This is a genomic window from Actinomadura rifamycini DSM 43936 (genome assembly GCF_000425065.1).
Taxonomy (GTDB): Bacteria; Actinomycetota; Actinomycetes; order Streptosporangiales; family Streptosporangiaceae; genus Spirillospora; species Spirillospora rifamycini.
Genome location: NZ_KE384300.1, coordinates 320,902 through 378,572 on the forward strand (window position 1 = coordinate 320,902; position 57,671 = coordinate 378,572).

Here is a 57,671-nt window from a genome sequence, read left to right on the forward strand (position 1 = left end):
CCCGTCGCGGCCGACGCCGTGCGCGGCGAGGTCGTCCAGGACGGGCCGCAGCGACCGCTGGCGCTCGTCCAGGGGATGGCCGCCCGGCAGGTCGGGCCCGAGGAGCGTGCGGAACGCCGGGTTCGGCGCGATCGGGGCGCCCGAGGCGTCCCGCAGGTTCCGCAGCGCCACGACATAGCGGTGGCCCTCCACGAAGTTGCGCGCCGGACGGACGATCAGGGCGCGGCGGTCCTCGGGGGCGTTCGCGTCCGTCTCCGCCCAGTACGGCCACCGCTCGCCGGTGCCGGTGTCGATGACGACGATGGGCGCGTCCGGGGCCAGCGACGCGCCGATGCCGGTGACCGGGGCCGCGCCGCTGCGGGCGAGGTCGACGCCGGGCACGCGGCTCAGCAGCATCGAGCCGGGGGAGAAGCCGTCCGCCCGGTTCCACTCCTCCGGCGAGACGGGCGCGCCGAGCGCGTTGCGGAGCGTCGTCCGGAAGTCCGCGCGGCGGCCGGTCGGGGTGCCCGGGTCGGGCACCGTGTACCAGTCGTTGGGGAACGGCAGCAGGCACGCGGCCGGGTCGATGGGGTCGCATCCGTCGTCCGCCCGCGCGGCGGCGGGCGGCGCGGCCAGGGCGGCGAGCCCGGCGACCGCCAGGACGAGCGCGCTCAGCGCGGCGAGCAGGGCGCGGGGGAGACGCACCGTCCACCTCCGGATGATCGACGGCAGTGCCGAGATCATGAACGTGCCGCGCGGGCCCGGTCAATGCGCGTCCGGATGCGGCCACGCGGAGGCGGGTCAGCGGCGGTGCCGGCCCCCGGGATGCGGCGGCTCCTCCCGCTCCCCGTCCGCCGGCGGGTCCGGCGACGTCCGCCGCGGGTCGCGCGGGCGCGGCGCGTCCGGGCGGCGCATCGAGTACCGGCCCGTCGGGTACGGGCTCTCCGGCGCCGGGACCGGGGGCCGCGGCGGCGGCGCGGACAGCGGCTGCCCCACCGGCGGTCCGACCGGCGGCGGCCCGTCCAGGGGCTCGACGCCGGGCGGCAGCCCGGCGGGCCGGCCGGGCGGGCCGGGCGGGGGCGCGTCGAGGACGGGGCGGTCCGCCGGAGGCGCGTCCAGCAGCAGCTTCAGCTCGCTCTTCCGGCGCCCGTACACCAGGTACAGCAGGAGCCCGACGAGCATCCAGACGGCGAAGTACACCCACGTCCGCACGTTGAGGTTCAGCATCAGCCAGCCGATGGCGGCCATCGTCACCGCCGCCGTCAGGTGCGCGGCGGGCACCCGGAACGGGCGGTGCAGGTCGGGGCGTGCGCGGCGCAGCGTCGGGACGGCCGCGGCGACGAACAGGAACGCGAACAGCGTGCCGAGCACCACGAGCTGCTCGAGGGTGAGGACGTCCACGGTCTGCGACATGACGATCGCCGCGCCGCCCGCGAGCAGCGTCGCGCGGGACGGCACCCGGTACCGGCTCATCCCGGCCAGCGGGCGCGGCAGCAGCCCGTCCCGCGACATCGAGAAGATCACCCGGGTGAGGCTGATCAGCAGCACCAGGGTGACGGTGGTGAGCGCCAGCACCGCGCCGACGTCGACGATCCGCGCCATCGCGCCCGACCCGGCGGCGTCGAACGCGGCGGCGAGCAGCAGCCCGCCGCGGTCGAGCCGGGCGAGGCCGTCCATCCCGACCATGGCGACGAACGCGACGGCCACCGCCGCGTACAGCACGACGGCGGACACGAGCGCGGTGATGATGCCGCGCGGCACCTTGCGGGGCGCGTCGTCGGTCTCCTCCGAGGCGGTCGCGATGAGGTCGAACCCGATGTAGGCGAACGCGATGGCGGGCGCGGCGGCGAGGACGCCCCAGACGCCGAAGACGTGCGGCGTCCCGCCGCCGAGCGCGCCGAGCAGCGCGTCCAGGACCGTCCGGCCGTCCTCGGGGGCGGGCTGCGCGGGCGGGACGAGCGGCGTGAGGTTGCCGGGCTCGAAGTACGTCAGCGCGACGACGATCACCAGGCCGATCACGACGACCTTGGCCATCACCATGAACCAGAGCGTGCGCAGGCCGAGCCTGCTGCCGGTGGCGAGCATCAGCACGAGCAGCAGCAGGATCCCGAACGCGAAGAGGTCGGGCCCCTTCTCCTGGCCGATCAGGTCGCCGAGCCAGGACGGGACGGCGACACCGAAGTCGTGCAGCGCCTGCGTCGCGTACAGGGACCAGACGCGGGCGAGCACCGACGCGGCGAGCAGCAGCTCCATCAGCAGCGCCCACCCGACGACCCAGGCCCACACCTCGCCGAACGCGACGTAGCTGAAGGAGTACGCGCTCCCCGCGACCGGGATGATCGACGACAGTTCGGCGTAGGCGAGCGCGGCCAGCAGGCACACGAATCCGGCGATGAGGAACGACACCAGTACGGCGGGGCCGGCCGTGCCCGCCGCCTGTTCTCCGGCGATCTTGAAAATGCCGGAACCGATCATCACGCCGAGGCCGAGCACCACGAGATCGCGGGTCCGGTAGACCACGCGGAGGCGGTGCCGGCCGCCGTACAGCCGGCCGGTCGCCTGCTCGACGGGCAGGCGCCGGAACATGTTCGTGCGCATGCGGATGTCCCAGGTCATAGGCGGTCCCCCCCGGCACCCGACCCCACGGCGCCGGTCGCGGTGGCCTCGATGAAGTCCCTAAGAATTCACCAGGTATGGCCGAAAACGCAACGTTTTCCCGAAGGTCGATGCCCAGTCGCTGTTGTCGAATCCTGCCAAACTCGGGACCCGTTGGCGCGGCGCAGCGGCGCGCTCACCCTGGGCGAACACCGATTCGGGTTCAATGGGAGCGCTCCAGCATGCGCCATTCGCAATATGTGCGGAGGAAAGCGAATACGGGCGGGGACCGGCCGGTGTCGGCCGTCCGGCCGCGGGGCGGCGCGGACGGTGGCGCGCCGCGAAGATCGGTGACACCGTGGAGGCGCCGCGATCTTCAGGAGGTCTGGTGTTCCGCTCCCCGTCGCATCCGCCTTCGTCCGAGCCGCCTTCGTCCGACCCGCCGGCGCCGCGTCCGGCCGGTGCCCGCCCGTCCGCCGGACGGGCCGGGCCGCGCGGGCGCCGGTTCCGCCGGACGGCCCCGGCCGCGGCGGTCGCCGCCGCCGCGGCCCTCGCCGCGTCGGCCGCCCTGACCGCCCCGGCGTCCGCCCGCCCGTCCCGGCCCCCGGCGGCGCCGGACAAGCGGCCGGTCGCGACCGGGCACGGCGGCGCGGTGTCCACGGTCGACCCGTACGCGAGCCGCACGGCGCTGGACGTCCTGAAGCACGGCGGCACCGCCATGGACGCGGCCGTCGCCGCCGCGGCGACCCTCGGCGTCACCGAGCCGTACGTCGCGGCGATCGGCGGCGGCGGGTTCATCACCTACTACGACGCCCGCAGCGGGCGCGTCCACTCCATCGACGGCCGGGAGACCGCGCCGGGGGCGATGCGCGAGGACGCGTTCATCGACCCGGAGACCGGCGAGCCGCTGCCGTTCGCCGAGGCCGTCACCAGCGGGCTCGGCGTCGGCGTCCCCGGCACGGTCGCGCAGTGGGAGCTGGCGCTCGACCGGTTCGGCAAGCGGAAGCTGCGCGACCTGCTGCGGCCCGCGATCGAGGTCGCCGAGCGGGGCTTCGTCGTCGACCGGGAGTTCCACGACCAGACGGCCGTGAACGAGGAGCGCTTCCGCGACATCGCCCCCACCCGCGAGCTGTTCCTGCCGGACGGGAAGGTCCCCGAAGTCGGCTCGGTCTTCCGCAACCCCGACCTCGCCGGCACCTACCGGGAGCTCGCCCGGCACGGCGGCGACTGGCTGTACGAGGGCCGCCTCGGCCGGGAGATCGTGCGGACGGTCGCCGACCCGCCCGTCGCGCCCGGTGCCGACCGCACCGTCCGCCCCGGGCTGATGCGGTCCGCCGACCTGGACGCCTACCGCGCGAAGCTCCGCAAGCCGACGCACGTGTCGTACCGCGGCCTCGACGTGTACGGGATGCCGCCGCCGTCGTCGGGCGGGTCCACGGTCGGCGAGGCGCTGAACATCCTCGAGGAGTTCGACCTCGACGCGGACCGCCCGGTCGACGCGCTCCACCTCTACCTGGAGGCGTCCAAGCTCGCCTACGCCGACCGCGGCCGCTACCTGGGCGACGCCGACCGGGTCGACGTCCCGCTCCGCGGGCTGCTGTCGCAGGGCTTCGCCCGCGAGCGCGCGTGCCTGATCAAGCCGGACGAGGCCGCCGCCGCGCCCGTCCCGCCCGGTTCGCCGGACGGACGGTACGGGGCGTGCGAGCCCGCGCGCGGCGCGCCCGGCGCCCTCACCCGCGAGGGCCCGCAGACCACGCACCTCGTCGTCTCCGACCGGTGGGGCAACGTCGCGTCCTACACGCTGTCGATCGAGCAGTTCGGCGGCAGCGCGATCACCGTCCCCGGCCGCGGCTTCCTGCTGAACAACCAGCTCACCGACTTCTCGTTCGCGCCGCCCGCCCCCGGCGCGGCGCCCGACCCGAACCTGCCCGGCCCGCACAAGCGGCCGCGCAGCAGCATGGCCCCGACGATCGTGCTGGAGGACGGCCGGCCGCGGCTCGCGCTCGGCTCCCCGGGCGGCTCCACGATCATCACGACGGTGCTGCAGATCCTCGTCAACCGCGTCGACCTCGGCATGGACCTGCCCGCGGCGCTGAACGCGCCGCGCGCCACGCAGCGCAACACGCCGGCGGTCCACGCGGAGCAGGGGTTCATCGACCGGTACGGCGACGCGCTCCGCGCCCGCGGGCACGGGCTCGAGCTGTTCGCCGGGCCGCCGCGGGGCGTGATCGGCGCGGCGAACGCGCTGGAGATCCTGCGGCCGGGGCTGGTCCAGGCGGTCGCCGAGCCCGAGCGGCGGGGTGGCGGCAGCGCCCTGGTCGTCAGACCGGCCCGATAGCGTGGGGTCCGCGAACGCGTGCCCGGTCCGCGAGGGGGAAGGAGTCGTCCCATGGCGCAGTCTTACGTTCAGGTGACGACCACCACCGACTCGCGGGCCGAGGCGGCCGAGCTGGCCAAGTCGGCGGTCGCCGAGCGGTTCGCGGCGTGCGCCCAGCTCGTCGGGCCGATCGCCAGCACCTACTGGTGGGAGGGCGAGATCGAGTCGGCGGAGGAGTGGATGGTGCTGTTCAAGACCACCGCCGACCGGTTCGACGAACTGGCCACCCTGATCACCGACGTGCACTCCTACGACACCCCCGAGATCATCGCGACGCCGGTGGTGGCCGGAAGCCTGGACTACCTCGCCTGGATCGCCGAGCAGACCGAGGCCGACGAGGCCGACGCCGAGGCGGACGAGGTCTGACCGGGCGGCCCCGCCGTGTGTGACCCGCGCCATGCCCGGGTAAGTTTTCGGTTACGCGGGCCGCGCGGTTTCCGGCGCGCGGGAAGGGGGGCCGCCGTGGACGACGGGACACACGGGCCGAGGGCCGACGACGGGCTGTTCGGGCCGGGCTCGATCACGTGGCGGGTGATGGGCGAACCGGTGCTGATCGTCGGCGGGATCCGGGCGCTGCTGCTGCAGTCGCTGCATCCGCGCACGATGTGGGGCACCGCCCAGAACTCCGAGCTGATGAAGGCCGACGCCGCCTGGGGGCGGCTGGCCCGCACGGTCGAGTTCGTCCGCGTCCGCACCTACGGCTCGGCGGACGACGTCGAGCGGGTCGGCCGCCGGGTCCGCAAGCTGCACTCCAAGCTGACCGGCGTCGACATGCGGACGGGCGAGCCGTTCCCGATCGACGACCCGGAGAACCTGCTCTGGGTGCACATGGGCGAGGTCGACTCCTACCTCGACGTCGCCCGCCGCGCGGGCGTGCCGCTGAGCGACCGGGACGCCGACCGGTTCGTCGACGAGCAGCGCCGGGCCGCGGCCGTCGTCGGCCTCGACCCCGCGGACGTCCCCGCGTCGGTCGCGGAGATGGCGGACTACTACGCCGACATGCGCGGCCGCATCTGGGCGTGCGACGAGGCCCGCCTGGGCCTGCGGCGGATGTTCAGCCCGGCCGTCCCGCGCAACCTGCTGCCGCTGAAGCTCGCCGCGCCCGCCGTCGGGACGCTGACGGTGTCGACGCTGCCGCGCTGGGCCCGCCGGATGTACGGGCTGCCCGGGCTGCCGACGTCCGACCTGGCGGCCACGCTCGCGCTGAAGAGCCTGTACCGGACGACGCGCGCGGTGCCCGAGCGGTACCGGTACTCGCCGGACGCGCGGCGCGCGCTGCGCCTCACCCGGGAGCGCGAGACCGAGGCGGGCACCTGGACGATCGCGTCCTGACCGCCCGCGCGCGGACGGGCGGGCGGTCAGCCGCGGCGCATCAGGCGGCCGACGGCGGCCATCAGCTCGGTCGACATCGCGTCGCCCTTGCCCTCCTCGGCGCCCTCGGCGACGCAGTGCCGGACGTGGCCGTCGAGGAGCCCGAGCGCGACCTTGTCGAGGGCGGCCTGCACGGCGCTGATCTGGGTGAGGATGTCGATGCAGTAGCGGTCGTCCTCGACCATGCGCTCGATGCCGCGCACCTGGCCCTCGATCCGGCGGAGCCGGGTCTGCAGCTGGTCCTTGGTGGCGGTGTAGCCGCGCGTGGGGGCCTCGCTGGTCGCCATCTCGGTCCTCACAATCGGTTGGGCCTCGCACCTCGGGGAAGCAACACCCCCCGCAGGGGTATGTTATGCGCTAGTTCGGGGGGATGTTCCAGGCCGAGACGACCGGACGGCCGTGCTCGGAGCCGAGTTCCGACAGCGTTCCGGTCTGGAGCGCGAACAGGCGTCCCAGTGCCGGCTCCAGGCCGAGCCACCGCGCGGTCAGGACGCGGAGGAAGTGCCCGTGCGCGACGAGCGCGACGTCCCCCTCGTCCAGAAGCGGGCGTACCCGCGCCAGAACCGCGTCTGCGCGCGCGCCCACCTGCTCGACGGACTCGCCGGGGTGGTCGGCGTCGCCCGGGACCACCCCGTCCTCCCACAGGTACCAGCCGGGCCGGTCCTCCCGGATGCGGGCGGAGGTGATCCCCTCGTAGCCGCCGTAGTCCCACTCCCACAGGTCGGCGTCGACGCCGCCGGCCGGGCCGTCCATCGGCAGCCCCGCCAGCTCGGCGGTGCGGCGGGCCCGCTCCGCCGGGCTGACCAGCGTGCGGACGATCGCGCGGCGGGCGAGCGGCGCGCGCAGCGCGCGGGCCTGCTCCTCGCCCCGCGCCGTCAGCGGGAGGTCGGTGCGCCCCGTGTGCCGGCGGGCGCGGCTCCATTCGGTCTCGCCGTGCCGCACGATGATCAGCTGTCCCATGCGCCCCACTCTAGGCGCGGGCCCCCGCTAGTCGAGGACGGACGACGGCGGGATCCACGGCAGCCCGTGGGCCTCGCCGACGTGGTCGTAGACGATCTCGCCCGCGTGCGTGCTGAGGCCGCGCGCCAGCGCCGCGTCGGCGCGCAGCGCGCCGCGCCAGCCGCGCTCGGCGATCGCGACGGCGTACGGGAGCGTCACGCCGGTGAGGGCGTAGGTCGAGGTGTTGGGCACCGACCCCGGCATGTTCGCCACGCAGTAGAACGTCGAGTCGTGCACCCGGTAGGCCGGGGCGTCGTGGGTGGTGGGGCGCGAGTCGGCGAAGCAGCCGCCCTGGTCGATCGCGATGTCGACGAGCGCCGACCCCGTCTTCATCCCGGCGACGAGCTCGTTCGAGACCAGCGTCGGCGCCTTCGCGCCGGGGATCAGCACCGCGCCGATCACCAGGTCGGCGGCGCGGACCTGCTGCTCGACGGCGAGGGCGTTCGACACCAGGGTCCGCACCCGGCCCCGGTAGACCGCGTCGATGCGGCGGAGCCGGTCCACGTCGACGTCGAGGACGGTGACGTCCGCGCCCATGCCCGCGGCGATCTGCGCGGCGTTCAGCCCGGACACCCCGCCGCCGATCACCACGACCTTCGCGGGCGCCGTGCCGGGCACGCCGCCCGGCAGCACGCCCCGCCCGCCGTTGGACGCCATCAGGTGGTAGGCGCCGACCTGCGGGGCGAGCCGCCCCGCGACCTCCGACATCGGGGCGAGCAGCGGCAGCGAGCGGTCCGGGAGCTGGACGGTCTCGTAGGCGATCGCGGTGACGCCCGCGGACAGCAGGGCGTCGGTGCACTCGCGGGACGCGGCCAGGTGCAGGTACGCGAACAGGACCTGGCCCTCGCGCATCCGGTGGAACTCGGGCGCGATCGGCTCCTTGACCTTGAGGACGAGGTCGCCCTCGGCCCAGACCTCGTCGGCCGAGTCGAGGATCTTGGCCCCCGCGGCGGTGTAGTCCTCGTCGGGGATCGCCGAGCCGAGGCCCGCGCCGCGTTCGACGAACACCTCGTGGCCGTGGCGGGTGAGCTCGTGGACCCCCGCCGGGGTGATGGCCACGCGGTACTCGTGGTTCTTGATCTCGCGGGGTACGCCGATCTTCACGGAAGGCTCCTTGTGGGGGCTGACGTCCGTACGTTTCAAGCGTCATGCCCGCGGTCCGCGCCCGCCACGCGCAGCGTGGCAGCACATCGGCGCGTTCGGTGACACGGTGTAAACCGGGACGTGCGGGACCGGCGGCCCCCGCCCGGCCGCCTGCCCGGTCCCCCGTTCGGCCGCCCGGTCAGGGGCCCGTCCGGTCGCCCGGGCGGCGCACCGGCGGGAGCCACTCGTCGGCGATCGCGACCGTCAGCTGCTCCAGCAGCGGCCCGGCCCGGCGGACGCGGCGCTCGGTGTCGGGTTCGAGGTCCTCGAGCGTGTAGACGGCCTGGATGCGGGCCTTGCGGAGCTGCTCGCCGGTGAGGCCGCGCCGCCCGGCGACCGCGACGACCGGGACGCCCGCCCGCGCCGCCGCCCGCGCGACGCCGACCGGCGCCCCGCCGCGCAGCGAGCGGGTGTCGAGGACCCCTTCCCCGGTGACGACCAGATGTGCGGCGCGGGCCCGCTCCGCGAAGCCGAAGACGTCGAGCAGCACGCCGGGACCGGGCGCGATCGTCGCGCCGAGGAAGGCCAGCGCGGCGAACCCGACGCCGCCCCCGGCCCCGGCGCCCGGCAGGTCGCGGACCGTCCGGCGGGTCGCCGCCTCGGCGAGGTCGGCCCAGCGGCGCAGGCCCGCGTCCAGCGCCAGGACCTCCTCGCGGCCCGCGCCGCCGCGCGTCCCGTGCACGGCCGCCGTGCCGCCGCGGCCCAGCAGCGGGCCCGCCGGGCCGCAGGCCGCGACCACCTCGACGCCCGACAGGTCGGGCAGGCCGCGCAGGTCGAGGGCGTGCAGCGAGCGCAGCGCGGCGCCGCCGGGCGGCAGCTCCCGGCCGGCGGAGTCGAGCAGCCGCCCGCCGAGCCCGCGCACCAGCCCGGCGCCGCCGTCGGCGCACGCGGCGGAGCCGAGCCCCAGCACGATGCGGCGGGCGCCGCGCCGCAGCGCGTGCCCGATCAGCTGGCCCGTCCCGACGCTGGTCGCCGCGAGCGGGCGGGGCCGCCCGCCGGGGAGCCGCCGCACGCCGGACGCCTCGGCCAGCTCGACCACCGCGACGTCCCCGGCGAGCGCGAGGGACGCGGCGACGGGCCGTCCGACCGGGCCGCACACCTCCGCCTCGATCCGCCGCCAGCCCGCCGCGACGGCGGCGTCGACGGTGCCGTCGCCGCCGTCGGCCACCGGGAGCTGCACGACCGGGACGTCCGGCCGCGTCCGGCGCAGCCCGGCGGCCAGGTGCCGCGCCGCCTCCGCCGCCGTGAGGGCGCCGCGGAACCGGTCGGGCGCCAGCAGGACGTGACCGCGCGGGAACGGTTCGGAGGGTGAGTCCGCGGACACAGGCAGCCACACTTTCACGCCGGGAGGTAAGGTCCTTACCTTCTGCTTACGCGATGTCGGCATCATTTGACACCCGGAACGCGCCGCGAGACTTTCAAACGCGCAGAGAGGTACGGCCTTCCGGCGTCAGCGGACGCCCAGCCAGGTCTCTATGGGGTGGATTGCGAAGAACAGCAGGAACAGGACCACCACGGGCCACAGCCACACCGACACCTCGCGCGCCTTGCCCTTGGCGACCTTGATGACCGCGTAGGCGACCATGCCGCCGCCGATCCCGATGGTGATCGAGAACGTGAACGGCATCAGCACGATCGTCAGGAACGCGGGGATGACGAGTTCGAGGTCGTCCCAGTCGACCTTGGCGACCTGCATCATCATCAGCGCGCCGACGACCACCAGCGCGGGCGCCGCGGCCTGCGCGGGCACCACCGCGGCGAGCGGGGTCAGGAACAGCGTGACGGCGAACAGCCCGCCGGTCGCGATGTTGGCCAGGCCCGTCCGGGCGCCCTCGCCGACGCCCGCGGCCGACTCCACGAACACCGTGTTGGCCGACGAGCTGGTCACGCCGCCGAACGCGGCGGACACGCCGTCCACCGACAGGATGCGGCCGAGCCGCGGGACGTCGCCGCGCTCCGACACCAGCCCGGCCTCGTCGCTGACGCCGAGGATCGTCCCCATCGCGTCGAAGAAGCCCGACAGCACCAGCGTGAACAGGACGACCAGCGCGGTGATCACTCCGGCCTCGGCGAACCCGCCGAACACGTCGACCTGCCCGAACAGCGAGAAGTCCGGCACGGCGAACAGCTCGTCCGGCATGGTCGGGGTGACGACGCCCCAGCCGCCCTCGGCGATCGTCGCGTTCGCCTCGATGACCACCGCGACGACCGTCCCGAGCACGATGCTGATCAGGAGGCCGCCGGGCACCCGCCGGACGTACAGGACGATCATCAGCAGCAGCGTCAGGCCGAACACCACGGTCGGCCACGTCTCCAGCCGCCCGCCGGTGCCGAGCGCCAGCGGCGGGCTCGTCTCGCTGGAGCTGATGAAGTGCGAGTCGTACAGGCCCACCAGCGCGATGAACGCGCCGATGCCGACCGCGATCGCGTGCTTGAGCGCCAGCGGGATCGCGTTCATGATCCGCTCGCGGATCCCGGTGAGCGCGAGGATCACGATGATCACGCCCTCGATGACCACCAGGCCCATCGCCTGCTCCCAGGTCATCACCGGCGCCGCCTGGAACGCGACGACCGCGTTGATGCCGAGGCCGGCCGCCAGCGCGAGCGGCGCGTTGCCGACCAGGCCCATCAGCACGGTCGTGACCGCCGCCGACAGCGCGGTCATCGTGGTGAGCTGCGGGATCGACAGCGTCGCCCCGGTGACGTCCTTCGCCCCGCCGAGGATGATCGGGTTCAGCAGGATGATGTAGGCCATCGCGAAGAACGTGGTGACGCCGCCGCGCAGCTCGCGGGCGACGCTCGTCCCGCGCCCGGTGAGGTCGAAGAACCGATCCAGCGGCCCGCGCCCGCCCGTGGGCGGTGAATCGTCGGCCTTTGCGGCAGGAGAATCGGACATGGCGCGGGCTCAGCCTCCAGCGGCGTCATCTCGAAAAGGGCGAGCACAGGGTAGCCGCCCCGGCCCGCGGGCCGGGCGGCGGCACCACCGGAGCGGAGGCCGCCGCGCCGTGAAGTTCCGGCGGCGCGGAACGGGACTGCGCTGCGTGACGGCTTTGCTGCGCTATAGCCTGCCCTGGTGCGAATGCCAGAGTCGATGGGCACGGTGAACCCCGACACCTACGCGCTGCTGCTGGCGGAGGTATCCGAGCGGACCCGCTGCTCCTTCCGGGACCGGATGCTCGGCCCCCTCGAGGAGTACGACAGCGCCCGGCGCGCCGAACTGCTGCACACCCTCGAGGTGTTCCTCGCCTGCTCCGGCTCCTGGAGCCGGACGGCGACGCGGTTGCACGTCCATGTGAACACGCTTCGGTACCGAATCCGGCGAATCGAGGACCTGACCGGCCGGGACCTCGGCACACTGGAAGATCGAGTCGACTTCTTCCTCGCCCTGCGCGCGACGCAGCCGGCGAGAACCCTGTAGGCGGTGGTCACACGATGGATCGCGAGACACTCGGGCAGCGCATCCGCGCCCTGCGGATCAGGCAGGGCGTCAGCCAGGCGCAGCTCGCCTTCCCCGAACTGTCCGACAGCTACATCTCGCTGATCGAGAGCGACAAGCGGGTGCCCGCGCCGAGCGTGGTCGAGCTGCTCGCCGCGAAGCTGAACTGCTCGGCGACGTACCTGGTCAGCGGGGTCAGCGAGGACGTCGTGGACGAGCTGCGCGTCACCCTCGACTACGCCGAGATCGCGCTGCGCAACGGCGCTGCGGAGGAGGCCCGCGCCCGGTACGCCGAGGTGCTGGCCAACGCCGACGCCGTCGCGCTGCCGGAGATGCTGCACCAGGCCCGCTGGGGCCACGCGCTGGCGCTGGAGGCCGCCGGCGAGCTGGAGGACGCGATCGCCGGGCTCGTCGCGCTCGCCGAGGAGGTCTCCGCCGAGGACGACCTCGACCACTGGGCCCGCGTGCACGTCGCGCTGAGCCGCTGCCTGCGCGAGCGCGGCGACGCCGGCGCCGGCGTGCAGGCCGCCGAGGGCGCGCTGCGGCACCTCATCGCGACCGGCGCCGACGCCACCGACGCCGCCGTGCACCTCGGCGCGGCGCTGCTCGCCGCGTTCGTCGAGCGCGGCGACCTCGTCCGGGCCCGGCAGCTCGCCGAGCAGCTCGTCGAGCGCGCCGAGCGGATCGGCAGCCCGCGCGCCCGGATGCTCGCCTACGGCGAGGCCGCCTACGTCGCCGAGATCCGCGGCGCCTACGAGGAGGGCGTGGAGCTCGCCGAGCGGGCGCTGATGCTGGCCGGAGACGGCGAGGACCCCCGCGACCTCGACCGGATCCGGGTCAGCTACGCGGGCCTGCTGCTGCGCGCCCGCCCGGACCAGGCGGCCCGCGCCCGCGACCTGCTGGTCCGGGTCCGCGGCGACGGCGGCGTCGGCGCCGCCGGGGAGATCGACGTCGCCTGGTGCCTGACCGAGCTGGCCCGCGCCGAGACCGTCCTCGGCCGTCCGGCGGAGGCGGTGCGGCTCGCCGAGGAGGCCCTGGACCTGCTCGGGGACGCCCCGCGCCGCGCGGCCGCCGGGGCGCTGACCGTCCTCGGGGAGGCGTGCCTGAAGCTCGGCCGGCGCGAGCGCGCGACCGAGGCGCTCACCCGCGCCGCCACCTGCCTGGAGCAGATGGAGGCGTCCCGGGAGGCGGCGCAGGCGTGGTTCGACCTCGCGGAGGTGCTCGCCGAGACCGGCCCGGCCGACGAGTCCCGGATGGCCGCGTACCGCCGCGCCCTGACCTGCGCCGGGGTGTAGCCGCGGGCGCGGTTTGAACCGTTCCGATCGCCGGGGCGTCGGAGAGGAAGGTTTCCCCGGGTCGCTGGAGGTTCATCGTTGTTCGGTGTGGTTCGCCCGTGCAGGCACGTGCTGTGCGGGTCCCTGTTCAAGGACTGGATGGCGCACCTGTGCGGCCTCTGCCTGACGCTGCGCGCCCGGCACGGGCAGGCGGCGCGGCTCGTCACGAACTATGACGGGCTGCTCGTCTCCGTCCTCGTGGAGGCGCAGGCGCCGGAGGCGTCCCCGCGCCGGACGGCCGGTCCGTGCGCGCTGCGCGGCCTGCGCCGCGCCGAGGTCGTCGCGGCCCGCGCGGAGGGCGCCCGGCTCGCCGCGGCGACCTCGCTGCTGCTCGCGGCGGGCCGCACCCGCGACCACGTCGCCGACGGCGACGGCGCCTACGCGCGGCGGACCGTCGCGGCGGCGGCGGGCCGGCTGGCCGACCGGTGGGACGCCGCGGGCGGCCGCACCGGCGCGGGCATCGGCTTCGACGCGTCCGTCCTGCGGGACGCCGTCGCGCGGCAGCCGCTGCTGGAGGCCGAGTCCGGACTCGGGCTGCTCGACGTCACCGAGCCGACCGAGACCGCCGTCGCGGCCGTGTTCGCGCACACGGCCGTCCTCGCGGGGCGGGAGGGCAACGCCGAGTCCCTCGCGGAGGCGGGCCGCTTCTTCGGCCGCCTCGCGCACCTGATCGACGCCGTCGAGGACGTCGGCGACGACCTCGCGTCCGGCGCGTACAACCCCCTCGTCGCCACCGGCACCGGCCCCGCCGAGGCGCGGCGCCTCGCCGACGACGCCCTGCACGGGCTGCGGCTGGCGCTCGCCGAGCTCGAACTGGAGCGGCCCGCCCTGGTGAACGCGCTGCTGAACCGCGAGGTCGGCCGCTCCGTCGACCGCGTCTTCGCCGCCTACCCGCCCGCGCCGGGCGGCCCGCCGCCGCACGGCGGCCCCTACCCGCCGCACCCGCCGCATCAGGGGCACCCGCAGCAGCCCTACGGGCAGCCGGGCCACCCGCCCTACGCCGGCGGCGGTGCCGGTCACGGCGGCGGCCACGGGAACGGCGGCTACGGCGGCGGTGGTGGTGGCGGCGGCTGGGGCGGCGGCCACGGGGGCGGGCCGCGCCGCAAGCGCCCGCCGCTGCCGATCCCGTGCTTCACCGGCTCGCTGGTGTGCGCGACGTGCGGCATCTGGCAGCCCGAGTGGAGCAAGTACCACGGGAAGCGGTTCGACGACCGGTTCTGGGTGACCCGCCACTGCGACGACGGCAACACCTGCGGCGACGTCTGCGCCGACTGCCGGTGCTGCAAGTGCGACTGCTGCTGCCCCTGCGACTGAGCCGGCCCCGGCGAGTGGGCGGCCGGGGCGCCGAGCGGGGCCAGTAAGGGCAGCGGCGGACCGTAAGTAGGGTAGACGGAGCCCTGTCGCTCTCCTGGAGATCCCGGCACCCCATGAAGCTCCGCAATCCCCGCACGCCCCGGCGCCGCCGCACGGCGGCGGCCCGGATCGGCCTGGTCGCGGCCGTCGCCGCCGCCCTCGGCGTCCTCGCCGCCGGTCCCGCCCTCGCCCACACCCGCCCGGTGGACGGCACCCCCGGCGGGGGCGCGTCGGCGGCCGCCGCCACCGCGGCCACGACCATCGGAGGCGGGGCCGGGGCCGGGGCCGCCGTCACTCGGAGCATGGGCCCGCCCGAGGCGGTCGTGCCGGCACGGGCGGAGCCCGCCGCCGCGGAGAAGGACTCCGGATCGTCCGGCGTGGTCGTCGCGGTGATCATCGGTGTCGGCGTGCTGATCGGCGTCGGCATCGGCCTCGCGATCGTGTCCCGCGCGGCGCGCGGGCACACCCGCGGGCAGGGGAAGGGCGGCCCGCGATGAGCGCCGGGGAGGACGCGCGCGGCGGCGTGCCCGCGCTGGTGCGGACCGCCGCGATCGCCGTCGCCGCGGGCCTGGGCGTGCTCGCCGTCGCGCTGGTCGCCGGCGGCGCCGCCGCCGAGCAGATCATCCCGGGGATCGCGACCGCCGGGACCCTCACCCGGTGGGGCCTGCCGGTCTCCCGCACCGCCATGGACGTCGCGTCCGCGCTCACGATCGGGACACTGCTGGCGGCGGCCGTCCTGCTGCCGCTGGAGACCCGGCGGGGCAAGGCGGCGGGCGCGGGCACCGGCACGCTGTCGAAGGACGCGATCGGCTACCTGCGGGCCGCGTCGTGGCTCGCCGCCGGGTGGGCCGCCGCCGCGGCCGCCACGCTGGTGTTCACCGTCTCGGACGTGCTGGGGCAGCCGGTCGGGCAGGTGATCACCGGCAGCGAGCTGAGCAGCTACGTCGGGTCGCTGGAGCAGGGCACCGCGCTGATGATCGTGGTGCTGCTGGCGGTCGTCGTCGCGCTGCTCGCCCGCACCACCGCCACGCCCGCCGCCGCGATCGGGCTGCTCGCCATGGCCGCCGTCGCGCTCCTGCCCGCGCCGCTCACCGGGCACTCGGCGTCCTCCGCCAACCACGCGATCGCGGTGACCGGCGTCGCGCTGCACGTCGCGGCCGTCGCGCCGTGGGTCGGCGGCCTCGGCGTCCTCGTCGCGCACGCCCTGCTGCGCCGGGAGCGGCTGCCGGTCATGGCCGAGCGGTTCAGCCGGATGGCGCTGTGGTGCTACATCGTCGTCGGCGCCAGCGGGATGATGAACGTCGTCGCGCGGATGCCCGACCCCGCCGAGCTGGTGACGACGAACTACGGCCGGCTCGCCCTCGCCAAGATCGTCGCGTTCGCCGCGCTGGGCTGGTTCGGCTGGTGGCACCGGGAGCGGACGGTGCCCGCGCTGCAGGAGCGCGGCCCGCGCGCCGCGCGGGCCCGGGCGTTCGCGCGGCTCGCCGGCGTCGAGGCCGCCGTCATGGCGGGCACGATGGGCCTCGCCGTCGCGCTGGCGAGCACCGCGCCGCCCGCGCCGACCGGCACCGAGAGCGCCGTCCGGACCCTGCTCGGCTACGAGATGCCGCCGCCGATCACCGCGGGACGCCTCGCGACGCTGTGGTGGTTCGACCTGTTCTTCGCCGCGCTGGCCGCGGTGCTCGCCGGCGTGTACCTCGCGGGCGTGGTGCGGCTGCGCCGCCGCGGCGACTCCTGGCCGCTGTGGCGGACGGTCTTCTGGCTGGTCGGCGTGCTGTCGATCGTGCTCGCCACCCAGACGGGCGTCGCCCGGTACGCGTCGATCCTGTTCAGCGTGCACATGGCGCAGCACATGACCCTGAACATGCTCACCCCGATCTTCCTGGTCGTGGGGGCGCCGATCACGCTGGCGCTGCGCGCGCTGAAGCCCGCGCGGATCCGCGGCGACCGGGGCCCGCGCGAGTGGCTGACCGCGCTGCTGCACAGCCGGTACTCGGCGTTCATCGCGCACCCGGCCACCGCGACGATCATCTTCGTGGCGAGCACGTTCGCGCTGTACTTCACGCCGCTGTTCCAGTCGCTGATGCAGAACCACCTCGGCCACATCGGGATGACCGTCCACTTCCTCCTCGCCGGGTTCCTGTTCTTCTGGGTGCTGCTCGGCGTGGACCCGGCGCCCAAGCGGCTGCCCTACCCGGGACGGCTGCTGCTGCTGTTCGTCACGATGCCGTTCCACGCGTTCTTCGGCATCGCCCTGATGAACCTGGGCAAGCCGATCGCCGAGGGCTGGTACAACGCGGTGGACCCGCCGTGGGGGACGACCCTGCTGCAGGACCAGCACACCGGCGGGGCGATCGCGTGGGCGTTCGGGGAGATCCCGACGTTCATCGTCCTGATCGTCCTGGCGGTCCAGTGGTACTCCGACGACCAGCGGCAGGCCCGCCGGATGGACCGCAGGGCCGACCGCGCCGCGAAGGCGGGCGCCGCGGCCGGGGTGCCCGCGGAGGACGACGAACTGGCCGCCTACAACGCGCGCCTCGCCAAGCTCGCCGAGCGCGACCGGATCGCGGAGGAGGGCGGCGGCGCCCGGCCCGGCGGCGCCCGGCCCGGCGGCACCTGACCCCGGCCGGGGCCTCCCCCGCGCGGGGGAGGAGCCGCGCACCGGCTTCTGCCAGGATCGACGTGTGATCGGTGTGCTGCGTCCGCTGGTTCGGCGGACCACCTGGCGGCGCTGGTCCCACCTCGTGGTGGGCGGCGCGCTGCTGATGCCGTACTGGTTCCTGTCGGCCTCGCTCACCCCGCTGATCCCGATCCGGAACCCGTACGTCACCTTCGTGCTGGCGCTCGTCGTCCTGCCGACGGCGGCGACGTTCGTCACCGGGCTCGTCCCGACGGTGCGGATGCTGGAGACGTCCCTGGCCCGGGAGCTGCTCGAGGGGCCGGCGAAGGACCTCGAGCCGGGCCCCGCGCGCTCGTGGGAGAGCCGCACCCGCACGGCCGCCTGGTTCGCGCTGCACCTGGCGGTCGGCGTGGTGATCAGCGGGCTGAGCCTGGCCGTGCCGCCGTTCGCCGTCGTGGCCGTCCTCGCGCCCGCCGTGACCTGGGACGAGCAGTTCCTCGCCGCCTGGGGCTGGCGCGGCGACTGGCCGCAGTGGCCGGGCCCGCTGATCGGCCTGGCGTCGATGGCGGTGCTGCTCGCGCTGATCGTCGCGGCGGGCGCGCTGCTGTCGCGGTTCGCGCCGGTGTTCCTCGGCCCGTCGTCCGCCGAGCGGCTCGCCGCGGCGGAGGCCCGCGCGGTCAAGCTGGCCGAGCGGAACCGGCTGGCCCGGGAGCTGCACGACTCGGTCGGGCACGCGCTGAGCGTGGTGACGCTGCAGGCGGGCGCGGCGGGCCGCGTCCTGGACAGCGACCCCGCGTTCGCGCGGGAGGCCCTGTCGGCGATCGAGGAGTCGGCCCGCGCCGCCCTGGAGGACCTCGACCACGTGCTGGGGCTGCTGCGCGAGGACCCGTCCCGGTCGGCGCCGCAGGCGACGCTGAAGGACCTCGGGCGGCTGCTGGAGCAGACGCGGATCGCCGGGGTGACGCTGGACGCGCGGGTCGACCCGGAGATCGAGGCGGTGCCCGCCGCCGTGTCCCGGGAGGCGTACCGGATCGTCCAGGAGGGGCTGACGAACGCGCTGCGGCACGCGGGGAAGGTGCCGGTGCGGCTCCGCCTCGGCGTCGCCGGGGAGCGGCTCGAGATGGAGATGAGCAATCCGCTGGGCGCGGCGGGCGGCGCCGGCGCCGACCACGGCGGCGGCCGCGGCCTCGGCGGCGTCCGCGAGCGCGTCACCGTGCTGCGCGGCGAGATGAGCGCGGGCCCGGACGGCGGACGCTGGTGCTTCCGGGTGTCGCTGCCGCTAAGGTCCGGGACATGACGATCAAGGTGCTGCTGGTCGACGACGAGCGGCTGATCCGGGCCGGGCTCGCCGCCATCATCGAGGCCGAAGAGGACCTGACCGTGGTCGGGGAGGCGTCCGACGGGTCCGAGGTGCCGGGGCAGGTGTCCCGGCTGGGGCCCGACGTCGTCCTGATGGACGTGCGGATGCCGGAGCTCGACGGCATCCAGGCGACCCGGCACCTGCTGTCGGCGATGGCCGAGCCGCCGCGGATCATCGTCGTCACCACGTTCGAGAACGACGAGTACGTCTACGACGCGCTCAAGGCGGGCGCCCACGGGTTCCTGCTCAAGCGGACGCGCCCGGAGGAGATCCTGCAGGCGATCCGGATGGTGGTGCACGGCGACACCCTGCTGTTCCCGGCCGCGATCCGCGCGCTGGCCGCCGAGCACGGCGCGGCCCGCGGCGGCGGGCCGGGCGGCGCGCGCTGGCACGAGCGGCTCACCGAGCGGGAGTCGGACGTCCTGCGGCTGATGGCGAAGGGGCGGTCGAACGCCGAGATCGCGGGGGAGCTGTTCGTGAGCCCGCAGACGGTGAAGACGCACGTCGGGAACGTCCTCGCGAAGCTGCAGGCCCGGGACCGCACGCAGGCGGTCATCTTCGCCTACGAGACGGGGTTCATCTCGCCGGGCTGAGCCGGCGCCTCCACCCGGCGCTGTTACGGCGGGCGGTGTGACGGCGGGCGGTGTAACGGCGGGTGGTGTGACGGCGGGCGGTGTGACGTTCGACGCGCTGCCGGAAACTCAACCGCCCCTTACGCTTGATTTACCCCCGAATCGTTACAAAAGAGTCATCTAGTGCGATGACCGATGATCGGGGGATCATGGACGCTGTCACTCTCGCCGAACTGCGCAAGCCCCGCGCCTACCCGGCGGTGTCGGTGCTGATGCCGACCCACCGGGCCGCTCCGGGCAACCGGCAGGACCCCATCCGGCTGCGGAACCTGCTGGCCGAGGCGCGCCGCCGGCTGTACGCCGACGACCGCGTCCCGGCCGACGCCGCCGACCATGTCGTGCGCGGCCTCGAACGGGCGGCGGGCGAGGTGGACCTGCGGCACGCCGCGGACGGCCTCGTCCTGTTCGCCGCGCCGGACGGCGAGCACCACGCGTTCGCGATCGACCAGCCGGTCGACGAACGGGTGATCGTGGACAGCGGCTTCGCCACCCGCGACCTCGTCGCCGCCTACACCCGGACGCCGCGCTACTGGCTGCTCACGCTGTCCGACCAGCGCACCCGGCTGTGGGACGGCCGCGGCGACGGGCTGACCGAGCGCACCGCGGGCGGTTTCCCGGTCGAGCCGGAGCCGCGCGACGAGGTCGCGTCCGGGCACCGGTCGCGCCGCGCCGCCGGCTCGGGGGACGAGCCGCAGCGGCGGGCGATGCGCGACGTCGCCGCCGCGCTCGACCGGGTGCTCGCCCGCGACGACCGTCCGCTGATCGTCGCCGGCGTCACCCGCCACCAGGCGTTCTTCGACGAGGTCGCCGGGCCGCACGTCCGGGTGGCCGGACGGGTGGACGGCAGCCTGGAGGGCGCCTCGCCGAGCACGCTGATCGAGGCGGCCCGCCCCGCGCTGGCCGCCTACGAGGACCTCCGCGAGGTCGGGGTGCTGGCCGAGCTGGAGGCGGCGCGCGGCATCGACCGGTACGGCGCCGGGCTCTGCGACGTGGTGCGGCTCGTCGAGCAGGGCCGCGGCGAGCACCTCGTGGTCGAGCGCGGCTACTACGCGCCCGCGATCCGCGCCGACGGCGGGCTGGTCCCGGTGGACGGCCGCCCCGGCGTGCTGCACGGCGCCGACGTCGTGGACGACGCGGTCGACCACGTCATCGAGACGACGCTGGAGTACGGCGGCGAGGTGACGTTCGTCTCCGACGGCTTCCTCGTCGACCACGACCGCATCGCGCTGGTCACCCGGTTCTGAGCCCGCCGGGCCCCGCCGGGCCTGCCGCCCGTCACCCGCAGGACGGGGCGTGCCAGCTCGTCCACCCGATGCCGTGGGCGCTCCCGGACCCGAGGGGCCGCCAGCCGGGCGGGCGCGTCGGCCACGTGCGCGCGGGGGCCGTCCCGTCCGGCATCGGCACGACGACCGTGCAGACGCCGGGCGCGGGCGGCCGGCCGCGCCGCGCGTCGAAGGAGCCGACGGCCGTCCACCACACGGGATGCCGCAGCCGCACCGTGACCGCCCAGTGCAGGGACCGGTCGGCGGCGACCCCGCCCGCCGCCGGCCCCGGCAGCGGCGGCGCGGGGCGGACGCGCTCGGGCGCGGGCCCGAAGAGGAACACCAGCGCGGCCAGGTTCGTCGCGGCGAGCGCGAGCCCGGCGAGGACGGCCGGACGCCGCAGCCGGGCGAGCACGGCGAGGGCGGCGAGCAGCGCACCCGCCGCGAGCGACGCCTCCGCGAGGTCCAGCGCGGCGCGGTCCCGGGTGAGGAACATGACCTCGGGGAAGTCGAACCCGATGAACGCGTGGGTGCGCAGCCGCTCGCCCGCGTACCCGCCGACCCACAGCGCCGTCCCGGCGAGGAGGACGACCGCGCCCGCCGCGGCGCCCGCGGCCCGCCGGGGCCGCGCCCTCAGCAGGGTCGCCGCGCCCACCAGCGCGAACACCGTCGCCGTGCACGCCAGGTAGCGCCCGTACGCGAAGTTGCCCACGCGGTGCTCGTCCGGCAGCGCGGCCGACGCCGCGTACGCGACGCCGCAGACGGCGGCGAGCGCCGCGGCCGCCGTGACCCGGTCCGGCGCCGGCGTCCGGCGCCGGACGAGGACCGCCGCGACCGCCGCCAGCCCGACGCCCGCCAGCCCCCATGTCGAGACGATCGAGTACCAGACCTGCCCGGCCGCGCCCGACAGCGCCCACGCCTGCCCGTCCGGCGTGGTGAGCCGGTCGGCGAGGACGCCCCCGAGGTCGCGCGCGCCGCCCGGGTACAGCGCGTCCCGCAGCAGCGCGTTGCCCGCCGCGCCGAGCGCGTACCCGGCCGCGGCGACGGCGAGCCCGGCCGCCGCCCCGCGCCCGCCGCGCCGCAGGACGAGGAGGGCGGCCAGCGCCGCGAGGTGGACGGCGAGCAGCACCGTCCCGCGCGTGTGGACGGCCGACGCGTACGCCACGGCGAGGCTCGCGAGGACGGCGTCCGGCACGCGGCCGTGCCGGGCGAACCGGTCGAGCGCCAGCAGCCAGCCGAGGACGAGCGCGGGCAGCACCGCGTCCGTCAGCGCGAACGCGCCGAAGAACGCCGAGGCGGGCAGCAGCGCGGCGCCGAACGACACCGGCAGCGCCGCGCCGGGGCCGAGCCCGAGCCGCCGCGCCGCCGCGTACCCGAGCGGGAACAGCGCCGCCCCGGCGACCGCGTTGATCACCATGACGATGGTGTAGACCGTCGCGGGATCGCGCGAGAACCAGTACGCGGGCGCCAGCAGCAGCGGGTAGCCGCCCTGGTAGAAGGTGAACCCGGACAGGTCGCCGCCCGGTCCGCCCGCGAGCCACCGCGCCGCGACGAGGTAGCCGGTCTCGTCCGGGTTCGCGGCGGGCCCGGTGCGCCCGCGCGCGAACCACAGCCGCGCGCTCACCTGCGCGAGGAAGCCGAACACGAGCAGCCAGATCAGGGCGCGCCGGCGTCCGTCCGGGCGCGGGACGGGCGGGGCGGCGGGCCGGGCATCGGTCAGGGACGTCATGCCGGCCACGCTTCCGGCGCACTGTCGTGATCTTGTCCGGGAAATGTCCGGATCTTGTGACATGGACCGGGAGGCCCTGCTCGTCGGCCGATAATGACCGGGTGGCGAAGATCCTTCTGGTCGAGGACGACCCGTCCGCCCGCGCCGGGCTGGAGATGGCGCTGACCCGCCAGGGGCACGGCGTGACGGCCCGCGCGACCGGCGAGGACGGCCTCGGCGCGCTGCGCGCCCTGCGCCCCGAGATCGCGATCCTGGACGTGATGCTCCCGGGCATCGACGGCATCGAGGTGTGCCGCCGGATCCGGCGCGACGACACGCTGCCGGTGATCCTGCTGACCGCGCGGGGCGACGACCTCGACGTCGTCCTCGGCCTGGAGGCGGGCGCGGACGACTACGTGATCAAGCCCGTGGAGCCGCGCGTGCTGGACGCCCGCATCCGCGCCGTCCTCCGCCGCGCCGAGCAGGGCGGGCTCGACCGCTCCGTCCACGGCGACCTCGTGATCGACCGCACGTCCCTCCGGGTCACCAAGGCCGGGACGGACCTGCGGCTCACCCCCACCGAGCTGCGGCTGCTGCTGGAACTCGCGCGGCGCCCGGGGCACGCGCTGACCCGCCGCCACCTGCTGGCCGCCGTCTGGGAGCACACCTACCCGGGCGACTCCCGCCTCGTGGACGCCTGCGTCCAGCGCGTCCGCGCCAAGATCGAGGACGACCCCGCCGACCCCCGGCTGATCGAGACCGTCCGCGGGTTCGGCTACCGGTTCGCGGCGCCGTGACCGTCCGCGCGCTCCGGCCGCTCACCGGGCTCCGGGCGCGGCTCGCCGCGGCGTTCCTCGCGGTCGCGCTGCTGGCGTCCGTCCTCGCGTCCGGCATCTCCTACGTCCTGTACCGGCGCATGGTGCTGGACCGCGCGCAGGACGCGGCGCTGGCGGACGTGCGGCGGACGCTCGCGCAGCAGGTCCCGGTCGAGCTGCCGCCCGACGCGGAGCACCTGGTCGGGGAACGGCTCGTCGCCGCGCTGACCGGTGATCCCGGCACACGGCGGGTCGTCGGTGTCACCGCGACGGGCTCCACCGGATCGGGCGACACCGATGCGGTCGCGGCCTCGGAGGCGGGGGCACCGAACGTCCGCCGGGCCGTCGCCGTCGCCGTGCGGCCCGCCGGCCCGGTCACCGTCCCGGACCCGGGCGTGCTCCACGTGCCCGTCACCGAGGAGTTCGCGCGGCGCGCCCTGCACGGCACGGTGTACCGGCGGATCGTCCGGGACGGCGACCCCTACCTGCTGGTCGGCGCGCACCCCACCGGCTACCGCACGACGGTGACGGAACCGGAGCGGACGACCCCGCCGATGGTCTTCGTCTCGGTGGACCTCGGCCGGGAGGCCGACGACCTGCGCCTGTTCTCCCGCGCGCTGCTGATCGCCGACGGCGCCGCGCTCGCCGGCGCGCTCGTCCTCGCGCTGCTCGCCACCCGCGGCGTGCTGCGCCCGGTGCGGCGGCTCGGCGCCGCCGCCCGCGCCCTCGGCGCGGGGGACCTGGACACGCGGGTGGACGTGCGGGGCCGCGACGAGCTCGCCGACCTGGCCCGCACGTTCAACGGGACGGCCGAGGCGCTGGAACGCACGGTCACCGAGCTGCGCGCGATGGACGCGGCGTCCCGCCGGTTCGTCGCCGACGTGTCGCACGAGCTGCGCACCCCGCTGACGTCGATGGTCGCGCTGACGGGCATGCTCGCGGAGGACGCCGCCGCCGCGCCCGGCGCCGCGCCCGAGGACGGACGGGCGGCGCGGCTGGTCGCGGCGGAGACCCGGCGGCTCGGGCGGCTCGTCGAGCACCTGATCGAGATCAGCCGGTTCGACGCGGGCGCCGCCGCGCTCGTCCTCGACGACGTCGACGTCGCCGAGGCCGTCGCGGACGCCCTGGACGCGCGGGGCTGGCGGGACGAGGCCGCCGTGGCCGGGCCGGACGGACTGTCCGCCCGCCTCGACCCCCGCCGCTTCGACGTCGTCCTGGCGAACCTGGTCGGGAACGCGCTCGCGCACGGCCGCCCGCCGGTCGCCGTCCGGTACGGTCCGCGGGCGCGGGACGGGCGGGCCGGCGTCGAGGTCACCGTCACCGACCACGGCCCGGGCCTCCCCGCCGGACTCGACGACGCGATCTTCGACCGGTTCGTCAAGGCGGACGCCGCCCGCGCCGCCAGCGAGGGCAGCGGTCTCGGCCTGTCGATCGCCAGGGAGAACGCCCGCCTGCACGGCGGAACCCTGGAGGCCCGGAACGGCACGGCCGGGGGAGCGGTGTTCGTCCTGTGGCTGCCGGCCGGACACGACGAGGAGCGTGCGGAGCGACCATGAGACGGATCACCGCGCTCGCGCTCGCCGCGGCCGTCCTCGCCGCCGGCTGCGGCATCCGGCCCACCGGCATCGTCGACGCGGGCGGCAAACCCGCGGCCGACGGCCGGGCCGACGCGATCGCCCTCTACCTGGTGGACCGGAGCGGGAAGCTCGCGGCCGTCACGCGTCCCGGGCTGCCCGGCCTCCCCGATCTGCCCGTCACGCAACTGAGCGTGCGGCCCACCGAGCGCGAGCGTGCGCGCGGCCTGCGCACCGAGGTCGATGTGCCGCTCACCGCCAGGATCGTGAACGGCGTGCTGGTCGTGGAGCCGGGCTCGCGGCGGGCCCTGCGCAACTGGACGCTCCCGGCACTGGCCCAGATCGCGTGCACGGGCGAGGCGATCCCCGGCGTCGGGGAGGTGAAGCTGCGGGACGCGCCGCCGCGCGGGGACGACCGCGGCTGGGGCGTCCTGGCCTGCTCCGACTACGCCGACCTGCTCGCCGAGCCGCGGGTCAGCTCGACGTCATCCAGGTGACCGCGGTGTCCCCGAGGATCGACCGGACGGCCAGGATCGCGATGCCCACGCTGAGCACCGGCATGACGACCCACCGTTCGACCTTCCCGTCGGTGCGGGGGATCAGCGGGACGGACGTCCGCCAGGGCGCCGGCCACAGCACCGGGCAGCCGCGGGGCGTCAGGCAGTCGCCGACGACGTGCGCGAAGCAGCCGAGCCCGACCGCGAACCCGACGAAGCTCATGTCGAGGTCGTGCATCAGCCACACGGCGATGGCGGCGAGCGCGCAGTCCGCGAGCGCCGACTGCGGCTCCTTGCCCTCGAAGTCGAGGCCGACGCCGCGCAGCCCCAAGCCGACGATCATGAACAGGCAGGCCCACCAGGCGTACACGACGTGGGTGGCGAGCAGGTCCATCGCGAGGCCCATGCCGACCGCGAACAGCAGCGAGTGGGTCGCCTGCCGGTGCCCGCCCGACGCCTTCCCGATCCACTTGCACATCTTCTTGGTGATCGGGCCGAAGGTGTTCGCGATGCGCCCGTTGTGGTGGTCGATGTCGGGCAGGAGCGCGGCGCCCGCGCAGACCACCGCGCCGGCGGCGACCTGCTCGACCGACAGGGTGACGGCGTAGTCGCCGATCCAGTCCTCCCGGCCGATCACCGGAACGATCGCGAGCCACGCCAGCGCGCCGCTCAGGGCGTGCGTCCTGCCCATCATGAGCCGTTACCCCGCCTTCCGCATCCGCCGTCCCGGGGCGGACTCTAGCCCGCTCTTGATCGTTTTCTGCGGCGACGCGCCGAAGCGGGTGCTACGTCCGTTTGATGCGGGACGGGGACCGGCGGTTCCCCCCGGCGCCTACCGGCCGGGCGACGGGACGAACCGCCACGCGTCCGACTCCTCGCCCGGCAGGTAGGCGGAGTCGAGCCGCTTGGCGAGGACCCCGGGGAGCCCCTGCGCGGCCGCGGCCTCCCGCACCGGGCCGCCGTCCCCCGGAAACCACGGTGCCGTCTGCCACCCCGCGCCCGCCAGCCCGAGGCCGTCCAGCCGCTCGCGGCGCTCCCGGTACGGGACGTCCAGCAGCGGACGCCCGTCCAGGTGCGGCACGTCGTAGATCATGTACGTCTCGCGGCCCTCGACGACGGCCAGCTCCCCGTCCAGCACCGCCGGGCGGGCGCCCAGCCCGGCGCCCAGCCGGGTGCCCGCGCGGGCCGGCCCGGCCACGGCGCGCCCGGCGCCGTCGGTGAACCGCGCCCGGCCGCCCTCGACGTACGCCAGCAGCCGCCGCCCGCCCCACGCGAACTCGAACGCCCACTCGTCCCGCGCGCGGGGCAGCCGCGCCCGCCGCACCGGGCGCATCGGCGGCAGCGACTCCGGCAGCGGCTCGGCGTCCGGGTCGGCGGGCGGGTCCATCCGGTGGATCATCCAGTCGTCGCCGCGCGTGCGGAACAGCACGTACCGGCCCGACACCCGCGAGCCGTGCACGACGACCTTGACCTCGCGGTCGCTCCACTTCTCGGTCTCGTAGGTGCCGCGATCCCAGATCGTCACCTCGCCGCCGCCGTACTCGTCCTTCGGGATCTCGCCCTCGAACGCCGCGTACTCCAGCGGATGGTCCTCCGTATGCACCGCGAGGTGGTTCGTGTCGGGGCTCCACGGCAGGCCCTTCGGCACCGCCCACGACACCAGCACCCCGTCCCGCTCGAACCGCAGGTCCCAGTGCAGGCTGCTCGCATGGTGCTCCTGGACGACGAACGTGTCGTCGTCCCCGCGCGGCAGCGGCCCCTCGCCGGGGACGGGCTCGGGGGTGCGCCCGGCGTCGCGCCTGCCCCGGTACTCGGCGAGCCGGTCCCCGCCCGCGGCGTCCGCGTCCCTTGGCTTCTTCGACTTCTTCGGCTTGCTGGGGCTCACGCCCCCTGCATACCCGGCGTCAGCGGATGAAGACGGCGTAGTCGGTCAGGTCGCCGGTCAGGTCGGGCGGCAGCCCCGCCACCGCCGACAGCTCCTCCGCGGACATGAACCCGCCCGTCTCCGCCCGCACCCGCTCGATCCGCCCCGCCAGCTCCGGCGTGATCCCCGGCAGCAGCGTCAGCGCCTTCGCCGGCGCGTGGTTGACGTCGACGAGGCCGCCGTCGTTGTACTGGCGCGGCAGGTCCGGACGGCCGATCCGCAGCTCCTTCGCCAGCCCCGGGTCGGTCGCGGCCAGCTCGCGCGCCTTCTCCCGCAGCAGCCGCCGCCGCTTCACCCGCTCCACCACGGCCGCGTTGTCGACGCCCGACAGCCCGTGCGGGTCGAACACCCGCCGCCGGATCACGAACGCGTGCCCGCACCCGATGACCGCGAGCACGAACATCAGCAGGCCCACGGTCCGCTGCGTCCCGTCGTCGCCCCCGAGGTCGGGCAGCAGGTACAGCATCAGCGCGAAGACGCCGATGTACACGCCCGACGACACGAGCAGGTGCAGGTTCCGCCGCCACAGCGCGGCCGCCGCGAACGTGAACGGGGTCGCGTACCCGAGCGTCAGGAACGGCAGCGCCGCCCACGTCACGCTCAGCGCCGCCCGTCCCGGCGGCATGCTGTCGGACGGAACCCTCGACTCGTACGGCGCTGGCTCGTTCATCCAGGAGTCTCCCGGGGCCGGGTGCGACGGGTGCGACGTTGATCCGACTCGTTGGTCCGACTCTAGGCGATGGGACGCTCAGGCGGCGCGGAGCCTCACGGCAGGGTGAGGATTTCGTTGCCGTCGTCGGTGATCAGGATCGTGTGCTCGAACTGGGCCGTCCGCTTGCGGTCCTTCGTGACGACCGTCCAGCCGTCGTCCCACATGTCGTAGTCGAAGCTCCCCAGCGTGAGCATCGGCTCGATCGTGAACGTCATCCCCGGCTCGATCAGCGTGGTCGCGCCCGGGTCGTCGTAGTGCGGCACGACCAGGCCCGAGTGGAACGTCGTCCCGATCCCGTGCCCGGTGAAGTCGCGCACCACCCCGTACCCGAACCGCTTCGCGTACGACTCGATGACCCGGCCGATCACGTTCAGCGCCCGTCCCGGCCTGGCGGCGCGGATGCCCCGCATCATCGCCTCCCGGGTGCGCTCCACCAGCAGCCGCGACTCCTCGGGCACGTCGCCGCACAGGAACGTCGCGTCGGTGTCGCCGTGCACCCCGCCGATGAACGCGGTGATGTCGACGTTGATGATGTCGCCGTCGCGCAGCACCGTGTCGTCCGGGATCCCGTGGCAGATCACCTCGTTGATCGAGGTGCACAGCGACTTCGGGAAGCCCCGGTAGCCGAGCGTGGACGGGTACGCGCCGTGGTCGAGCATGAACTCGTGCCCGATCCGGTCGAGTTCGTCCGTCGTGATCCCGGGCCGGACCTGCTTGCCGACCTCCTCGAGCGCCTGCGCCGCGATCTTTCCCGCGACCCGCATCTTCTCGATGGTCTCGGGCGATTTGACGTCCGGCTCGCCCGTCTTGGGCTTCTTCTTCCCGACGTACTCCGGGCGTGGGATGTGCGCGGGCACTTTCCGCAGCGGAGAGACATTGCCGGGCCGGAGAAGCTGGGTCGTCATGGTAAAGGAGTGTAGTCAGCGCGACCGGGGCACGAATCCCGTGCTTCCGTTGACGTCGAGAGGAGCGCCCGTGAAAGGCACTGACGGCGACTGGTGGTTCTGCCTCAAGCACATGAAGGTGGAGCACGGCCCCGGCTGCCCCAACAAGGACCGGATGGGCCCCTACGACTCCGAGGGCGCCGCCGCGAACGCCCTCTCCCTCGCCCGCGAGCGCAACGAAGCCTGGCGCCGCCAGAACGAGGACTGAACGGGCGCCGGCGCCGCCGGCGGCGACGCGGCGCGCGTCAGTCGACGGTGGGCCCGGTGACGGTCTCGAGGAGGCGGGCGAGGCGGGCGCGCAGGCCGGGGCGGTCGCGCGCCCGCTCCTCGCCCGCCGCGGCGCTGACCAGGTGCTGGGCGCCGTCGAACGACAGCAGCGCCTCCTCCGGCGGGACGGTCAGCGCCTCGTGCGCGAGCCCCCGCAGCTCCCGGTCCCCGCCTTCGAGGGCCAGGACGGTCGCGCCGGTGCGGCGGGCGTCGTCCACGCGCTCCAGCAGCGGGACGGGCGCGTCCTCCTCGGCGACGACGAACACCGTCTCCCCGCGCCGCGCCGCCTCCAGCCGGTCCAGCCCGACGGCGAGGTGCGCGGGCGCGCCGGGCGGCGGGGACCAGCGCACCAGCGTCGGGGCCAGCCCGGGCGCGGCGCCGAGCCGGCTCTCGTCGTCGAGGTGCGCGGCGAGGTGCCACGGGTCGCCGCCGGGCGTGCCGACCAGCAGCAGCCCGCCGGGCGTCCGCGAGGTGACCCGCAGCGCGCGGCCGAACTCGGTCGTCCGGTCCAGCCAGCCCGTGGCGGACAGCACCTCGCGCAGCATCGAGATCTGCTCGGCGTCCACGGCACCATGGTGCCGCACCGGGCGCCGTCCGCAGGCGCTTTCCCCCCATCGGGGAGGCCGGGACACGGCGGCCGGGGACCCGCCTGGCAGACTCGGCGGCATGAGCGAACAGCAGCGGAAGAATCCCCACGACCTCCCGGACGCGAGCGGCCTCACGATCGGGATCCTCGGCGGCACCGGCGACCAGGGCAAGGGGCTCGCCCGCCGGTTCGCGCTCGCCGGGCACCGGGTGACGATCGGCTCCCGCAAGGCGGACCGGGCGCAGGAGGCCGCGGACGACCTGAAGGCGGGCGACCCGGGCCTCGAGGTGTCGGGCGCGGAGAACCCGGCCGCGGCCGGCGGGTCCGACATCGTGATCGTCGCCGTCCCGTGGGAGGGCCACCGGGCCACGCTGGAGTCGGTGCGGGACGAGCTCGCCGGCAAGATCGTCGTTGACTGCGTCAACCCGCTGGGCTTCGAGAAGGGCAAGGGCGCGTTCGCGCTGCCGGTCGAGGAGGGCAGCGCCGCCGAGCAGGCCGCCGCCGTCCTGCCGGACAGCCGCGTCGTCGCCGCCTTCCACCACGTGTCGGCGAAGCTGCTGCTCGACCCCGCGGTCGGCGAGATGGAGCTGGACGTCCTGGTCCTCGGCAACGACCGGGAGGCCACCGACCTCGTGCAGGCCCTCGCCGGCCGGATCCCCGGCATGCGCGGCGTGTACGGCGGCCGCCTCCACAACGCGGGCCAGATCGAGGCGTTCACCGCGAACCTCATCTCGATGAACCGCCGCTACAAGGCCCACGCCGGCATCCGCATCACCGACGTGTGATCCGGTCGGCGCCGCCGGCCGCGTTCCGGGCCGGTCGCGGCGACCGCCGGCGGGCAGGGGAGCGCTCGTGATCGATCCGGAGGCGGCGCGGCGGCCGCTCGTCCTGCTGCCGAAGGCGCGGACGGGGCCGCTGCGCGCCGTCGGGCGGCGCGTCGGGATCGCCGCGCTCGCGGTGCTGGCCGTCGTGGCCGCCGTGTACCTCGGCCGCGACGGCTACCGCGACTCCGCCGACGGCGAGGTCACGCTGCTGGACGCCTTCTACTACGCCACCGTGTCCGTCTCGACGACCGGGTACGGCGACGTCACGCCGGTGAGCGACAGCGCCCGGCTCGTCAACATCCTCTTCGTCACGCCCGTGCGGGTGCTGTTCCTGATCGTCCTCGTCGGCACGACCCTCGAGGTGCTCGCGGAACGCACCCGCGAGGACTGGCGGAAGTCACGCTGGAGGGCCCGCGTGCGCGACCACATCGTGGTGACCGGCTACGGAACGAAGGGCCGGAGCGCCATCAAGACCCTGCTGACCACCGGGATCCCGCACGAGTCGATCGTCGTGGTCGACCCCGACCCGCGCGTCGTCGCCGAGGCGGCGGAGGCGGGCCTGGCGGGGATCGTGGGGGACGCCACCCGCAGCTCCGTGCTCCGGCAGGCCGGGGCACCGCGGGCCCGCGAGATCGTCGTGGCGGCCGGGCGGGACGACACCGCGGTGCTGATCACGCTGACCGCGCGGCAGCTCAACCCGCGGGCCGGCATCCAGGCGTCGGTGCGCGAGTCGGAGAACGTCCCGCTGCTGCGGCAGAGCGGCGCCGACCACGTCGTGACGTCGTCGGAGGCCGCGGGGCGGCTGCTGGGCGTCTCGACCCGGCACCCCCACGTCGGGGAGGTCATCGAGGACCTGCTCGACCAGGGCAGCGGCCTCGACCTGATCGAGCGGGGGGTGACGGCCGAGGAGGCCGGGCGGCCGCTCTCGGCCGCCGCGGAGCCGGTGCTGGCGGTGGTGCGGGACGGGCGCAAGCTGCCGTTCGACCACCCCGACTGCGCCGCCCTGCGGCCGGACGACCGGCTGATCGTGGCGCGCTCGACGCACCGGCGGGCCCGGGAGGACGGCGACGGCCCGGGCTGACGCCGTCCCGCCGGGCCCGGTGCGCTACTTGTAGGAGTGCTCGGCGGCCGGGTAGGTGCCGCCGACGACCTCGTCCGCGTAGGCGCGGGCGGCGTCGCCGAGGACGGTGTTCACGTCCGCGAACTTCTTGACGAACTTGGCGGTGTGCGGGGTGAGGCCCGCCATGTCCTGCCATACCAGGACCTGCGCGTCGGTGCCGCCGCCGGCGCCGATGCCGATCGTCGGGATGGACAGCGACGCGGTGACGCGCGCGGCGAGCTCCTCGGGGACGCATTCGAGCACGACCGAGAACGCGCCGGCGGCCTCCAGCGCCTTGGCGTCGGCGATCAGCTCCTCGCCGGACTCGCCGCGGCCCTGCACCCGGTACCCGCCGAAGACGTTCACCGACTGCGGGGTGAGGCCGAGGTGCGCCATCACCGGGATGCCGGCCGCGACCAGCGCCTCGACCTGCGGCAGGATGCGGCGCCCGCCCTCCAGCTTGATCGCGTGGGCGCCCGCCTCCTTCATGAAGCGGGTGGCGCTGGCGAGGGCCTCGGACACGCCCGTCTGGTACGAGCCGAACGGCAGGTCGGCGACCACCATCGCGCGCTTGGACCCGCGGACGACCGCGGCGGTGAGCGGGACCAGGTCGTCGACCGTCACGGGGATCGTCGAGTCGTAGCCGTAGACGACCATGGCGGCCGAGTCGCCGACGAGCAGCACGGGGATGCCGGCCTCGTCGAACACCCGCGCGGTGAGGGCGTCGTAGGCGGTGAGCATCGGCCACTTCTCGTGCCGCTGCTTGGCCGCCGCGATGTCCCGGACGGTGACCCGCCGCCCGCCGGTGCCGCCGTACAGCGCGGTGGGCTGGGCGGGGGGTGCAACAGAAGAAGACATGCGAAACCTCCGGTCTTGAGGCGCCACGGTGGCGTACCCAGACGGTCCGATCGTGCCACTTGGTCAACGATTCGGGTAGCCCCGACATTCCACAATCTATTGGGGCGAGTTGGGTGCAAAGTGTGGTTCGGAGTCCGGTTTTCCGCACGGTAAGCGCGATCTTCTCCCCGCGTAACGGTGTCATGGCCCATACTGTCGCTGGATACTGCTACGACGACCGGCTGTCTGGAGCGCGTCAGTGAGATCCGTCATGGCGCCGCGAGGCGACGTCCCCGGCCCCGACTCGGCCTCCCGGACCCTCGTCCTGGGCGTCGACGGCGCCCGGCGGATCGTCCAGTGCGGGCCCAACGTCCGCGCCGTCCTCGGGAAAGAAGCGGGGGAGCTGCTGGGCCGCCCCGCCTGCGACCTCGTCGCGGAGGAGGGCAAAGCCGAGCTGGAGTCGATGCTGGAGGCCATCGGCGAGAACCAGGAGCGCCGCGGCGTCCTGCCCGTCCAGAGCCGCGGCGACACGGTCTCCGCGATCGTGACCGCGCAGCCCATGCTCGGCGGCGACGAGGGCGCCGCGCCCGCCGCGCTGCTGTACGTCCAGGTGGCGCTGCCCCCGAGCGAGCGCTACCAGGACCCGGCCCTCATGCGCCGCGCCCTGCTGGACGACCCGCTCACCCGGTTCGGCGACACGCTCGACCTCGACCAGTCCGCACGCAAGATCGTCGAAGTGGTCGTCCCGCACTACTGCAACGCCGCGTCCGTGCTGGTGCTGGAGAGCCTCGTCGCCGCCGACGAGGTGCACAGCGAGTCCGGCTCGGCCGTCATGCGCCGCATCGCCGTCACCTCCGACGACGACAACCTCGCCTGGACGTCCGCGTTCCCCGTCGGCGAGGTCCTCGTCTTCCCCGAGGGCACCCCGTACCACGAGGTCATGGACACGGCCCGTCCCGTCCACCGCCCCCACATCGACGCCGACGCCGCCGGGGCCATCGGGCGGATCTGGCGGCGCGACCCCGCGGGCGCGCTGCTCACCGACGTCTCGATGGTGCTGCTGCCGCTGATCGCCAACGACACGCTGCTCGGCTTCATCGCCTGCACCCGCGTCCCCGGCTTCCGCAAGTTCGACCGGTACGACGTCGAGATCGGCATGGAGTTCGCGGGCGGCGCCGCGATCGTCATCGAGAACGCCCGCCGCTACAGCCGCGAGCGCGCCACCGCCCTCGCCCTCCAGCGCAGCCTGCTGCCGAACCGGCTGTCCGCGCCGTCGTCGGTCGAGGTCCGGCACCGCTACCTGCCCGGCAGCAAGCTCGTCGAGGTCGGCGGCGACTGGTACGAGTCGATCGCGCTGCCCGGCGCCCGCGTCGCGCTGATCGTCGGCGACGTCGCCGGGCACGGCGTCCGCGCCGCCGTCACGATGGGGCGGCTGCGCACCGCCCTGCACACCCTCGCGAACCTGGAACTGCCGCCCGCGGACGCCCTGCACGTCATGCACGAGCTGATGATCGAGCTCGGCGAGCAGGAACCCCACTTCGCCACCTGCGTCTACGCCGTGTACGACGCCACCACCGGCACCATCGAGATCGCCTCCGCCGGGCACCTGCCGCCGCTGCTCGCCGGCCCCGGCGGCGACAACGAGTACCTGCGGGTGCCGCCCGCGCCGCCGCTCGGCGTCGCCGGCGGCGCCGCGATCGAGAGCCGCGAGTTCACCGTCGAGGACGGCAGCCTGTTCGTCATCTACACCGACGGGCTCGTCGAGAACCGCGGCCGCGACATCGACGACGGCCTCGCCCGGCTCCGCACCATCTTCGGCCCCGACTCGGTGGACCGTCCCATGGAGGACCTCGCGAAGGCCACCCTCGCGGGCGTCTACGCCGACCAGCACCGCGACGACATCGCCGTGCTCATCGCCCGGCTGCGCCGCCTCCCCGAGGACCGCCGCGCCTCCTGGACGCTGCCCGCCGACCCCGCCGCCGTGCGCCGCGCCCGCGGGCTCGTCCGCACCCGCCTCGCCGACTGGGGCCTCGAAGAACTCGAGTACACCACCCAGCTGCTGATCTCCGAGCTGATCACCAACGCGTACCGGTACGCGCACGGCCCCATCGAGCTGCGGCTGCTCTACGAGCGCACCCTCGTCTGCGAGGTCCTCGACCGGTCCGCCGCGCTGCCCCGCCTCCGCCGCGCCGAGGACGACGACGAGAACGGCCGCGGCCTCCTCGTCGTCAGCCAGCTCGCGCACCGCTGGGGCAGCCGCCGCACCGCCGCGGGCAAGGTCGTCTGGTGCGAGCAGACCGTGCCCGGCATCGACCCCGAACCCGCCGACGTCGAGAGCCTCTGGCCCGGCGAGAGCCACCACCGCTAGACGCCGCCGGCCACCGCCGTCTGGACGGGGCGGGGGGACCCGCCGCGCGGGATCCACAGCCCGCGGCCGGGCGGCAGCGGCTCGGCGTACACCCGCGGGAACAGCTGCCCCTCGGACCGGTCGCCCGCCATCACCAGCGCGCCCGTGCCGATCTCCCGGACGGCCTGGACGATCGGCTCGTACAGCCCGCGGGACGCGCCCGCCACCCGGCGGGCCACCGCGAAGTGCAGCCCGATGTCGCGCCCGTTCGGGACGAACGGGAGGAACGGCGCGAGCGGCTGCCGGCCCGCCGTGGTCAGCAGGTCGTAGTCGTCCACCAGCACCACGATGCGCGGGCCCGCGACCTCGACCGGGCCCGAGTCGTCGGGCATCCGGCCGTCCAGCTCCTTCGCCACCCCCGCCGCGAGCCCCGCGCACACCCGCGGGGTCGTCCCGTAGCCGCCGAGGTACGGGTCGGGCACGAAGCCCTGCAGGGAGCGGCGCGGGTCCATGACGGCGAACACCAGCTCGCCGGGGGAGTACCGGTCCATCAGGCCGCGCGCCAGGAGCCGCAGCAGGTTCGACTTGCCGCAGCCGCCGTCGCCGAGCACCAGCAGGTTCTGGTCGCGGCCGAACAGATCGACGTCCGCCGCCGCGAAACGCTCGTCGAGGGCGAACGGGACGGTCCGCGGCGCGTCCGCCGGGCCCGGCAGGTCGCGGGCCGGGACCAGGTCCGGCAGGACGCGCACCGGCGGCGCCTGCGGACCCGTCCAGGCCCCGGCGACCGCCCGGACCGCCGCCTCCAGCGCGGTGCCCGGCGCGGTCGGGTCCGGTTCGCCGCCCAGCGCGGGCACCGCGACGTGCCCGAACAGGCCGCCGTCGGTCAGCGCCCGCCCCGGCGTCGCCGCGGTGATCGTCCCGGCCAGCCTGCGGTCCACCGTCGAGTCGGCCGGGTCGTTCAGCCGCAGCTCGACCCGCTGCCCGAACGTCGACTGCGCCGCGATCCGCACGTCGTTCCACCGCAGCATCCCCGCCACCACGTGCACGCCGTAGCCGCCGCCGCGCCGCAGCACGTCGGAGACCATGTCGTCGAGCTCCTCGAAGTCGTCGCGCACCGCGCCGAACCCGTCGACGACCAGCACCACGTCCGCGCACGCCAGCTCCGGCACCTCCCCGGCGGCGTGCAGCCGCCGCAGCCGCTCGACCCCGTCGATGCCGCGCCGCCGGAACACCTCCTCGCGGTGCTCCAGCATCGCGTGGACCTCCTCCACGGTCCGCCGCACCCGCTCCCGGTCCGTGCGGCCCGCGACACCGCCCACGATCGGCAGCCCGTCCAGCGCGTGCAGCCCGCCGCCCGCCAGGTCCAGCCCGTACACGGCGACCTCGCCGGGCGCGGACGTGAGCGCCAGCGACAGCACCAGCGTGCGCAGCAGCGTCGTCTTGCCGGTCTGCGGCCCGCCGATGACCGCGACGTGCCCGCCCGCGGCCGCCAGGTCCAGCCGCCACAGCCCCTGCCACTGCCGGCGGGGGTCGTCCAGCAGCCCGACCGGCACCCGCAGCGGCTCCGGCTCCACCGGCAGCCGCAGCCCGCCGGGGGCCGCCTCCGGCGCCCCGCACACCGCGTCCAGCGACGTCAGCGCCGGCAGCGGCGGCAGCCAGATCCGCCGGACCGGCGCACCGTGCCGCGCCACCTCGCCGGTCAGCACGTCCAGCAGCGTCGGGCCCGCCGTGCGCACCGGCAGGGCCGGCTCCGCCTCCGCCGGGCGCCCCGCGGGCTCCGGCGGGGGGCACAGCGGGTACGCCCGCACGGACGGGACGTCCGGCGCGTCCTCGCCCACCACCACCGGCCCCCGGTGCGGGCCCGACACGTACCCGCCCTTGAACCGGGTGTAGATGCTCGTGTCCACCTTCAGATACCCGAACCCGGGCATCGCGGGCAGCCGGAACGCGTCGGGCGTGTCGAGCACCGTGCGGCTCTCCTCCTCCGAGAACGTCCGCAGCCCGATCCGGTACGACAGGTACGTCTCCAGCCCCCGCAGCTTCCCGCTCTCGATCCGCTGGCTCGCCAGCAGCAGGTGCACCCCGATGCTCCGGCCGATCCGCCCGATCGACAGGAACAGCTCGATGAAGTCGGGCCGCGCCGTCAGCAGCTCCCCGAACTCGTCGATGATCACCAGCAGGTGCGGCAGCTCCGGCAGCTCCGGCCGCGACTCCCGCAGGTGCCGGTAGTCCCCGATGCTCGCGACGTTCCCCGCGTCCTTCAGCACCCGCTGGCGCCGCTGCACCTCCCCGGACAGGCTCGCGTGCACCCGCTCGACCAGCCCCGCGTCGTCCTCCAGGTTCGTAATCACGCCCGCCACCTGCGGCAGCGCGCCGAACGGCGCGAACGTCGCCCCGCCCTTGTAGTCGACCAGCACCATCGCGACCTGCTCGGGGGAGTGCGTGCACGCCAGCGCCAGCACCAGCGTCCGCAGCAGCTCGCTCTTGCCGGACCCGGTCGCGCCCACGCACAGCCCGTGCGGCCCCATCCCGAGGCTCGCCGCCTCCTTCAGGTCCAGGACGACCGCGCCGCCCGCGTCGTCCGCCCCGATCGGCACCCGCAGGAACGCCCGCTCCCCGCGCGGCGCCCACAGCGCCGGGACGTCCACGTCCTCGACGTCGCGCACGCCGAGCAGCGCCGGGAAGTCGACCTCCCCGCCCTGCGCCGCCGCCTCCTCCGCCGACTCCCGCGACAGCCGCAGCGGCGCCAGCATCCGCGCCAGCCCCTCGAGCATCCCGCCCGGCACGTCGTCCAGCGTCCCCGCCGTCCGCACCGGGGCCTCGCCCCGCAGATCCGTCACCTCGACCCGGTCGCCGTCCACCCGGACCCGCACCCCGACCTCGCCCGGCTCGTGCGCCTGCTCCGCCAGCAGATGCACCACCGTGACGCCCAGGTCCGCGACCGGCACCCCCTCGTCCGGACGCACCAGCTCCACGGCCACGTCACCGTGCACGTCGTGCACCACCACCAGCCGCCGGAACACCGCCGGGTCCCGCACGCCCAGCCCCCGCCGCAGCTCCGCCGCGACGTCCGTCCGCGCCTGCAGGTCGTTCGCCAGCAGCGCCGCCAGCCGCAGCGGGCTCGGCGCCACCAGCCGGAACGGCGCCCCGCCCTCCCGGCGCCGCCGGTCCAGCGCGTGCGGCGGCCACTTCAGCCACTCCCACTCCTCCGGCCGCGACCCGCCGTACGCCACGCCGACGTCCTCGGGCGCGTGGAACGCCGCGAGCTGCACCAGCAGCGCGCGCATCAGCCGCAGGACGTCCTCCCGGCCGCCCACGACGCTCACGTCGCCCGCGCCGTCCAGCGGCACCGTCACCGGCATGTCGGGCGCCGTCCGGAACCGCTCGACCAGCGCGTTCGCCTCCGACAGCATGAACGGGTCCGTCGGCGCCAGCGCCGTGCCCTCCTCGCCGACGACCAGCCGCCGCCCCGGCACGAGCCCGGTCCCGACCCGCACCCGCAGGAAGTCGGGGCTGCGCCGCCGGCGCTCCCACAGCCGCGCCGGATCGCGGACGACGTCGTACAGCGCCTCCGGCGGCGGATCCAGCAACCGCGCCTCCGCCCGCGCCGCCCGCTCCTCCGCCGCCAGCGTCTCCCGCAGCTCCTCCAGGTACTCCAGGTACCGCTCCCGGTGGTTCCGCCGCTGCCGCGTCACCTGCCCCCGCCGCGACAGCAGCAGCCCGACGCCCGCCGCCAGCGCCACCACCAGCAGCACCGCGCCCAGCCCGATGAACGCCGGGTTCCGCACCACCGTCATGACGGTCAGCGACCCCATCATCCCGACCATCGGCAGCACCGCCATGAGCTGCCCGCCGCCGCTCCGCTCCGGCAGCGTCGGCGGCGCCTCCACCTCGCGCGCCGCGGGACCGGACGGCGGATGCACCGTCCGCGCCGGCCGATGCACCATCCGAGTCGTCACACGGCCCCCTCGGCACCCCGGTACCGGGACACGATCCGGGCCAGTTCGTCCCACCCGGCCGGCCCCTCCTCGAGGTCGAACCATCCCATCGCACCGAACTCCACGGCCACCTCCGGCCCGAGGCCCAGCCCCACCGGCACCGGCGGCCCGCACTCGTCGGCGCCCACGGTCAGGTCGTCCCGTCCGGGAACCCGCTGGGCGACCACGCTGACCAGCGAGAACCCCGCCGCGAGCCGCTCCGCCGCGCCCCGCGCGTCCGCCCCGTCCCGCGCCCCGACCGTGAGGCTCTCCTGGACGCCCCCGTCCGTCCGCGTCACCGTCATCGTCCCGACGACCGGCTCCTCTCCCGCGAACACCAGCCGCGTACCGCCGGGCGCCCGCTCCCTGCACAGCTCCGTCAGCGCCTCGACGTCCCACGGGTTCGCCGCCGGCTCCGACGTGCCCCACCCGACCGGCGGGCCCCCGAGGCTCTCGCACAGCGTCTGCGCGGCCACCCCGAGCATCAAGGTGTCGTACGCGGTATGCCGCACGACCGCGTTCACCACGAGGAACGAGCCGTCCCCTCCGCCCCGCCGCCGCGTACCCGTCGGGGCGAACCGCTCGCCGTCCCATGCGAGCCCGGCTCCGGACAGCCCGTCGAAGAACCCGCCGTCCGGACCGGTCACGACCCACCGGCAGTCGGGCCCGTTCAACGCGAGCCGCAGCGGCAGCGTCAGCCGCGAGTGCGCGGGCGTCACGACCTGCAGCCCTCTGCCCTCCGCCGAGCACGCCCGGACGGCCTCGGCCGTCCACGACGACATCGACACCACGGGCCGGTTCTGCATCACCACACCGACCCGCTCGGTCAGCAGATCGACCGTCGTCACACCGCCCGCCTCACGTACTCGGGATCCCCGGTCCACACCACCCCGCCGAGCCGCCGCACCAGTTCGCCCGCGAACCGCAGCGCCAGCACCTCCGAGCCGTCCCGCTTCTCCGCCCCCCGCGCCTCGACCCACCACACGGGCACGTCCACCCCCGCCACCTCGGGCCCCAGCACCCGCACCAGCTCACTCCGCACCCGCACGAGCACCGGCGTCTCGACCGTCACCACCACCCGCCCGTCCTCATCGCACAACTGCAAAGCCCCACCCCCATGGACCGCCCGCACCCGCAACCCCTCGTCCGCCGCCACCATCCCCGCCACAACAGCCCCCACATCAGGCTCCCCCTCAACCAGCGCCACCACATCCCGCGACACCCAACCCTCCCCAGCTAATTGGTGCGATCGTCACGTATCACTCATCTGGGGCTTGTTGGCATCTCAAGGGTCAACGTTCTTCCAGATGAGTGCGCACCTTGCCTATCTGAGTCAAGAGAAAACCACCCATCGACTCGTCATCCCAGGCGCCTTTCCTGCTTGTCGTCAGAAAATCAAAGGGTGGCCCCCGGTGTCCTTTGAGAAGATCGATCGAGGGTGCATGTAGAAATGCGGAGATTGTTTCGTGTGTCAAGGTGAGATCGACGGATACAGCTACGCGCACATAGTCTTCAAGACTCATTCGAGACGTGCCGGTTATCCATTTCCATGGGTTTGCTGTGGTTGCCGCGTCCGCGAGTGCAGAATGGTTGAACACTTCCGCTAGAGTCCGGCCCAGCAGTGCGTCTCCCGCGGTACTGCGAAGCGAAGCGACCGGCGCGGTGATCGTCTCACGTGTATCGTCGGAGAGATTGATACGTGGCAGCACCTGGACCAGCCCGTTTTGCTCGAATACGGTAACGGCTCCGTGCGCGGGGGAGGTGCGCTGGAGTGCGGTAGAGGTCTTCGCAGTTGTGTCGAACAAGTTGAGATCGAACCATGTTTCACGGCCGTCCTCGTCCCAAGATGTGCCTGGTGGAAATTCGCGGACGCCGCGCACAGGGTGAAAGTCGGCGAGGATGTCGTCCTCGTCCCCGAGGGCCAAAGGTCGCTCCAGTTTGGTCAAGCTCTCAAAAAAACGGAAGCCAAGCTTTCGCTGGACGTTTTTTCTGGACAGGTGGTGAACGTTGCCGACCTCGATGGAAAGCTCATAACCGTACGGCTCGAACGCTGTGGTCGTGTCAAGATCGAGCTCACTCCAGTCGCTTACGCTCAGCCGCAACGTGGCGAACCCTGTTTCGCCGAGTTCCGTCAGAGAACTGATCGTATAGGTGTAGCCGTGTTTGGTTCCGAAGTATCCGGTGGTGCCCAGCAGGACGGCGACGTTCTGGGCTAGAGAGGGCATGTCGCCCGGATACGCCAGGTAAACGTCAACGGTGCTGCTCATAGTGGTTCCTCCATGTCGTCAGGTTCCCTTCAGTGTGTCGGGAGCCGATGGTTGACCGGCCGGGCATCACCGCCATCAAGTGCCCGTGCCGTCGCCGGCATCGGCCTGCGAGGTAAATCTACGCGCTTCCGGTGTCCATCGTCCGAGGAGCCTCGTATCCGTGCCATCAACATGGATGATGTCGCCGTTCTCGTATACGACTTTCGTTCCGTTGCCGAGATAAGCCTCGATCCGACCGAGATGCTGCAGGCGCTCGTCGCCGGCCGGAAGCATCCGGCCAAGCCGGGATTTGAGTCCGTTCAAGACGTGGATGATCTCGAGGCCGCCCTTGCGGCCATCGATGACGATGTCGCCCCAGAGTTGGCTCCCGTCCGGTTGCTCATCCAACTTTTCGAAGCCCTTGCCCAGCGCTTTGTCGACGGCGCTTCTGGTGTTTCTGCCGACACTCTTGTATTCCGTTGGAGTCCCTGGGTCTTCCGGACCTGTGCGTTCAAGTGCATCCATCGAGTTGAATCCTTCGTGGCTCCTTATGTGAACCGGAAGGCGGGTGACGAGTCTTCCTTCGCCTGCGCGCAGGAACGCGGTATCGCGTTCCTGGTCGTTGAACCTGTTGTCCGGGTTGGGGTCAGGCGGATCATATACTCCGGGCGTATATTTCTCGCCCAACGGACTTGGCTGCTGTGGAACGATACTACCGAAGTGCTCTGGCGGAAGCTCTTGTGGGCCGTCGCCGCCGATACTGGTTGAACGGTCATGTGGCGGGCTTATGGGTGGATCGCCCGGGCGGGATGTGCCTGGCGATTCAGGTCGAGGTGCTCCAGAGTCGGCGGCCTCCCGCCAACCGTTGCCGGGCTCGGAAGCAGAAGGGGCGCCGCCACTATTATGATGCTTGCCGCTGTCTTTGTTTTCAGCGGCTTGATGTGGTGGTTTCTGGCCATCGTTGGTGGTGTTGGTTACTTCAGGGGGGCGGGCGCCTACCAGCTCGGGGGTGCGTTCGTGGGAGGTGCGGACTGCTTGGGTTGCCGGTTGCTGGTGATCGCGGAGCATCCATTCGGGGATGTGGGCGGGTATCTCCGCCTGGCGGGGGGCCTCGCCCGAAGCTCTTGCGGGGGCGGCGAGATTGGGAGGTGCGGACTCGGGTGAGTCCGGTGCGCGGGACGGGGAATCGGGGGTGGGTGGGTGGTTCCAGGTGATGGTGGCTGGGTCTACGTGGGGGGTGATGACTCTTGTCCGGGTCAGGTCGAGTTTTAGTTTGGTGCCCAGGTCGCCGAACTTGTGAGTGAGTTGGGCGGCTATGTCGGAGACCTTGGGGAGGCGGGCGCCGGCGCGGAGGGTGAGGGAGAGCGGGTCGAGGGCTTCGCCCACCTTGGCGGCGGCGCGGGTGCCCTTGGCGATTTTGCCGGCGCTGCCGGCTTTGCCGATCGGGATGATCGTGGTGACGATGTTGTAGGCGGTGTTGCCGAGGGCCCGGGCGGGGTCCTGCTTCCACTGGTCCCAGGCGACGAAGCTCTTGCCGAAGCCCTTCCAGGTCTCGCCGAACTTGCCGCGGAGTTTGGGGGAGAGGAGGGCTATGGCGGGGGTGCCGAGGACCATGAGGTTCTCGAAGGACTCGCGCCACTTGTCGGGGGAGGTGGCGAGGTCCCAGAGGCCCGTGGCGTCGCCCCACAGGCCGTCGCCGAAGAAGCCCGTGAGGAACGAGGTGGCGCCGTCCCACATGTCCTCGTACCAGGGGTTCTCGGCCTCTTCGGGCGTGCCCCAGGTGAGCGGCTTGCCGTCGGTGCACATCTGTTTGCTCGGGGCGGTGCCGCCGTAAGCCGAGTAGATGCTCGTGGATGCCTTTTCCTGGGCTTTCTGGAAGGCGAGTGCCTGGGCGTCGACGGCTTGGAGGAGGGAGTTGTTCTCCTGGACGAGGTCCTCGTTCTTGCGCCAGTCTTCTTCTTCGGCGTAGGTCTTGTTCACGAAGGTGACGGCCTGCATGTACAGGTCGGTCAGCTTGCGCTTGATGACGCGGGTCTCGGCGGCGTAGGTGGTGAGGGCGCCGGTGACCTTCTCGAGCTGCCCGGCGAACGATGCGGCGTCGTCGCGGACGGGCGCGGTGGCGGAGAAGAGGTCGGCGGCCTCGGGGGCCTCGTAGAAGGCCGAGAGGCCCTGCCACGTGGAGTGGACGTCCGCGCCGGTCTCGCGGATCCCGGTGGCGGCCTTCTTGAGGCCGTGGGCCTCGGCTTCGACGGCGTCGGGGTTGACGCCGGACATGATGCTCAGGACGTGGTCGGGGACGATCATCGGCTCGTCCGGGCGGCCTTCGCCTGGGCTTGGGCGGCCATCTCCTCGTCGCCGCGTACGTAGGCGTTGGTGGCCTCGGCCGCGCCGCGCAGGGTGCGCTGGGTGCGGTTGCGCAGGCCGAGGAGGGTGGGCCTGTGGTGCTCGACGAACCCGCTGAGGGCCTTGGAGACCTGTGTGCTGCCGGACGCGGTGCCGGCGTCGCGGCAGCCGGTGGCGAACGCTCCCGCGTGCTGCTCGAACGGGGCGAACGCCTCGGCCGTCCGGTTGATGACGCCCTGGACGCCCTGCGGATCGATGTCCCATGCCGTCAATGCGCACCCCCGCGATCTTGTGATGTGCGAGTCAAGTTAGGGGGAGCGAGGGACGAAACGCTGATATTTGGTGTTTTGGATGACCGTAATGCGCGTTTTCGGTGGGTGTGGAGTTGGTGGGTGAAGGGAGGGGCGATCGTTGTTTTTGCAGGTCGCTGGTGTTCAGGGCCTTGGAGGTGGGGGTGTGTGGGGTGTGTTGCCGGAATCGGTCAGGGGTCGACTGAACGCCTGACGTGTCTGACTCGTCCGATAGAACGGAGATCAAGATCCGGCTATCGTCGTCCGCGCGGCGATTCGAGCGGTAGGTGAGACATGGGGCGATGGGACCAGGGCGAGCAGACGCTGATCACGCTCGCGAACAACACCGGGGACCGCGGTGAGGAGCTCGCGGCGCTGGTGAAGCAGCTGATCGTGGCGGCGGAGCCGCTCGCGGGGAAGTTCAACGGGGCCGGTAAGGCCGCGTTCGACGGTTTCAAGGCGCGGTCGGACCAGATTGCCGCCGACCTGAAGGGCGGCCTCGACCGGGTGAACACCGGGCAGATCGGCATGGAGCAGGCGTTCGCCGCCGGTGACCGGTCGATGGCGGACGAGGCCGGGCGCATGCAGTCGGCGGCCGACTTCGACGGCGCCAAGTTCCGCTGACCACGAGAGGACGCCCGAATGACGAACGGACGCCGCAGCTACGACACCGGGGCATCCGGCGAGGCGCAGGCCAACATCCACGCGATCGTCGCCCGGCTGGAGGCGCTGATCGGGACGCGCGACACCGACGTCGCCGCCGCGCTGGCCGACTTCGAGGCCACCGGGGTGTCGGAGGAGTACCGCGCGAAGGAGGTCAAGTGGCACAACGCGGCCAACGAGACCCGTGAGATCATCCGGCTGGTCAAGGCGACGCTGGAGCGCAACGACGAGATCGCCGGGACGACGCTGAACAAGGCGAGCGCGGCCGTTCAGGCCATCTGAACGCGGTCGGGAGGGACGCACCGGTCGGTGCGTCCCTCCTCCGGTGAGAGGGGGGACCCTGCGCGACTACGACGCCCAGTTGCTGGAGTCGGTCGCCGTGCGGCGCCGCAGGCTCCGGCACGCGCTGCTGTTCGGCCCCGACCGGACCCGCCGGACGTTCGACGAGAACCTGGTGAAGGTCGTTGCGGGGCTGTGCGTCGCGGCGGTGCTGTGCGCGGGGACGGTCGGGTTCTCGTACCTGCGGTCGCGGCTGCAGGAGCAGGAGCGGAAGGCCGCGGAGTCGCAGGTCGCCGCGCCCGGGCCCGGGACGGCGCCCGTGCCCGCGGAGTGGGTCGGCGCGAAGGTGACGTTCGCGATGCTGCGCCGGGCGCTCGCCGGCGCGGGCGTCCCCGCGGGCCTGTACGTCCTGCCGGACCGGCCGGGGGGTTCGGGGTCGCACTACGTGGTGGCGCGGGACGCCGACGGGTACTCCGGCGGCGTCGTCGAGTTCGGCCGTGCCCGGATCGCGGCGGAGTTCCCCACCGAGGACGAGGCGTGCCGCTGGCTGTACGGGGAGCTGGTCGTCCCGGACGGGCGCCCCGTGCGGGCGCTCGACGCGGACGCCGAGCGGGCGGCGGTGCGGGGCGGTGCGGCGCTCGACGCGGAGGTGCGGGACGCGGTCGCCGCGGCGGGCGGGACGTCCGTGGTGCACCGGCTGCGGGCGGGGACGCTCGTCGACGCGTTCGGGAACGAGTCCGGGTCGGTGCTGTCGCCGTTCGGGACGCCGTTCGCGCGCCGCGGGCTGCCCGCGGAGGCGCGGGGCTACCACCGGTACCGGGTGGCGCGCCCGTTCGACGCGGACGCGTCGCTGTCCGCGGGCGGCGGCGCGCGGTTCACGCTGAACGCCGGGCTGTTCCCGAATCCGCCCGCTCTGCTCACCGTCCGGTGGCTGGTGCGCACCGGCTACCTTGATCCCGTCACCGGGGCGGGCGTGCCCCGGTGACCGCAGTGGAAAGGGTCCTATGTCCGCGTGGAGCCGGGTGACGCTCGTCGGCGAGCACCGCCGGGTCGACATGGTCCTCCCGGCGCGGGAGCCGATCGGGGCGCTGCTGCCGGACGTCCTGGAGGTGCTCGACGACCCGGTGCAGAGCCCGCCGCGGCTGCGGCACCTGGCGACGTCGACGGGGGAGGTGCTCGACCCCGGGACGACGCTGGCCGAGCGGCGGATCCCGGACGGCGCGGTGCTGCGGCTGGTGCGCGGCGACGAGCCGCTGCCCGCCCCGGTGGTGCACGAGGTGCCGGAGGTGGTGGGCGACGCGCTGGACGGGCGGCTGTGGCGGTGGGGCCCCGCGGCGATGCGCTGGACCGCCACCGCGGCGGTCGCGGCGCTGGCGGCGGCGATCGTCCTGGTGCTGCGCGCGGGCGTCGCGGGTCCGGCGGCGGCGGGCGGGGCGGCGGGTGCGGTGGCGCTGTGGACGGCCGCCGAGCGGCTCGACCGTCCGGACTGGCTCGCGTGGACGGGCGCGGGCCTGCTGGCGGCCGCGCTGACGGTGCTGCTCGGGGCGGTGTCGCCACTCGGCCGGGGCGGCGTCGTCGGCGGCGCGGTGATCGCGCTGCTGGCGGGCGCCGGCGGGCTGTGCGCGGCGTTCGGGCTGGACGCGCCGCGCATCGGCGCCGTGCTGGCGGGCGGGTGCGTCGTGCTGCTGGGGGTGGTGCTGCGGCTGGCGCTCGCGCTGTCCGGGCTGACGTCGCTCGACGACCGGCGGGGCGAGGGCGGCGCGGTGCGGCGCGGGGACGTCCTGGAGGCGTTCGACGGCGCGCACCGCACGATGACGATCGCGACCGCGGCGGTCGCGGTCGCGGCGGCCGTCGCCGGGTTCGGGGCGCTGTCGCGGTTCGACGGCTGGACGGCGGCGCTCGCGGCGCTGCTCGCGGTGGTGCTCGGCGGGCGCGCGAGGGTCTTCCCGCTCGTCGTGCAGAAGACGGCGCTGCTCGGCGCGGCCGTCGCGATCACCGTGGGGCTGGCGGTGCGGCTGGCGGGGCACGCGAGCTGGGGCCCGCCCGCCGCGCTCGTGCTCCTGGCCGGGGTGCTGGCGGTGCCGGTGGCGGTGCTGGCGGCGGGGCAGCCGGAGCATGTGCGGGCGCGGCTGCGCCGGGCGGCGAACGTGGTGGAGGGGCTCGCCGTCGTCGCGATCGTCCCGGTGGCCATCGGCGTGTTCGGCACGTTCGAGCGCCTGCTCGGCACGTTCTGAGAGGGGCATCGTGGCCGATCCGCGTCCGGCGCGCGACGTGCACGGCGATCCGCTGCCGCGGCGGCTGGCGCGCGGCGCCGTCCGCCCGCTGCGGGCCGCCGACGACGTGCGGGCCCTCGCCGAGCACGGCGCGTGGCTGGCGCGGCCCGTCACGACGGGGCGCCGCATCGCGGTGACGGGGATCCGCGGCGGGTCGGGGAAGAGCACGGTCGCGGCGCTGGCCGCCACGGTCCTCGCCCGGCACCGCCGGGACCGCGTGCTGGCGCTGGACGCCGACCCGCAGTTCGGCTCGCTGCCGCTGCGGCTGGGCGTCCCGCCGGGCCCGTCGCCGGCCGGTCTCGCGCGGGTGTCGCCGGCCACCGCGTCGTTCGCGGAGGTCGAGCCGCGGCTCGCGCGGGCGGGGGAGGGGCTGTGGGTGCTGCCGGGGTCGCGGGGCGGGGTCGGGGACGGCGGTCTGGACGCGGACGTCTACGCCACGGCGGGGCTCGCGCTCAGCCGGTTCTTCGGGGTGACGGTCACCGACTGCGGCGCGGGCGTCCACACGCCGCTGCACCGGGCCGTGCTGGCCGGGGCGCACGCGCAGGTCCTGGTGACGCCGGCGACGGTGGAGGGCGCCGCCGCCGCCGGCCGCGCCCTCGACTGGCTCGGCTCCGGGGACCTGCGGGGGCTGGTGCCCCGGACGCTGGTGGTGCTGACCGTCCGCTCGCCGGCGCACCGGCGGCTGGTGGACGTCGGGAAGGTGCGGGACATCCTGCGGGACGTCGGCGCGGACGTGCTGGTGCTGGAGTTCGACCGGCACCTCGCGGTGGGCGGCGAGCTGGCGCCGGCGCTGCTGTCCTACGCGACCCGCACGACGGCGATCGCGATCGCCGCGACGGCCCTGCGGCGGGCGCTCACGGAGTGACGTCGCCGCGCTCGCGCCAGCGGTTGGTGATGGGGAGGCGGCGGTCGCGCCCGAAGTTCTTCGGGGTGATCTTGGGGCCGGGCGGGTACTGGCGCCGCTTGTACTCGGCGATGTCGACCAGGCGGACGACGCGGTCGACGAGCTCGGCGTCGTGCCCGGCGGCGACGAGGGCGTCGCGGCCCATGTCGCGCTCGACGTAGTCGGCGAGGACGGGGTCGAGGACGGAGTACTCGGGGAGGCTGTCGCGGTCGCGCTGGCCGGGGCGCAGTTCGGCGGACGGCTCCTTCACGATGATCGCCTCGGGGACGGGCTCCTGCGCGAAGGGGTGCAGGAACGGCAGGTCGGCGGCGAGCGCGGTGTTGCGCCAGCGGGCGAGGTCCCAGACGGTGGTCTTGAAGACGTCCTTGATCGGCGCGAACCCGCCGGCGGAGTCGCCGTAGAGGGTGGAGTAGCCGGTGGCGAGCTCGCTCTTGTTGCCGCCGGTGAGGACGAGGTGGCCGTGCTCGTTCGACAGGCCCATCCACACGTTCGCGCGGATGCGGGCCTGCAGGTTCTCGGCGGCGAGGCCGTGCAGGTCGAGTTCGGCCTCGAACGCCTCGACCATCCGGGCGATCGGGACGATCCGGGAGTGCACGCCCTGCCGCTTCACGAGGTCCTCGGCGTCGGACACCGAGCCCTCGGAGGAGTAGCGGCTGGGCAGCAGGACGGTGTGGACGTTCTCGGGGCCGACGGCGTCGGACGCGATCGTCGCGACGAGGGCGGAGTCGATACCGCCGGACAGGCCGAGGACGACCGAGCGGAACCCGTTCTTGCGGGCGTAGTCGCGGGTGCCGACGACGAGCGCCGCGTAGATCTCCGCGAGGTCGTCCAGGGGTTCGGAGACGGTCGGCGGTTCGGGGTCGTAGGCGGGCAGGGGGGACGCGGACAGCGTGCGGCGCTCGACGGTGAACGTCGTGCCGCCGGGCGCGTCGACGGAGGCGGGGCCTTCGTCCGGGGACGCCTCGGGCAGGTCGAGGTCGGTGATGAGGAGGTGGTCGACGAACTGGGGCGCGCGGGCGATGGGCGCGCCGTCCGGGCCGACGATGACGGAGTCGCCGTCGAAGACCAGTTCGTCTTGGCCGCCGACCATGTTCACGTAGGCGAGGGCGCAGCCCGCTTCGCGCGCGCGCCTGGCGCACAGGTCGAGGCGGACGTCGTCCTTCTCGCGCTCGTAGGGGGAGGCGTTGACGGAGAGGAGGAGCCCGGCGCCCGCGGCGCGGGTGACGCTCGCGGGGCCGCCCTCCTGCCAGAGGTCCTCGCAGATGACGGTGGCGACGTCGATGCCGTGCAGCCGGACGACCGGGAGCACGTCGGCGCGCTCGAAGATGCGGAACTCGTCGAAGACGCCGTAGTTCGGCAGGTGGTGCTTCGCCGAGGAGATCAGGACGTCGCCGCCGTGCAGCCACGCGACGGCGTTCAGCGGCCGGCGGCCGCCCTCCCGGCGGTCGAGGGTGCCGACGACGACGGGGACGCCGCCCATGCCGGCGTCGGCGAGGCGGCGCGCGACGCGGCGGAGGGCGCGCCGGGACGCCTCGACGAAGGACGGCCGCAGCGCGAGGTCCTCGACGGGGTAGCCGGTGAGCGCCATCTCGGGGAAGGCGACGAGGTGGGCGCCGGCGTCGGCGGCCGCCCGCGTCCAGTCCACGATGAGGTCGGCGTTGCCGTCGAGGTCGCCGACGGTCGGGTTCACCTGCGCGAGCGCGATCCGGAGCTGTGCCACCCTCCCAGGGTAGTACGTCCCGAACCGGTATCGTCACTCTGACGAGAAATGGCGGCGGCGGACGGCGGGGGCGAGCGCGAGCTGGCCCGCCGCCGCGACGAGGGCGATGACCAGGCACGTCAGCCACAGCGCGGGCCCTCCGCCGAGGCCGAGCAGCTGGGTGCCGCCGAGCGGCGCCAGCAGGAACCCGCCCGCCCACGCCATCCCGTACAGGCCGTTGTAGCGCCCGCGCAGGTCAGCGGGGGCGAGGTCGGCGACGACCGCCTGCAGGACGGCCGCCGCGACGATCTCGCCGCACGTCCACACCATGATCGTCAGGGTGTAGCCGGGCAGCGACGAGACCAGCGCGGTCAGCCCGTACCCGGTGCCGACGAGGACGAACCCGGCGACCAGCACGCGGCTGTGGTCGCGGCGGCTCAGCCAGGCGTTCACCAGGGGCTGCACGACGACGATCAGCACTCCGTTCGCGGCGATCGCCAGCCCGTACGCCTGCGCGCCGAGGCCGTCCTCCTTCATCGCCAGCGGCATGGTCGTCATGCCCTGCATCAGCACGAACGTGTACAGCAGCGTGATGACGACGTACGCGGCCATGACGCGGTCCCGCAGCGCGCGCCGGAACCCGCCCGGGGCGGCCGACGCGCGCGCCGCGCGGTCCCGCGTCTCGGGGACGGCGCGCCACACCAGCACCCCGAACGCCGCGCAGGTGAGGGCGTCGATCCAGAACAGCCACAGGAAGCCCTCCCGGGCGAGCGTCCCGCCGAGCACCATCGCCACGGCCCAGCCGAGGTTGACGGCCCAGAACAGCAGCCCGAAGGCGCGGGGGCGGTCCGCCGGGGAGATGATGTCGGCGACCATCGCCTGCGACGCGGGCCGGTACATGTCCAGCAGCAGCCCGAGGACGAGCGCGGACGCGGCGAGCGCCGCGATGCCCCGGGCGTGGCCGAGGGCGAGCATCGCGGCGCCGGCGCCGACGGTCGCGGCGGTCAGCGTGGCGCGGCGGCCGACGCGGTCGGCGAGGACGCCGCCGACGAGCTGGCCGGCGAGCGAGCCGGCGCCGAGCAGCGCCATCACCACGCCGGCCTGCGCCAGCGACAGGCCCCGCATGGTGGTCAGGTAGAGGCCGAGGAAGGGCTCGACCATCGTGCCGAGCCGGTTGAGGAGCGTGCCCGCCCACAGCACCCAGAAGGTGCGGGGGAATCCGCCGACGCGGGGGGCGAGGAACGCGGCGATGCGGCCGGGCGGCGGGCCGGCGGGGGCGTGTTGCGCGGTGGTCACGGGTCCGATGGTCGGGGAGCCGCCGGGGCAGCGATATTCATTTAGTCTGGGCTTAATGGTCGAGCTGGTGTTCGCTCCGGACGACGTGGCGCGGGTCCGGTTCGCGTTCTCCCCGCTGTGGGAGATGGTGCGCAGCCTGCGGGTCCTCGCCGACCCGTCCGGGCACGCCCTCCACCTGCCGTGGGTGCACGCCGTCCGGCCCCGCCTGCGCGGGCGGGACCTCGCGCCGCTGCGGCGGATCGTCCCCGCCTGGGGCTACATCCCCGACTTCCTCACCCCGCCGCCGGACACCCCGCTGCCCGACCTCGGCGCCGAACTGGAGACCGTCCGGGCCACGCCGCCCGAGGTGGTCGCCGCCGAACTGCGGTTCCTGCCGCCCGACCCGGTCCGCGCGGAGATGGCGGAGCGCCCCGCGCGCGCACTGGCGGCCGTCGCCGACCTGCTCGAGGAGTACTGGGCCGCGGCCGTCGAGCCGTACTGGCCGCGGATCCGCGACCTGCTGGAGGGCGACGTCCTGCGCCGCACCCGCGCCCTCGCCGCGGAGGGCGCCGCCGGGGTGTTCGGCGGCCTGCACCCGTCGGTCGCCTGGCGCTCGGGGACGCTCGCGATCGACCGCCGCTGGGACTTCCGCGGCGCCCTGGACGGGCGCGGCCTGCTGCTGGTCCCGAGCGCGTTCGTCTGGCCGGACACGTCGGTGATGGTGCCGCCCTACCAGCCGATGCTCAGCTACCCGCCGAACGGCGTCGCGGCCCTCTGGGAGACGCGCCGCCCGGCCGGGCCGGACGGCCCCGCCGCCGCGCTCGCCGCGCTGCTCGGCCGCCGCCGCGCCGGGCTGCTGCTCGCGCTCGCGTCCCCGGCGTCCACGACCGAGCTGGCCGGACGGCTCGGCGTCACGCCCGCGGCGGTCAGCCAGCACCTCGGAGTGCTCCGCGCCTGCGGGCTCGTCACCGGGCACCGGCTCGGCCGCCGCGTGCTGTACTCCCGGACGCCGGCGGGCGACGCCCTCGCCGCCGCCCCCGGCGCGGCGCCCCGCTGACCCGCCGGGGTCAGCGCAGCGACGCCAGCGCGTCCAGCCGCGGCGCCGGGACCGCCGCGCCCGCCTCGTACCGCCCGGACTCGACGAGCCAGTCGACGTGCGCCCGCGGAGTGTCCAGCAGGACCCGGACGACCTGGGCCGCCGCCGCGCGCTGCGCGACGGTCAGCTCCAGCCGGTCGAGCATGTCCGGCAGCCGCCGCGCGGCCTCCCGGGCGTCCTCGATCCGCTCGGCGACGCGCGCCGCCACGGCCGCGCCGGCCTGCGCGGGCGTCGTCCCCTCGGCCCGGGCGAGCACCGCCGGCAGGTCGTGGACGTCGCCGCGCGCGGCCTCCAGGTCGTGCGAGGCGAGGTCGTTGGACCACGCGACGGCGTCGGCGACGGCGTGCGCGAGCGCCTTCCAGCGGGGCGTCCGCAGCAGCCGCACCGGCAGCTCGACACCGAGGACGGGCTCGACCAGGTCGTACAGGAACGGCCCGCACGCGCGGCGGCGCAGCGGCGCGAACTCGCGCGGCGTCGGCACGTGCTCGATGCGGCGGTTCACCGCCTCCTCCGCGCAGGCGTCCCGGTGCGCCTCCAGGTGGAGCATGAAGCGGCGGCGCCAGTCGCGGCTCATGCCCGCGGCCGTGGCGTGCCACAGCTCCACCAGGGTCGCCTCCAGCGGCCGCGCCCCCGGGCGGGGATGCCCGCGGCGGGTCGCGCGCAGCAGGTCGTCGTACAGCGAGTGCACGGCGCTGCCGCTGTCGGCGAGCGGCGGATGGTCGAGCATGTCGTCCAGCGCGAGCGTCCAGGTCAGCCAGCGGGCGAACAGGTCCACGGCGGCGAGGTCGGCGGTCGGGAAGACGCGCGCGGCCAGCCGCTCGCAGCGGGCCCGGCCGAGCGGTGAGGTGTCCGGATCTCCGAGCACCAGGCCGCGGCCGCGCGCCCAGGTCTCCACCTGCGCGCACAGCCGCCACGACTCCGGGTGCATGGCCGCGGGCGCCGCCAGTGCGGCGGCCCCGTCGGCCGTCGAGAGAAGAAGAGAGATGTCCACGACGCGGTTCACGTTAATGATCAGTTCCCGGCGGAGGCCCGATCGGCACGTCAAGATTCGGGAAACGGCTGCTCGGGGCCCGGACGGGCGGGCGGTATGGGGTGAAGGTCCGATACCTTCGGACGCACGGCCGAGAGCGAACACGCCACCCGGCGGCCACGGGAACGACGCGGAACGCGTAACGTCGTGGTAACAGCGGCCGGGCATACTGCACAGTGGCCGGACCCGTCGCTCCGGCGGGCCGGCGGAGCAAGGCACCGAGGGAGAAGGCTTTGGACCGTCAGCAGGAGTTCGTGCTCCGGACGCTGGAGGAGCGCGACATCCGGTTCATCCGGCTGTGGTTCACCGACGTGCTCGGGTTCCTGAAGTCGGTGGCAGTCGCGCCCGCCGAACTGGAGGGCGCCTTCGGCGAGGGCATCGGTTTCGACGGCTCGGCGATCGAGGGCTTCGCCCGCGTCTACGAGGCCGACATGATCGCCAAGCCCGACCCGTCCACGTTCCAGGTCCTGCCGTGGCGCTCGGAGTCGCCCGGCGTCGGCCGGATGTTCTGCGACATCCTCATGCCGGACGGGTCGCCGAGCTTCGCCGACCCCCGGTACGTCCTCAAGCGCGCGCTCGCCCGCGCCGCCGACCTCGGGTTCACGTTCTACACCCACCCCGAGATCGAGTTCTTCCTGCTGAACACCAAGCCGGAGGACGGCAGCGAGCCCGAGCCCGCCGACTCCGGCGGCTACTTCGACCACACCCCGCACAGCGCCGCGCACGACTTCCGGCGCAACGCGATCATGATGCTGGAGTCGATGGGCATCTCCGTCGAGTACAGCCACCACGAGGGCGCCCCCGGCCAGCAGGAGATCGACCTGCGCTACGCCGACGCGCTCACCACCGCCGACAACATCATGACGTTCCGGCTGGTCATGAAGGAGGTCGCGCTCGAGCAGGGCGTGCACGCGTCCTTCATGCCGAAGCCGTTCACCGACCACCCCGGCTCCGGCATGCACACCCACATGTCCCTGTTCGAGGGCGACCGCAACGCCTTCTACGAGCCGGGCGCCGAGTTCAAGCTGTCGAAGGTCGGGCGCGCGTTCATCGCGGGCGTCCTGCGGCACTCCGCCGAGATCACGGCCGTCTGCAACCAGTGGGTCAACTCCTACAAGCGGCTGTGGGGCAACGTCGGATCCGCCGCGGGCGCCGGGGGAGAGGCCCCGTCCTACATCTGCTGGGGCCACAACAACCGCTCCGCGCTCGTCCGCGTCCCGATGTACAAGCCGCACAAGGGCCACTCCACCCGGATCGAGTTCCGCTCCCTCGACACCGCCGCCAACCCCTACCTCGCGTTCGCCGCGATCCTCGGCGCCGGGCTCAAGGGCATCGAGGAGGGCTACGAGCTCCCGGCGGGCGCCGAGGACGACGTGTGGGCGCTCACCCCCGCCGAGCGGCGCGCCCTCGGCATAGAGCCGCTCCCGCAGAACCTCGACGAGGCCGTCCACGCCATGGAGCGCAGCGAGCTGATGGCCGACGTCCTCGGCGAGCACGTCTTCGACTTCTTCCTCCGCAACAAGCGGCAGGAGTGGGAGGACTACCGCCGCGAGGTCACCGAGTTCGAGCGCAGGCGGCTGCTGGCCGTCCTGTGACCCCCGCCGGGGGCGCGGCGCATTACGGTTGAGGCGTGACCGAGCCCAGGACCACCGAGCCCAGGAACCGCGACCGCCGCCCGTCCCTCGCCGGACGCCTGGCACGCCTCGGCTTCACCGACGCGGGACGCGCGCAGCGGCTCGTCCGGGAGGCCGAGGCGGCGGACGGCGTCCGGCTCGACGGCCCGCTCCTGGAGGCGCTGCTCGGCGTCCTCGGCGGCACCGCCGACCCCGACCTCGCCCTCGGCGCCCTGCTCCGGCTGCTCGCCGCCGCCGACGAGCACGGCGAGGGCGCCGGACTGCGCGCCGCCCTCGCCGACGAGGACGGCACCCGCGACCGGCTGACCGCCGTCCTCGGCGCCAGCGCCGCGCTCGGCGACCACCTCGTCCGGCACCCCGGTCACTGGCACGTCCTGCGCGACCACCACGCCGGCTTCGGCGACGTCCGCGCCGAACTGCTCGCCGCCGTCGGCGCCCGCCCCGGCGACGCCGAGCCCGTCGCCGCGGCCGCGGGGAGCGCCGCGCCCGCCGCGCTGCGCGTCGCGTACCGGCGCCGCCTGCTCGACCTCGCCGGGCGCGACCTCGTCGGCGCCGCCGACGTCGCCAAGGTCGCCGCCGAACTCGCCGACCTCGCCGCCGCCGCGCTCGAGGCGGGCCTGGCGATCGCCCGCGCCGAGGTCCCCGAGCACCCGTCCTGCCGCCTCGCCGTCATCGGCATGGGCAAGTGCGGCGGCCGCGAGCTGAACTACGTCAGCGACGTCGACGTCGTGTTCGTCGCCGAGGCCCGCGACGGCGCCCCCGAGGACGCCGCGCTGCGCGCCGCGACGCGGCTCGCCGCCGCCACCATGCGCGCCTGCTCCGCCAGCACCGAGGAGGGCTCCCTCTGGGAGGTCGACGCCGCGCTGCGCCCCGAGGGCAAGGCCGGCCCCCTCGTCCGGACCCTCGCCAGCCACCGCGCCTACTACGAGCGCTGGGCGAAGACCTGGGAGTTCCAGGCGCTGCTGAAGGCCCGGCCCGTCGCCGGCGACGCCGACCTCGGCGCCCGCTACATCGACGCCGTCGCGCCCATCGTGTGGGCCGCCGCCGAAGGCGAGGACTTCGTCGAGGACGTCCAGGCCATGCGGCGCCGCGTCGAGGCCGACCTCGACCGGCGCGGCGCCGAGGCCGAACGGCAGCTCAAGCTCGGCCCCGGCGGCCTGCGCGACGTCGAGTTCGCCGTCCAGCTCCTCCAGCTCGTCCACGGCCGCACCGACGAGACGCTCCGCAGCCCCACCACCCTCGAGGCGCTCGCCGACCTGTCGCGCGGCGGCTACGTCGGCCGCGAGGACGCCGCGGCCCTCACGTCCGCCTACCGGTTCCTGCGCCGCGTCGAGCACCTCCTGCAGCTGCACCGGCTGCGCCGCACCCACCTCGTCCCCGACGACGAGGACGAGCTGCGCCGCCTCGGCCGCGCCCTCGGCCTGCGCACCGACCCGGTCGGCGAGTTCACCGCGCTGTGGCGGCGGCACGCCCGCGAGGTCCGCCGGCTGCACGAGAAGCTGTTCTACGCGCCGCTGCTGCGGGCCGTCGCGCGGCTCCCCGAGGAGGAGGCGCGGCTCACCCCCGAAGCCGCCCGCACCCGCCTCGAAGCCCTCGGCTACAACGACCCCGCCGGCGCCCTGCGGCACATCGAGGCCCTCACCGCCGGGGTGTCGCGCCGCGCCGCCATCCAGCGCACCCTGCTGCCGGTCATGCTCGGCTGGTTCGCCGACGCCCCCGACCCGGACGCCGGCCTGCTCGGCTTCCGGCAGGTCAGCGACGCCCTCGGCACCACCCCCTGGTACCTGCGGCTGCTCCGCGACGACATCACCGTCGCCGAGCGGATGGCGTGGGTGCTCGGCGCCAGCCGCTACGCCACCGACCTGCTGCTGCGCGCCCCCGAGGCCGTCGCCATGCTCGCCGGCGACGCCGAACTCGCGCCCCGCCCCCACGACGCGCTGCGCGCCGAAGCGCTCGCGGCCGTCCGCAGGCACGCCCCGTCCACCGCCGCGGACACCGCCACCGCCGCCGCCGAGGACGCCGTCACCGTCGTGCGGGCCCTGCGCCGCCGCGAGCTGTTCCGCGTCGCAGTCGCCGACCTGCTCGGCCTCGCCGACGTCACCGCCGTCGGCGAGGCCCTCACCGACATCGCCGCCGTCACCGTCGAGGCCGCCCTGCGCGCCGCGACCGACGCGGTCGAGGCCCGCACCGGCGCGCCGCTGCCCACCCGCATGGCGGTCGTCGCGATGGGCCGCTTCGGCGGGCGCGAACTCGGCTACGGCAGCGACGCCGACGTCATGTTCGTCCACGACCCGCTCCCCGGCGCCGACGAGCGCGCCGCGGACCGCGCCGCCCGCGCCGTCGCCGAGGAACTGCGCCGGCTGCTGTCGCTGCCCGCCTCCGACCCGCCGCTGGCCATCGACCCCGACCTGCGGCCCGAGGGCCGCCGCGGCCCGCTCGTCCGCACCCTCGCGTCCTACGCCGCCTACTACGCCCGCTGGTCCGAGCCGTGGGAGACGCAGGCGCTGCTGCGCGCCGACCCGATGATCGGCGACCCCGGCCTGCGCGACCGGTTCCGCGCCCTCATCGACCCGATCCGCCGCCCGCCCGGCGGCATCGCCGACGACGCCGTCCGGCAGATCCGCCGCCTGAAGGCCCGCATGGAGTCCGAGCGGCTCCCGCGCGGCGCCGACCCGCGCCTGCACGTCAAGCTCGGCCCCGGCGGCCTGTCGGACGTCGAATGGGTCGTCCAGCTCATCCAGCTGCAGCACGCCCACGACGTCCCGGAACTGCGCACCACCCGCACCCTCGCCGCGCTCGACGCCGCCGTCGGCGCGGACCTGCTCGACCCCGCCGACGCCGACGTGCTCGCCGCCGCCTGGAAACTCGCGACCCGCATCCGCGGCGCCGTCATGCTCGTCCGCGGCAGGGCGTCCGACCTGCTGCCCACCGACAACCGCAGCGACCGCAGCGCCGTCGCCCGCGTCCTCGGCCACGCCACCGCCGGAGACCTCCTGGAGGACCACCGCCGCTGCACCCGCCGCGCCCGCGCGGTCGTCGAGCGGGTCTTCTACGGCTACGCCGACTGACCGGCCCCCACCGGCTCAGGACGGTCGCCGGCGGCGGGCCGCGGCGCCGGGACGGGCGCGGCGGGCGCGCACCGCCCGAGCAGCCGGTCCCGCGCGTCCAGCAGCCGCCGCGGCGTCCGCGCGTACAGCAGCCACGACACCGCCAGCGCGCCCGCGACCACCGCGAACCCCGCGGCCGCGTCCAGCACGTAGTGGTTGGCGGTCGCGAGGATCACCAGCGTGGTCGTCACCGGGTACAGCACGCCCAGCGCCTTCAGCCACCGCCGCGCCGTCAGCCGCACCATGATGAACCCGCACCA

At 74.8% G+C, this 57,671-nt stretch carries 49 protein-coding genes and 1 pseudogene (2 of these 50 only partly in view); 26 read left to right on the forward strand and 24 right to left on the reverse strand.

The genetic code is table 11. The annotated features are described in order from the left end of the window. Nucleotides 1-684 carry the start of a hypothetical protein gene (locus tag H505_RS0134900; RefSeq protein ID WP_084551224.1) on the reverse strand. It extends 1,281 nt beyond the left edge of the window, so only the first 684 of its 1,965 coding nucleotides appear in the window; its start codon is at nucleotides 682-684; its stop codon lies beyond the left edge, outside the window. A gap of 96 nt (nucleotides 685-780) precedes the next feature. Continuing rightward, a complete protein-coding gene (locus H505_RS46405) occupies nucleotides 781-2,595 on the reverse strand; it encodes an APC family permease (protein WP_064743773.1) in 1,815 nt (604 codons plus the stop codon). Between the two features lie 367 nt (nucleotides 2,596-2,962). Between H505_RS46405 and ggt the strand changes: the two genes are divergently transcribed. From ggt to H505_RS0134920, 3 genes are all read left to right on the forward strand, one after another. Next, nucleotides 2,963-4,912, forward strand: coding sequence for a gamma-glutamyltransferase (gene ggt, locus H505_RS46410; RefSeq protein WP_341849584.1), 1,950 nt, complete (start codon nucleotides 2,963-2,965; stop codon nucleotides 4,910-4,912). Between the two features lie 51 nt (nucleotides 4,913-4,963). Beyond that, a complete protein-coding gene (cutA, locus tag H505_RS0134915; RefSeq protein WP_026405644.1) occupies nucleotides 4,964-5,317 on the forward strand; it encodes a divalent-cation tolerance protein CutA in 354 nt (117 codons plus the stop codon). 96 nt (nucleotides 5,318-5,413) lie between these two features. Further along, nucleotides 5,414-6,283 carry an oxygenase MpaB family protein gene (locus tag H505_RS0134920; RefSeq protein ID WP_026405645.1) on the forward strand — a complete coding sequence of 290 codons (870 nt, stop codon included), beginning with the start codon at nucleotides 5,414-5,416 and terminating at the stop codon, nucleotides 6,281-6,283. Nucleotides 6,284-6,309: 26 nt separating this feature from the next. On the opposite strand, the gene H505_RS0134925 is transcribed toward H505_RS0134920, so the two are convergent. From H505_RS0134925 to H505_RS0134945, 5 genes are all read right to left on the reverse strand, one after another. Next, entirely contained in the window at nucleotides 6,310-6,609 is a 300-nt protein-coding gene (locus tag H505_RS0134925) for a metal-sensitive transcriptional regulator (RefSeq protein WP_026405646.1), read from the reverse strand. A gap of 70 nt (nucleotides 6,610-6,679) precedes the next feature. After that, entirely contained in the window at nucleotides 6,680-7,282 is a 603-nt protein-coding gene (locus H505_RS0134930) for a histidine phosphatase family protein (protein WP_026405647.1), read from the reverse strand. A gap of 27 nt (nucleotides 7,283-7,309) precedes the next feature. Further along, nucleotides 7,310-8,425 (reverse strand): alanine dehydrogenase, encoded by a 1,116-nt coding sequence (gene ald / locus H505_RS0134935; RefSeq protein ID WP_026405648.1) that lies wholly within the window; start codon nucleotides 8,423-8,425, stop codon nucleotides 7,310-7,312. 178 nt (nucleotides 8,426-8,603) lie between these two features. Beyond that, entirely contained in the window at nucleotides 8,604-9,788 is a 1,185-nt protein-coding gene (locus H505_RS0134940) for a glycerate kinase (protein ID WP_051301506.1), read from the reverse strand. Between the two features lie 126 nt (nucleotides 9,789-9,914). Then, complete coding sequence (locus H505_RS0134945) at nucleotides 9,915-11,360, reverse strand: NCS2 family permease (protein WP_051301507.1); 1,446 nt, start codon at nucleotides 11,358-11,360, stop codon at nucleotides 9,915-9,917. Nucleotides 11,361-11,573: 213 nt separating this feature from the next. Here H505_RS0134945 and H505_RS0134950 point away from each other — a divergent pair. The 8 genes and pseudogenes from H505_RS0134950 to H505_RS0134985 all read left to right on the forward strand — a co-directional run. Then, nucleotides 11,574-11,882, forward strand: a pseudogene (locus tag H505_RS0134950) (PucR family transcriptional regulator); the annotation flags it as partial. A gap of 14 nt (nucleotides 11,883-11,896) precedes the next feature. Further along, nucleotides 11,897-13,195, forward strand: a complete 1,299-nt coding sequence (locus H505_RS0134955) for a helix-turn-helix domain-containing protein (RefSeq protein ID WP_026405652.1) — start codon at nucleotides 11,897-11,899, stop codon at nucleotides 13,193-13,195. Between the two features lie 87 nt (nucleotides 13,196-13,282). Then, on the forward strand, nucleotides 13,283-14,548 hold the full coding sequence (locus H505_RS46415) for a DUF5685 family protein (RefSeq protein ID WP_341849588.1): 1,266 nt from the start codon (nucleotides 13,283-13,285) through the stop codon (nucleotides 14,546-14,548). Between the two features lie 113 nt (nucleotides 14,549-14,661). Beyond that, nucleotides 14,662-15,084, forward strand: a complete 423-nt coding sequence (locus H505_RS0134965) for a hypothetical protein (protein WP_026405653.1) — start codon at nucleotides 14,662-14,664, stop codon at nucleotides 15,082-15,084. Next, a complete protein-coding gene (locus H505_RS46420) occupies nucleotides 15,081-17,207 on the forward strand; it encodes a bifunctional copper resistance protein CopD/cytochrome c oxidase assembly protein (RefSeq protein ID WP_034521307.1) in 2,127 nt (708 codons plus the stop codon). The genes H505_RS0134965 and H505_RS46420 overlap by 4 nt, the downstream gene beginning before the upstream one ends. Nucleotides 17,208-17,271: 64 nt before the next feature. Continuing rightward, nucleotides 17,272-18,504 (forward strand): sensor histidine kinase, encoded by a 1,233-nt coding sequence (locus H505_RS0134975; protein WP_245592711.1) that lies wholly within the window; start codon nucleotides 17,272-17,274, stop codon nucleotides 18,502-18,504. Further along, complete coding sequence (locus H505_RS0134980; RefSeq protein ID WP_026405655.1) at nucleotides 18,501-19,160, forward strand: response regulator transcription factor; 660 nt, start codon at nucleotides 18,501-18,503, stop codon at nucleotides 19,158-19,160. Before H505_RS0134975 ends, H505_RS0134980 begins: the two co-directional genes overlap by 4 nt. A 188-nt stretch (nucleotides 19,161-19,348) precedes the next feature. Continuing rightward, nucleotides 19,349-20,443 (forward strand): baeRF3 domain-containing protein, encoded by a 1,095-nt coding sequence (locus tag H505_RS0134985; protein ID WP_026405656.1) that lies wholly within the window; start codon nucleotides 19,349-19,351, stop codon nucleotides 20,441-20,443. Nucleotides 20,444-20,474: 31 nt separating this feature from the next. On the opposite strand, the gene H505_RS46425 is transcribed toward H505_RS0134985, so the two are convergent. Continuing rightward, the gene (locus H505_RS46425; protein ID WP_157433248.1) at nucleotides 20,475-22,190 is read right to left on the reverse strand and encodes a hypothetical protein; all 1,716 of its coding nucleotides are present in this window, start codon (nucleotides 22,188-22,190) and stop codon (nucleotides 20,475-20,477) included. Nucleotides 22,191-22,291: 101 nt separating this feature from the next. Between H505_RS46425 and H505_RS0134995 the strand changes: the two genes are divergently transcribed. From H505_RS0134995 to H505_RS48370, 3 genes are read left to right on the forward strand one after another with little or no spacing between them, the layout of a single operon-like run. Then, nucleotides 22,292-22,966 carry a response regulator transcription factor gene (locus H505_RS0134995; RefSeq protein WP_026405657.1) on the forward strand — a complete coding sequence of 225 codons (675 nt, stop codon included), beginning with the start codon at nucleotides 22,292-22,294 and terminating at the stop codon, nucleotides 22,964-22,966. Continuing rightward, on the forward strand, nucleotides 22,963-24,540 hold the full coding sequence (locus H505_RS46430; RefSeq protein WP_034521309.1) for a sensor histidine kinase: 1,578 nt from the start codon (nucleotides 22,963-22,965) through the stop codon (nucleotides 24,538-24,540). The genes H505_RS0134995 and H505_RS46430 overlap by 4 nt, the downstream gene beginning before the upstream one ends. Further along, complete coding sequence (locus H505_RS48370) at nucleotides 24,537-25,055, forward strand: hypothetical protein (protein WP_051301510.1); 519 nt, start codon at nucleotides 24,537-24,539, stop codon at nucleotides 25,053-25,055. Before H505_RS46430 ends, H505_RS48370 begins: the two co-directional genes overlap by 4 nt. On the opposite strand, the gene H505_RS0135010 is transcribed toward H505_RS48370, so the two are convergent. The 4 genes from H505_RS0135010 to map all read right to left on the reverse strand — a co-directional run bounded on the left by H505_RS0135010 (nucleotide 25,033) and on the right by map (nucleotide 28,596). After that, nucleotides 25,033-25,749: a metal-dependent hydrolase gene (locus tag H505_RS0135010; RefSeq protein ID WP_026405658.1), complete on the reverse strand. Its 717-nt coding sequence runs from the start codon at nucleotides 25,747-25,749 to the stop codon at nucleotides 25,033-25,035. The two genes, H505_RS48370 and H505_RS0135010, sit on opposite strands and share 23 nt — an antisense overlap. A gap of 138 nt (nucleotides 25,750-25,887) precedes the next feature. After that, nucleotides 25,888-26,940, reverse strand: a complete 1,053-nt coding sequence (locus tag H505_RS46440; RefSeq protein ID WP_034521311.1) for a DNA polymerase ligase N-terminal domain-containing protein — start codon at nucleotides 26,938-26,940, stop codon at nucleotides 25,888-25,890. Nucleotides 26,941-26,959: 19 nt separating this feature from the next. Continuing rightward, nucleotides 26,960-27,649 carry a ComEA family DNA-binding protein gene (locus tag H505_RS0135020; protein WP_026405659.1) on the reverse strand — a complete coding sequence of 230 codons (690 nt, stop codon included), beginning with the start codon at nucleotides 27,647-27,649 and terminating at the stop codon, nucleotides 26,960-26,962. Nucleotides 27,650-27,744: 95 nt separating this feature from the next. After that, nucleotides 27,745-28,596, reverse strand: coding sequence for a type I methionyl aminopeptidase (map, locus tag H505_RS0135025; RefSeq protein ID WP_051301511.1), 852 nt, complete (start codon nucleotides 28,594-28,596; stop codon nucleotides 27,745-27,747). Nucleotides 28,597-28,666: 70 nt separating this feature from the next. Here map and H505_RS50405 point away from each other — a divergent pair, with 70 nt between their 5' ends. Then, nucleotides 28,667-28,843 (forward strand): hypothetical protein, encoded by a 177-nt coding sequence (locus tag H505_RS50405; protein ID WP_157433249.1) that lies wholly within the window; start codon nucleotides 28,667-28,669, stop codon nucleotides 28,841-28,843. A gap of 37 nt (nucleotides 28,844-28,880) precedes the next feature. Here H505_RS50405 and H505_RS0135035 read toward each other — a convergent pair whose 3' ends face one another. Continuing rightward, nucleotides 28,881-29,447, reverse strand: a complete 567-nt coding sequence (locus H505_RS0135035; protein WP_034521551.1) for a hypothetical protein — start codon at nucleotides 29,445-29,447, stop codon at nucleotides 28,881-28,883. A gap of 121 nt (nucleotides 29,448-29,568) precedes the next feature. Here H505_RS0135035 and npdG point away from each other — a divergent pair, with 121 nt between their 5' ends. Then, nucleotides 29,569-30,273 (forward strand): NADPH-dependent F420 reductase, encoded by a 705-nt coding sequence (gene npdG / locus H505_RS0135040; protein WP_026405662.1) that lies wholly within the window; start codon nucleotides 29,569-29,571, stop codon nucleotides 30,271-30,273. Between the two features lie 67 nt (nucleotides 30,274-30,340). Further along, complete coding sequence (locus H505_RS0135045; RefSeq protein ID WP_064743774.1) at nucleotides 30,341-31,393, forward strand: potassium channel family protein; 1,053 nt, start codon at nucleotides 30,341-30,343, stop codon at nucleotides 31,391-31,393. 24 nt (nucleotides 31,394-31,417) lie between these two features. Here H505_RS0135045 and panB read toward each other — a convergent pair whose 3' ends face one another. Further along, nucleotides 31,418-32,269: a 3-methyl-2-oxobutanoate hydroxymethyltransferase gene (gene panB / locus H505_RS0135050; RefSeq protein ID WP_026405664.1), complete on the reverse strand. Its 852-nt coding sequence runs from the start codon at nucleotides 32,267-32,269 to the stop codon at nucleotides 31,418-31,420. A 250-nt stretch (nucleotides 32,270-32,519) separates the two neighbouring features. Here panB and H505_RS0135055 point away from each other — a divergent pair, with 250 nt between their 5' ends. After that, nucleotides 32,520-34,616 (forward strand): ATP-binding SpoIIE family protein phosphatase, encoded by a 2,097-nt coding sequence (locus tag H505_RS0135055; protein ID WP_026405665.1) that lies wholly within the window; start codon nucleotides 32,520-32,522, stop codon nucleotides 34,614-34,616. Here the strand turns inward: H505_RS0135055 and H505_RS0135060 are convergent. The 6 genes from H505_RS0135060 to H505_RS0135080 all read right to left on the reverse strand — a co-directional run bounded on the left by H505_RS0135060 (nucleotide 34,613) and on the right by H505_RS0135080 (nucleotide 43,433). Then, a complete protein-coding gene (locus H505_RS0135060; protein WP_026405666.1) occupies nucleotides 34,613-38,554 on the reverse strand; it encodes a type VII secretion protein EccC in 3,942 nt (1,313 codons plus the stop codon). The two genes, H505_RS0135055 and H505_RS0135060, sit on opposite strands and share 4 nt — an antisense overlap. Beyond that, a complete protein-coding gene (locus tag H505_RS48375; protein WP_051301512.1) occupies nucleotides 38,551-39,420 on the reverse strand; it encodes a DUF6177 family protein in 870 nt (289 codons plus the stop codon). The genes H505_RS0135060 and H505_RS48375 overlap by 4 nt, the downstream gene beginning before the upstream one ends. Continuing rightward, nucleotides 39,417-39,752 carry a hypothetical protein gene (locus tag H505_RS48380; RefSeq protein WP_157433250.1) on the reverse strand — a complete coding sequence of 112 codons (336 nt, stop codon included), beginning with the start codon at nucleotides 39,750-39,752 and terminating at the stop codon, nucleotides 39,417-39,419. Before H505_RS48380 ends, H505_RS48375 begins: the two co-directional genes overlap by 4 nt. 112 nt (nucleotides 39,753-39,864) lie before the next feature. Beyond that, nucleotides 39,865-40,839: a hypothetical protein gene (locus H505_RS50410; protein WP_157433251.1), complete on the reverse strand. Its 975-nt coding sequence runs from the start codon at nucleotides 40,837-40,839 to the stop codon at nucleotides 39,865-39,867. Nucleotides 40,840-40,914: 75 nt separating this feature from the next. Continuing rightward, on the reverse strand, nucleotides 40,915-43,122 hold the full coding sequence (locus tag H505_RS0135075) for a hypothetical protein (protein ID WP_026405667.1): 2,208 nt from the start codon (nucleotides 43,120-43,122) through the stop codon (nucleotides 40,915-40,917). Further along, nucleotides 43,119-43,433 carry a DUF6507 family protein gene (locus H505_RS0135080; protein ID WP_026405668.1) on the reverse strand — a complete coding sequence of 105 codons (315 nt, stop codon included), beginning with the start codon at nucleotides 43,431-43,433 and terminating at the stop codon, nucleotides 43,119-43,121. The genes H505_RS0135075 and H505_RS0135080 overlap by 4 nt, the downstream gene beginning before the upstream one ends. Before the next feature lie 312 nt (nucleotides 43,434-43,745). Between H505_RS0135080 and H505_RS0135085 the strand changes: the two genes are divergently transcribed. The 5 genes from H505_RS0135085 to H505_RS0135105 are packed head-to-tail and all read left to right on the forward strand — an operon-like array spanning nucleotide 43,746 to nucleotide 47,531. Next, the gene (locus H505_RS0135085) at nucleotides 43,746-44,075 is read left to right on the forward strand and encodes a hypothetical protein (protein WP_026405669.1); all 330 of its coding nucleotides are present in this window, start codon (nucleotides 43,746-43,748) and stop codon (nucleotides 44,073-44,075) included. Nucleotides 44,076-44,093: 18 nt separating this feature from the next. Beyond that, nucleotides 44,094-44,396, forward strand: a complete 303-nt coding sequence (locus H505_RS0135090; RefSeq protein ID WP_026405670.1) for a pore-forming ESAT-6 family protein — start codon at nucleotides 44,094-44,096, stop codon at nucleotides 44,394-44,396. 43 nt (nucleotides 44,397-44,439) lie between these two features. After that, a complete protein-coding gene (locus H505_RS0135095; protein ID WP_026405671.1) occupies nucleotides 44,440-45,378 on the forward strand; it encodes a TNT domain-containing protein in 939 nt (312 codons plus the stop codon). A gap of 19 nt (nucleotides 45,379-45,397) precedes the next feature. Continuing rightward, the gene (locus H505_RS0135100; RefSeq protein WP_026405672.1) at nucleotides 45,398-46,627 is read left to right on the forward strand and encodes an EsaB/YukD family protein; all 1,230 of its coding nucleotides are present in this window, start codon (nucleotides 45,398-45,400) and stop codon (nucleotides 46,625-46,627) included. A 10-nt stretch (nucleotides 46,628-46,637) separates the two neighbouring features. Beyond that, on the forward strand, nucleotides 46,638-47,531 hold the full coding sequence (locus H505_RS0135105; RefSeq protein WP_026405673.1) for a MinD/ParA family ATP-binding protein: 894 nt from the start codon (nucleotides 46,638-46,640) through the stop codon (nucleotides 47,529-47,531). Here H505_RS0135105 and H505_RS0135110 read toward each other — a convergent pair. Then, nucleotides 47,521-49,290: an NAD+ synthase gene (locus H505_RS0135110; protein WP_026405674.1), complete on the reverse strand. Its 1,770-nt coding sequence runs from the start codon at nucleotides 49,288-49,290 to the stop codon at nucleotides 47,521-47,523. The two genes, H505_RS0135105 and H505_RS0135110, sit on opposite strands and share 11 nt — an antisense overlap. 33 nt (nucleotides 49,291-49,323) lie before the next feature. Continuing rightward, on the reverse strand, nucleotides 49,324-50,565 hold the full coding sequence (locus tag H505_RS0135115; protein ID WP_199748104.1) for an MDR family MFS transporter: 1,242 nt from the start codon (nucleotides 50,563-50,565) through the stop codon (nucleotides 49,324-49,326). Nucleotides 50,566-50,620: 55 nt separating this feature from the next. On the opposite strand from H505_RS0135115, the gene H505_RS0135120 reads away from it, so the two are divergent. Further along, nucleotides 50,621-51,601 (forward strand): ArsR/SmtB family transcription factor, encoded by a 981-nt coding sequence (locus H505_RS0135120; RefSeq protein ID WP_026405676.1) that lies wholly within the window; start codon nucleotides 50,621-50,623, stop codon nucleotides 51,599-51,601. Between the two features lie 10 nt (nucleotides 51,602-51,611). Here H505_RS0135120 and H505_RS0135125 read toward each other — a convergent pair whose 3' ends face one another. Then, nucleotides 51,612-52,643 (reverse strand): terpene synthase family protein, encoded by a 1,032-nt coding sequence (locus H505_RS0135125; RefSeq protein ID WP_245592712.1) that lies wholly within the window; start codon nucleotides 52,641-52,643, stop codon nucleotides 51,612-51,614. Nucleotides 52,644-52,903: 260 nt separating this feature from the next. Between H505_RS0135125 and glnA the strand changes: the two genes are divergently transcribed. Next, nucleotides 52,904-54,265 (forward strand): type I glutamate--ammonia ligase, encoded by a 1,362-nt coding sequence (gene glnA, locus H505_RS0135130; RefSeq protein ID WP_026405678.1) that lies wholly within the window; start codon nucleotides 52,904-52,906, stop codon nucleotides 54,263-54,265. A gap of 35 nt (nucleotides 54,266-54,300) precedes the next feature. Then, complete coding sequence (locus H505_RS0135135; RefSeq protein WP_026405679.1) at nucleotides 54,301-57,372, forward strand: bifunctional [glutamine synthetase] adenylyltransferase/[glutamine synthetase]-adenylyl-L-tyrosine phosphorylase; 3,072 nt, start codon at nucleotides 54,301-54,303, stop codon at nucleotides 57,370-57,372. On the opposite strand, the gene H505_RS0135140 is transcribed toward H505_RS0135135, so the two are convergent. Next, a protein-coding gene (locus H505_RS0135140; RefSeq protein WP_084551164.1) for a phosphatase PAP2 family protein crosses the window boundary here: on the reverse strand, nucleotides 57,360-57,671 show its 3' end. Its footprint extends 492 nt past the window's final position; only the last 312 of its 804 coding nucleotides appear in the window; its start codon lies off the right edge, out of view; it ends in the stop codon at nucleotides 57,360-57,362. The genes H505_RS0135135 and H505_RS0135140 overlap by 13 nt on opposite strands.

Coding starts and splice junctions, on each gene's coding strand:
- H505_RS46405 (WP_064743773.1), bottom strand. CDS start 2,595: ATGACCTGGGACATCCGCATGCGCACGAACATGTTCCGGCGCCTGCCC.
- H505_RS0134925 (WP_026405646.1), bottom strand. CDS start 6,609: ATGGCGACCAGCGAGGCCCCCACGCGCGGCTACACCGCCACCAAGGAC.
- H505_RS46420 (WP_034521307.1), top strand. CDS start 15,081: ATGAGCGCCGGGGAGGACGCGCGCGGCGGCGTGCCCGCGCTGGTGCGG.
- H505_RS0134930 (WP_026405647.1), bottom strand. CDS start 7,282: ATGGGACAGCTGATCATCGTGCGGCACGGCGAGACCGAATGGAGCCGC.
- H505_RS46425 (WP_157433248.1), bottom strand. CDS start 22,190: ATGACGTCCCTGACCGATGCCCGGCCCGCCGCCCCGCCCGTCCCGCGC.
- H505_RS0135055 (WP_026405665.1), top strand. CDS start 32,520: ATGGCGCCGCGAGGCGACGTCCCCGGCCCCGACTCGGCCTCCCGGACC.
- H505_RS0135010 (WP_026405658.1), bottom strand. CDS start 25,749: ATGATGGGCAGGACGCACGCCCTGAGCGGCGCGCTGGCGTGGCTCGCG.
- H505_RS0135090 (WP_026405670.1), top strand. CDS start 44,094: ATGACGAACGGACGCCGCAGCTACGACACCGGGGCATCCGGCGAGGCG.
- npdG (WP_026405662.1), top strand. CDS start 29,569: ATGAGCGAACAGCAGCGGAAGAATCCCCACGACCTCCCGGACGCGAGC.
- map (WP_051301511.1), bottom strand. CDS start 28,596: ATGACGACCCAGCTTCTCCGGCCCGGCAATGTCTCTCCGCTGCGGAAA.
- H505_RS0135120 (WP_026405676.1), top strand. CDS start 50,621: ATGGTCGAGCTGGTGTTCGCTCCGGACGACGTGGCGCGGGTCCGGTTC.
- H505_RS0134965 (WP_026405653.1), top strand. CDS start 14,662: ATGAAGCTCCGCAATCCCCGCACGCCCCGGCGCCGCCGCACGGCGGCG.
- H505_RS0135035 (WP_034521551.1), bottom strand. CDS start 29,447: ATGCTGCGCGAGGTGCTGTCCGCCACGGGCTGGCTGGACCGGACGACC.
- H505_RS0135020 (WP_026405659.1), bottom strand. CDS start 27,649: ATGAACGAGCCAGCGCCGTACGAGTCGAGGGTTCCGTCCGACAGCATG.
- H505_RS0134945 (WP_051301507.1), bottom strand. CDS start 11,360: ATGTCCGATTCTCCTGCCGCAAAGGCCGACGATTCACCGCCCACGGGC.
- H505_RS0134980 (WP_026405655.1), top strand. CDS start 18,501: ATGACGATCAAGGTGCTGCTGGTCGACGACGAGCGGCTGATCCGGGCC.
- cutA (WP_026405644.1), top strand. CDS start 4,964: ATGGCGCAGTCTTACGTTCAGGTGACGACCACCACCGACTCGCGGGCC.
- H505_RS0135100 (WP_026405672.1), top strand. CDS start 45,398: ATGTCCGCGTGGAGCCGGGTGACGCTCGTCGGCGAGCACCGCCGGGTC.
- H505_RS0134955 (WP_026405652.1), top strand. CDS start 11,897: ATGGATCGCGAGACACTCGGGCAGCGCATCCGCGCCCTGCGGATCAGG.
- H505_RS0135085 (WP_026405669.1), top strand. CDS start 43,746: ATGGGGCGATGGGACCAGGGCGAGCAGACGCTGATCACGCTCGCGAAC.
- panB (WP_026405664.1), bottom strand. CDS start 32,269: ATGTCTTCTTCTGTTGCACCCCCCGCCCAGCCCACCGCGCTGTACGGC.
- H505_RS48370 (WP_051301510.1), top strand. CDS start 24,537: ATGAGACGGATCACCGCGCTCGCGCTCGCCGCGGCCGTCCTCGCCGCC.
- H505_RS0135075 (WP_026405667.1), bottom strand. CDS start 43,122: ATGATCGTCCCCGACCACGTCCTGAGCATCATGTCCGGCGTCAACCCC.
- H505_RS50410 (WP_157433251.1), bottom strand. CDS start 40,839: ATGAGCAGCACCGTTGACGTTTACCTGGCGTATCCGGGCGACATGCCC.
- H505_RS0134985 (WP_026405656.1), top strand. CDS start 19,349: ATGGACGCTGTCACTCTCGCCGAACTGCGCAAGCCCCGCGCCTACCCG.